Here is a 55,227-nt window from a genome sequence, read left to right on the forward strand (position 1 = left end):
CCCCGCGTGCACGTCGAGGTCGATACCGGTGGCGACAGGACGCCCCTTGACGCGGGCGACGGCCAGGTCGCGCGCCGAGAGCAGGGTCTCCCCTGGCGGCCAGAGCGGGGGCGGCGGCGCGGCGGGAGGATGCCCCGGCACCCAGACGCCGTCCGCGGCCAGCTGTGCACCACGGACTCCGAGGACTTCCGCCGGTGCACCGTCGGCGACCACACCGCCGCTCCCGATCACGATCACGCGCGTGATGAGCGGCAACCAGACCTCGAGGCGGTGCTCGACGACGATGAGCGTCGACGGCTGAGCCTGCAGCATCCGCTCCACGGCATCGCGCACCTCGATGACCCCGGCGGGATCGAGATTCGCCGTCGGTTCATCGAGCAGCACCAGACCCGGCCCCATCGCCAGCACCCCGGCGAGCGCCAGCCGCTGCTTCTGCCCACCGGACAGGGCCTTGGTCGGGTGCCCGAGCGGCACATCGAGGCCGACGGCCTCCAGGGCCGCCTCCACCCGCGGCCAGATCTGCGCTCGCGGCACTCCGAGGTTCTCGCAGCCGAACGCCACGTCATCGCCCACTCGCGCGAGGATCACCTGGGAGTCGGGGTCCTGCAGCACGAGCCCCGCACGTCCGCGGGTGGCCACGGCAGGAGCACCGTCGACGATCAGCGTGCCCTCGCTCTCGCCCTCTTCCTCACCCCCGAGCACGCCGGCGAGGCCGTGCAGCAGGGTCGACTTGCCCGCACCCGACGCACCGAGCACGAGCACACGCTCACCGGGCTCGATGCGGAAGGAGATGTCGCGCAGCGCCCAGGCGAGGCGACTCGCGTGACGCCACCCCCAGCCGCGGGCCTCGACGGCGGCGGGGGCCGTCTGATCGGCCGACATCAGACGCGGACGCGCGCCTCGCGCCCGGAGCCGAACCGGTCCAGAGCCCCGGTCGCGGCGATGCCGCGCGCCAGCACCCAGGACAGGGCACCCGCGATGACGGCACCCGAGATGACCGTGCTGATCAGGTAGATGGTGGTGAAGGCGGGACCGGAACCGGCGTACCAGAGCACGAGATTGTTGATGCCACCGGCAAGGGCGGCGCCGGCTCCTGCGAGGATCGCGACGGGCAGCGACCAGCGGCGGTAGAAGAAGAGCAGGAAGACCAGCTCGGCGCCGAGCCCCTGCACGAGTCCGGCCTCGAGGGTGAGGAACCCGCCCCACTGGTTGCCGATGAGCGCCGAGACGACCGCCGCGAGCAGCTCGACGTAGATCGCCGCCCCGGCCTTGCGGATGATGAGTCCGCCGAGCACGCCGGCGAAGAGCCACGGGCCGTCGAGGAGGCCCTGGATGCCGGGGAGCAGCGGCTCGAGCAGGGCCTTCGGCCCGAGGTACCCGACGTTCCAGGCCAGGAAGATCAGGCCGGCTGCGACTCCGAGGACGCTGGCGACGACGATGTCGACGATCCGCCAGCGCAGGTAGCTCCGGCCCGGGGTGTTCCCCTGCGTCTTCGCGGTCGCGGATGTGGACGTGGACGTGGACGTACTCATCTGAACTCCTCCCTGCGCTGGCATGACCCAGATCAGGTTCGACGGTCGAAGCGCGATTCGCTCCCTCTCAGCCCGGCTCGCCGGACTCCCGTGGTTGTGCTGACGATCCTACCGCCGGCGACACCCACAGGGCGACAAGGCCGCGCACCGCGGAACTCGCCCGGGATTGGGTACCGTAAACGAGTGACCGCTTCAGATCCCGCCGACGAGGCGACGGGCGTCGTCGGCGACGACGGCCCGGCGAACGCCTCCCCCTCCGGACCTGTCGATGCTGCGGCAGCCGGTTCGGTGCTGACGGCCGAGCAGACGTCGACACCCGCGCTCGCCGCGGAGCCGGTGGTCGCGCCGGATCCCGTCGTGCCGCCGGAACCGGTGGTCGCGCCGGATCCCGTCGTGCCGCCGGAGCCGGTGGTGTCGCCGGAACCGGCGACCCCCGCCCTGACCAAGCCGCCTTTCGTTCCTCGCGAGCCCATCGCCGCAGAGACCTCTGACGACGCCCTCGCCCTGCTGGACGGCGCGTCACCCCGGTGGGCGGATGACACCACCACCGCCACAGCTCTGACCTGGGTGGACACCGCGACGGTCGCCGCCGGCACCGACGCCGCGACTCTCGACGAGACGTCGAAAGCCGAACCGACGGACGGCCTGCTGCGGGGGGCGCGTCTTCGTCCGGCCATCGCCCGCCCCGGAATCCTGGTGCCGCTGTCCACGCTCGTCGGCATCGTCGCCGTGTACGCCGGCACCACGCTGCTGTGGCCGTTGCACGAGGTGCCGCCCACGGTGCAGTCTGTCGAGTTCGCGACGACGCCCGCCGCCGCTGCCGCGGTCACCTGGCCGACCGAGGGCGCCGGCGCCGTGGGGATCGCCGGCATGGGCACCGCGGCATCGGTCCCCGATGCGGTGAGCATCGCGAGCATCACCAAGGTGGTGAGCAGCCTGATGGTGCTCGACCGGATGCCGCTCGCGCTCGGCGAGCAGGGCCCCGAGTTCTCGTTCACCCGCGCCGACAGCGTGAAGTACTGGGACTACCGCCGCAGCGACCAGTCCGCCCTCGATGTGCCGATCGGCGGCGTTCTGACGGAGTATCAGCTGCTGCAGGGCACGCTCATGGGCTCGGCGAACAACTACATCGACCGCCTGGCAACCGAGATCTGGGGTTCCGATCGCGAGTTCGCCCGTGCCGCAGAGGTCTGGCTGCGAGAACGCGGGCTCACCGGCATCACCGTGGTGACGCCGTCGGGCTTCGACGAACGCAACGTCGCCACTCCCGAGGCCCTGATCGCCCTCGGTGAGCGCGCCATGCAGAACCCGGTGTTCGCAGAGATCGTGGGGACCAGGTCGGTCGATCTTCCGGGTGCCGGCACCGTCGTGAACACGAACGGAATGCTCGACGACCCCGGTGTCGTGGGCATCAAGACCGGCACGCTCGTGGGCTGGAACCTGCTCACCGCGAAGGATGTGATCATCGGCGACACGACCGTGCACCTCTACGCCGCGGCCCTGAACCAGGCCGGCAACGACCAGCGACTCGCCCTCACCCGCTCCCTGTTCACCGAGGCGGAAGCCGCGCTGGAAGCTCAGGCCCCGGCCGTCGCGAAGAACACGGTCGTCGGTCAGGTCACGACCCCCTGGGGTGAGAAGGTCGACGTCATCACCGAATCCGACGCCGACGTGGTGCTCTGGAACGCAGCGACCGCCACGGCCACGGCGGACTTCGCCCTCGGCGACGAGCGTGAGCAGGACGACGCGGTGGGGACGCTCACCACAGCCGGCCCCCTCAACACCACCACGACGCCTCTGGTGCTGGCCGAAGACGTCGAGGGCCCGAGCCCGTGGTGGCGTCTGACCCACCCGCTGGAACTGCTCGGCATCACGACCGACCGCTCCTGACCACCCTCTCCGCTCACGCATCTCCCGAGCGCGTCGTGCGCCTCCCGGTCGCGTGACCAGCACAGGACGACGCCCCACCCCGCGTGAGCGGAATGGGGCGTCGTCCTGTGCTGTGCCCGCAGATCAGGAGCGGCGGGCGGAGCCGTCCGCTCCGTCTTCCAGCAGAGCCTGCGCGGCCGCTGTCTCCGCGGCCGGCACCTGGGCACCCACCGAGGCTCCGGCCACGGCGGCAGCGGCCTCCGCAGCGGCGCCCTCGGCGTCGGTCGCCTCACCCGTGACGACGACCGGGGTCGCCCCGGTGAGTGCGTCGTCGGCGTCGATGTCGGTCGCCGCCTGCTCGAACTGCGACTGGTACAGACGCCAGTAGGCGCCCTGCGCGGCGATCAGCTCGTCGTGCGTGCCCTTCTCCACGATGTCGCCATGCTCCATCACCAGGATGAGGTCGGCGTCGCGGATCGTCGACAGACGATGCGCGATCACGAACGACGTACGTCCTTCACGGAGCGCGGCCATCGCGTGCTGCAGCAGCAGCTCGGTGCGGGTGTCGACCGCCGAGGTGGCCTCATCGAGGATGAGGATCGACGGCTGCGCGACGAAGGCTCGCGCGATGGTGATGAGCTGGCGCTCACCCGCCGACACGTTCGCTGCATCCTCGTCGAGCACCGTGTCGTAGCCCTCGGGGAGGGCGTGCACGAAGCGGTCGACGTAGGTCGCTCTGGCGGCGGCGAGAACCTCGTCATCGGTCGCGGTGGAGCGTCCGTAGCGGATGTTCTCGCGGATGCTGCCGGCGAACAGCCACGGATCCTGGAGCACCATTCCGGTGCGTGAGCGCAGCTCGTCGCGGGTGACCTCGGCGATATCCTGGCCGTCGAGCATGATCCGCCCGCCGCTGAGCTCGTAGAAGCGCATGATCAGGTTGACGAGCGTGGTCTTCCCCGCCCCGGTCGGCCCCACGATGGCGACCGTCTGCCCGGGCTCGACCCGGAACGACAGGTCACGGATGAGCGGACGCTCCGGCGTGTAGGAGAACGCGACGTTCTCGAACTCGATCACGCCCTTGCCCTCCACCAGATCGGGAGCGTCGGCGTCATCGGCCTCCTGCTCGTCGGCGTCCAGCAGCTCGAAGACACGCTCGGCCGATGCCGTTCCGGACTGCACGACCGCGGCCATGCCACCGAGCTCGGACAGCGGCTGCGTGAACTGCTGCGAGTACTGGATGAACGCCTGCACGTCACCGAGACGGAGCTGACCGTTCGCGACCATCAGACCGCCGAGCACCGCGATGCCCACGTAGCTGAGATTCCCGACGAACATCATGGCCGGCATGATGATGCCGGAGAGGAACTGCGCCTTGAAGCTCGCCTGGAACAGCTCTTCGTTCTCGACCTGGAACCGGTCAAGCGCATCCTTCTCGCGTCCGAAGACCTTCACCAGCGCGTGGCCCGAGAATGCCTCCTCGACACGGGCGTTCAGTCGACCGACCTTGCGCCACTGCATGCCGAAGGCCTTCTGCGACCGCGGTCCGATGATGCCGAAGATCACTCCCATGAGCGGCAGCGTGACCAGGGCCACGAGCGCGAGCTGCCACGAGATCGAGAACATCATGACGAGCACGCCGATCACGGTGAGCACCGAGGTGAGGGCACCGGAGAGCGACTGCTGCATCGTCTGCGTGATGTTGTCGATGTCGTTCGTGACGCGCGAGATCAGCTCGCCGCGCTGCACCTTGTCGAAGTAGGCCAGCGGCAGGCGGTTGATCTTCGCCTCGACGGACTCGCGCAGTCGCCACATGGTGCGGACCATGATCACGTTGATGACGTAGCCCTGGATCCAGGTGAGGAAGGCCGCGGCCACATAGATCCCGAGGACCGCCGCGATGACGAGCCGCAGCGCGTCGAAGTCGACGCCCTGGCCGACGGTGAAGTCGCCCAGCGCACCGACCTGGTTCGCGAAGTCGTCTTGGCCGCCGGCTCGCAGGGCCTCGACGACGACATCCTGCGACGTGCCGGCGGGGAAGCCGGGGAACCCGTCGGTCGGCTGTCCGAGCTGGATCGAGATGAAGCCCTTGTAGACGAGGTTGGTCGCCTCGGCGAGCACCTTGGGCGCCGCGACCGTCAGGACCACGCCGATCGCGCCGAGGATCGACACGAAGACGAACCAGATGGCCGACGGCTTCAGCAGCCCGATCATGCGCGCGAAGCTGGGGCCGAAGTTGTCGGCCTTGCCGGGTGCGACACTGTCCCAATCGCCGGAGTTCTGACGCGCCTGCTCGGCGAGCTCGGCCTCGTACTTCTCCTCGGCGCTCAGCTCGACCTCGGCCACGGCGGGCGCCGCCTTGCCGCGGCCGCGCTTGGCCTTGGCCTGGTCGTTGTCCTGCGCGCTCATGCGTCCACCCCCAGCTGCGACTCGACGATCTCTCGGTAGGTGTCGCTCGTCTCGAGCAGCTCCTCATGTGTGCCGACGCCGACCATGGTGCCGCCGTCGAGGACGACGATGCGATCGGCATCCGTGATCGTGGAGATGCGCTGCGCGACCACGATCTTCGTCACGTGCGGGAGCTCGCGCCACAGTGCCTGGCGGAGCCGGGCATCGGTCGTGAGGTCGAGGGCCGAGAACGAGTCGTCGAAGACGAGGATCTGCGGCTGGTGCACGATCGCACGGGCGATCGCGAGTCGCTGACGCTGACCGCCGGAGACGTTCGTGCCGCCCTGGGCGATGCGGGACTCGAGGCCGTCGGGCATCTCTTCGACGAAGTCGCGGCCCTGAGCGATGTCGAGTGCGTGCCAGAGCTCTTCGTCCGTCGCCTCTTCGCGGCCGTAGCGCAGGTTCGACGCGACGGTGCCGGTGAAAAGGAACGGACGCTGCGGCACCAGGCCGATGCTGTCCCAGAGGGACTCGACGTCGGCTTCGCGCACATCCGTGCCGCCGACATGCACGGCACCCCCCGAGACGTCGAACAGACGCGGGATGAGCGACACGAGGGTCGTCTTGCCCGATCCGGTGGATCCGACGATCGCGACCGTCTCGCCCGGCTGCGCGGCGAAGCTGATGCCGGTGAGCACCGGGGAGTCGGCTCCGGGGTAGGTGAACTCGACGTCGTCGAGTGCGACGGCACCGGGGACCGGGAACTCCGTGACGCCGTTCTCGGGGCGGACCAGAGTGGACTCGGAGTCGAGCACCTCGCCGATGCGCTCGGCCGAGACCGCGGCGCGCGGGATCATCATCGCCATGAAGCTGGCCATGATGACGCCGCCCATGATCTGGCCGATGTACTGCATGAAGGCGAACAGCGTGCCCACCTGCACCGTGCCGTTGTTGACCTCGATGCCGCCGAACCAGATGACCGAGACGACGGTGACGTTGAGGATGAGCATGAACAGCGGGAACAGCAGCACGAAGAGCGAGCCGACCTTGCGCCCGACCACCATGATGTCGGTGTTGGCGCCGCGGAAGCGCTCCTCCTCGATGCGCTCGCGCACGAAGGCGCGCACGACGCGGACACCCGTGAGCTGCTCGCGCATGATGCGGTTGACGTTGTCGAGCTTGCCCTGGTAGCTGCGGAACAGCGGCACCATGCGCCCGATGACGACGGCGGCCAGGATCAGCAGCAGCGGCACCGAGACGGCGATGAGCCAGCTCAGGCCGACGTTGGTCTGCACGGCGAAGATGATGCCGCCGATCGCGAGCAGCGGGGCCGTGACGAGCATGGTCGCACCCATCATCGCGAGCATCTGCACCTGCTGCACGTCGTTGGTGTTGCGGGTGATGAGCGAGCCGGCGCCGAACTGCGACACCTCGCGCTCGGAGAAGCCGCTGACCTTGCCGAACACGTCGGCACGGATGTCGCGGCCGGCGCCCATCGCGGCGCGTGCGGCGAAGTAGGTCGCGGTGACGGAGGCGATGATCTGGCCCAGCGAGACCGCGAGCATGAACAGACCGGTGCTCCAGATGTACGCCGTGTCACCGCGGGCGACGCCCTTGTCGATGATGTCGGCGTTCAGGCGCGGGAGGTAGAGGGTCGCCGCCACGCTGGCGAGCTGGAAGACCAGCACCGCGAGCAGCAGCCATCGGTATCGGGAGAGATAGCGGAGGAGGATTTTTCCCAGCACAGGCGGACTTTCTAGGAAGGATGAAGCGGCGGATTTCTCGGCAGACGGATGCCGACCGACAATCGGCCACAAGACAGAGTGCCACGATCCACGGACATTCGTATCCCCCTCACGGTGGACCTTCGCTCACAGCGAACCGCCTCCCGCTCCGATCAGCGGTTTCTCCGCGCGGACGGACGACGAGCGTGACGAGCATCCTCCCCTCATTTGTATTTACTCACTGATACAACTTGTGATAGACATATGACACAAAGAGGACGGACTCCCATGCTCACGACCACCGCATCCCCGATCGACGCCGGCCAGCGGATCGAACCCGGCCCGTGGCTGTTCGACCCCTGGCAGCTGTTCGGCGCTCTCCTCTCGATGCCGTGGGTGTCGCTGATCGTCGCGGCGATCATCGCGATCGCGGTCACCGTCTCGCCGCGCTGGCGCGCACGGAGCGAGAGCCGCGCGCGCCTCACCCCGGCCTCATCCGGCGGGGTCTTCGCGCGCTACGCGCCAGAGCACCGCGTCCTCGGTCTCGTCGCGATCTCGGTGATCGTGATCTTCGTCGCCGAGAACCTGATCACCCGCTACGCCCTGAACCTCTACAACGTGGTCTCCTGGTGGCGATACGCGACTCCGGTGTTCACGGCAGGGGTGGGCATCGCCGTCCTGCTGACCCTGATCGTCACGAGGGGCAGCAGGCCGGCCGAGCGGCCCGTCGTGTCCCCGCGTCGCACCTGGCTGAGCTTCAGTTCGCGCATCGGCTCGGCCGGCGCCGCCGTCGCGCTGCTCGCACTCACCGCCACCACCGTGCTCGCCGGGCTCGCCTCCTCGAACATCGACGGCGGTCCGTACGTGTTCCTCGAGATCGACGTGCCCAACGAGACGATCGATCCGATCCGCCCCTGGTTCTACGGCTGGGCCTACGGCGTCCCCGTCCTGATCTGCACGGCCGCCCTCGTCGCCGTGAGCGTCGCCGCGCTGCATGCCAACGCGGCTCGACCCTTCCTACGCCCGGAGACCGTCCTCACCGAGCAGCGCGAGCGCCGCGACATCGCGACGGGGATCACACGGCTCGCGATATCGAGCGCGCTCCTCGCCCTCGCGGGGGCATGGCGGTTCATCGCCGAGGCCGGCTCGATCGGCGGACTCACCATCGAGGGCGACGGTCGCAGCGACTCCTACGACGCCGTCTGGCGATACGGCGAGATCGCGGCCGTCGGCGGATGGCTGGCGCCAGCGCTCGAGATCGCGGCCTTCGTGCTGCTGCTCCTCGTGACCGCGCAGCTGTGCCCGCCGGGCTACGACTTCGAGCGGACCGACGACGCCGAGACCTCCGCCGATCGGGAGGCCGTGCGATGAGCGCGACCCCCCGACTCTCCCCGGCAGACGATGCGAATCCGGCACTCGACATCTACCGGCAGCTGCGCGGCCTCATCGTGTCGGGTCAGCTGGGCACCGGGGAGCGGTTGCCGACTGTCCGACAGACGGCGAGCGACCTGGGCGTCGCCCCCGGAACCGCGGCGCGCGCGTACAAGATGCTCGAGGGCGAGGGGCTGGTCGTCTCGCGCACGGCTGCGGGTACGAGGGTCGCCGAGACGGCGGGGGTTCTTCCTGCCTCGGTGATCCGTCGCATCCGCGATCTGGTCGACGAGGCCGATGCCAGCGGGTCCGACCCGGATGACGTCGTCGACGTGCTCCGTGCGATCTGGCAGTCGCGGTCGATCCCCGATCCTGCCCCCGCGGCCTCCGAGTAGGCCTGGAGCTCACCGGAGTTCATCCGTCGGGAGTTCCGGCGTCTCGCGTGCCGAAACCGCCGGTTCAACCCGACAACCGTGCATCCTCCCGACAGGTGAACACGCCCTCGCTCAGAACAGGGCGGGCTCAGAACAACCCGGGCTCAGAACAGGGCGGGCTGCGGAACGTACGCGCGCGCAGGGGCACCGGCGTCCGGGTCGAGCTCGGCCAGGGTCGCCGGGTCCCACTTCGGGTTGCGATCCTTGTCGACGATCTGCGCGCGGATGCCCTCGACGAGGTCGGGGTGCTCGTTCACGAACCACATCACGCGACGGTACTCGCCCTCCAGTGCCGCGCGAAGCCCCGGCAGGTCGCGTGCCTCGCGCACGGCATCGAGCGTGACCGTGAGGCCGGTCGGCGCGAGACCCTCGAGGAGATCCGCGGTTGCGGCGGCATCCGTCGTGCCCTGCGCCTGCAGGCGTTCGATGATCTCGCTCACGGTGGGAGCGGAGAAGGCCTCGTCGATCCACTCCCTCGACGCGGGCAGCTGCGAGGGCTCGGGCGTCTCGTCGAACAGCAGCACGATCTCGCTGGGGCTCGTCGGGTCGGCGCGGAACGCGAGAGCCTCGCTCAGCGCCTCGAGGCGGTCCGACGGCACGTAGTGATCGGCGAACCCGAGATAGACGGCATCCGCTCCATTCATCACTGCCCCGGTGAGGCCGAAGTACTCGCCGAGCCGTCCGGGCGCGCGGCCGAGCAGCCAGGTGCCGCCGACATCCGGCGTGAATCCGATCCGCGTCTCGGGCATCGCGAGCTGGGAGCGCTCCGTGACGATGCGGATCGCCGCGTGACCGGCGAGCCCGATCCCGCCGCCCATCGTGATGCCGTCGGCGAGGGCCACCACCGGTTTGGGGTACTCGGCGATCATGGCGTTCAACGCGTACTCGGCGCGGAAGAACTCGGCGGTCTGCTCGGCCTGCCCTGCCACGATCTGCGCGTGCAGTGCGCGCACGTCGCCGCCGGCGCACATGCCACGCCCGCCTGCCCCGTCCAGCAGCACGATCTGCACGTCGGTGTCGTCGCGCCAGGCGTTCAACGCCGCGGTGAGGGCCTGGATCATCTCGACGTCGAGGGCGTTGATCGCCTCGGGGCGATTGAGCGTGAGCCGCCCGAGCGCCCCTTCGGTGCGGACGAGGACACGGGATGCAGCGTGAGAATCGGTCACGCTCGCCAGGCTACCCCTTTCGGCAAACGGCGGTATTCCGCGCGAAATGCGGGATCCGACAGGCTTTTCCGGCAGGATAGGGAGGAACTGTTCAAAATGCGACGAGAGGTCACGGATGCCTGAAGGACAGGTGCTCGAGTTCACGCACGTGACGAAGCGCTTCAATGAGGTGACCGCCGTCTCGGACTTCTCCGCGCGCGTCGAGCCCGGTGCCGTCACCGCCTTCCTCGGCCCGAACGGAGCCGGCAAGACCACGACGCTGCGCATCCTGCTCGGTCAGGTGCGCGCCACATCCGGCACGGCGACCATCGGCGGCGCCACCTACGCCGAACTCCGCCAGCCGTTGCGTACGATCGGCGCGGTGCTCGAGGAGACGGTCTACCGTCCTCGCCGCACCGCCGAACGCCAGCTGACCATCGCCGCCAAGGCGAACGGCATCCCCCTGTCGCGCGTCGGCGAGGTGCTCTCGCTGGTCGGCCTCGAGGGCGAGGGCGACTCCCGCATCGGCGGCTTCTCCCTCGGCATGCGTCAGCGGCTCAGCGTCGCCCACGCGCTCCTCGGCGACCCCGGCGCCCTCGTCTTCGACGAGCCGGCCAACGGACTCGACCCCGAGGGCATCCGCTGGATGCGCCTGCTGATGCGACGTCTCGCCGACGAGGGACGCACCGTGCTCGTGTCGTCGCACGTCCTCAGCGAGGTCGAGCAGGTCGCCGACAACGTGCTCGTGCTCTCGAAGGGCACGCTCGTACTTGCCAGCGGCATCGAGACTCTCGCCGACCCCAAGGGCGGCTCCGTCATCGTCGACGCCGCTGATCGCGCCGCGCTGACGGCTTCGCTCATGGCGGCCGGATTCGACATCGAGGTGCTGCGTTCGGGCTTGACGGTGCGCGGCGGAGATGCCGGCACGGTCGGCGCCGTCGCCGCCGAAGCGGGCATCGCCCTGAGCACCCTCGTGCAGCGCGGACCGACGCTCGAAGACGTCTTCATCGATCTGATGCGCGGGGGCCGTTTCGCACCGAACGCTGCGACGACCCCGCCGCAGCTCGCCGCGCCGGCACCCTCGGAGGCGATCTCCGAAGAGGCCGCTGCCGACGAGAGTGCTTCCGAAGAAGCGGCAGACGCTTCCGCACCGGCTCCCGCCGATTCGGTGGTCGCCATCCCTGTCGCCGCAGCTGCCGCGTGGGCGGCCGAGGCCGCCGCTGCCCCTGCGGGCGCAGCCGTGGCCGACGACCTCGCCGCATCCGTCGACACGGACCACGACCGCACGGAACAGGAAAACACCGAGCACGACGACACCGAGCAGGTCGACACCGAGCAGGTCGCGGATGAGTCTGATACTCCTGCCGCTGACGTGGACGTGGATGCCGACGTGGACGCGGCGACCGAAGAGGCGGGCGAGGCCGCTGAAGGCGACGCATCCGCGGACGCCGCGCTGGTCGACGGACCGGAGACTGACGACCAGCAGACCGTCGGCGAGCAGACCGACGGCGAGCAGACCGACGGCGAGCCGGGTCACGACGTTCAGGACGACGCGGTCTCCTTCGAGGAGTCCCCGGAACGGTCGTTCGATGAGATCCTGTTCGGTGCTGCAGCACCGACCGAGGGGAACGACGCCTCTGCCGAGGACGCCGACGGCGTTGCCGCCCTATCGGTCGACGCCCCCGGCTCCGAGGAGGTGCACGGCGACGAGGACCACAGCGGTGTCGAGATCTTCGCCGATCTCCACGACGCATCCGAGGATGACAAGGCCCCCGCGTCCGACGCCGGCTCCGACTCCTCCCCTGTCGACGTCGACGACGAAGACCCCCGCTCTGCGGCGGTGAGCTCGATGCTCGCTGCGGCGGCGCGTGCGTATTACGAGGACGAGCCCAAGGACTACCCGCTGAGCGCGGAGAGCGAGACGGCGGGCAGCGACGACACCCCCGCAGAGGGCGCGCACTGGACCGTCGCATCCACCGGCGTCATCGACACCGTGCCGCTGGCGGAGTCCTCGGGTCACTCCGAGACGGACGGTGCCGGTCACGACGCGTCAGAGCACCACGAGTCCGGCACCGAGGAATCAGGCGCTGCCGACGGCAATCAGAACCATGCCGATGAAGAGAACCACGACGGCGACGGCGACGAGCACCACCACAACTGAGCTTCAGCTGACATGGAACGCCCTCCGGACCCGCAGGTCTGGAGGGCGTTCTTCGTTCAGAGGAGGTCGCCGCACCCAGCGTGAGCTCCGGAGCTGCAGGTCAGGCGGGTCGGGGCCGGATGACGGGCCGACGGCGGCCCTTCGAGACGGGCACCGGTGCGGTCGCCACGATCTCTTCGACGTTCGCCGGTTCGTCGGTCACGTCGAGGCGTAGTGCCTGCGTGAGCGCGAGCCCGTGACTCGTGGTGAGGATCAGCCGTCGGTAGTGCTCATCGCCCTCGAGGTCGATCACGACACTCGGGCGACGCCGGCGGATCAGCACGAAGTCGAGGCTGCCCGCGGCCTTCCAGCTGCCCGCAGCGAGCACACCGGGGATGTGCGTCCCGGGGTTGGGGACTCCACGCAGCCAGGTCCAGGCATCTTCTGTCAGCTGCACCTTGGTGATGGTGTCGCGCGCGATCCGGAGGTTGTCGCGGTGGAAGGTGGCGGCACGTTCGATCGGCGAGAGAACGACCTCGAGTTGCGTCTGGTCCAGCAACAACGTCACCATGTCACCCAGTCTGCCAGCGCGGTCCTGCCAGTTGTCTGGAAGTTGTTCACAGGAACGCAACGATCCCTTGTCGATCAGCACCAGTCATCATGATTCCTTCCCCGTGTTTCGAACATATGTACCATACTCGATTCACTGCCGGGTGCGCGAATGCCACCGATCAGCGCGAGGCGCCGACCGATGTCCTTCTGACCGGAGTCGCGTTACGGGCGCGCAGCTGCCGCGGCAGCCGCAGCAGCGGGGAGGGCGGCCTCGATCTGCTGCAGCTCTTCCTCGCCGTGCGCTGCGGTGAGGAACCAGGCCTCGAACACGCTCGGCGGAAGAGCCACGCCCTGCTCACGCAGCGAGTGGAAGAACGGCGCATAGCGGTACGACTCCTGCGCCTGAGCCTCGGCATAGTCCCTCGGCGCCGATGCCCGGAAGGACGCGTTGAACAGGTTGCCGGCGGTGGCGACCGCGTGCGTCACGCCCGCTGATGTGAGAGCGGCATCGAGAGCAGCGGACACCCGTGCGGCCGCCGCGTCGACGGTCGCGTAGACCTCGGGCGTCGCGAGCCGCAGCGTCGCGAGCCCCGCAGCGACCGAGAGCGGGTTCCCGGACAGCGTCCCTGCCTGGTACACCGGTCCGAGCGGAGCCAGCATGTCCATGACGTCGGCTCGTCCACCCAGCGCCGCCAACGGCATCCCCCCGCCGACGACCTTGCCGAAGGTGAAGATGTCGGGCAGATAGTCCTCGCCCGCTGCGGCCTGCAGACCCCAGAACCCTGCCGGGTGCACGCGGAATCCGGTGAGCACCTCGTCGATGATCATCAGGGCACCGTGCGCGTGGGCGGTCTCGGCGATCAGCCGGTTGAACCCGGGCATCGGCGCGACGACGCCCATGTTCGCCGCCGATGCCTCGACGATGACGGCGGCGATGCGCGGACCATGCTCGGCGAACACCGCAGCCAACGCATCCGGGTCGTTGTAGCCGATCACGAGAGTCTGGGCCGCGATCGGCGCCGGAACCCCGGCAGAACCGGGAAGGGCGAGCGTGGCGACACCCGAACCCGCTTCGGCGAGAAGACCGTCGGAGTGACCGTGGTAGTGCCCGGCGAACTTCACGAGCAGGTCGCGACCGGTGGCGCCCCGCGCGAGGCGGATCGCCGTCATGGTCGCCTCGGTTCCGGTGGAGACCAGACGCACGCGCTCGACAGGACGGACCTCGCCGAACCGCACGCGGTCGGCGATCAGCGTGGCGAGCTCGACCTCGCCCTCGGTCGGCGCGCCGAAGGACAGGCCGCGGGACGCCGCCTCCTGCACCGCCGCGACGATCTCGGGGTGCGCGTGACCGAGCAGGGCAGGACCCCACGAAGCGACGAGGTCGACGTACTCACGACCAGCCGCGTCAGTGACCCGCGCCCCCTTCGCGGAGGCGAGGAACCGCGGCGTCCCGCCGACCGAACCGTAGGCGCGCACCGGCGAGTTGACCCCACCGGGGATCACCGCGCGGGCAGCGGAGAACAGGTCGTCATTGCGGTCGGTCATGAAGGAGAGCTCCTCGGAGAAGTCAGTCGCGCAGCCAGCCGGCCGCTTCGGTGGCCCAGTAGGTGAGCACCGCATCCGCACCGGCGCGGCGGATGGAGAGAAGGGATTCGAGGATGGCCGCACGACGGTCGATCCAGCCGTTCGCGCCGGCGGCTTCGATCATCGCGTACTCGCCGGACACCTGATATGCCCACACGGGAATACTCACCGTGTCGCGAACCTCGCGCAGCACGTCGAGGAAGGCCATGGCCGGTTTCACCATGACGATGTCGGCGCCCTCGGCCTCATCGACGACAGCCTCGCGTACGCCCTCGCGCCGGTTGCCCGGATCGAGTTGGTACGTGCGACGGTCGCCCTTCAGCTGAGAGTCGACAGCCTCGCGGAAGGGTCCGTAGAAGGCGCTCGCGTACTTCGCGGCGTAGGCGAGCAGAAGCGTGTCGGTGAAACCCTCGGCGTCGAGCGCCCTGCGGATCACCGTGACCTGGCCGTCCATCATCCCGGACAGCCCCAGCAGCTGAGAGCCGGCACGGGCCTGCGCCAGCGCCATCGAGGTGTACCGCTCGAGCGTCGCGTCGTTGTCGACGGACCCGTCGGCGGCGAGCACGCCGCAGTGGCCGTGATCGGTGAACTCGTCCAGGCACAGATCGGTCTGCACGACGAGCGCGTCGCCGACCTCGGAGGCCAGCGCTTCCGTCGCGACGTTCAGGATGCCTCGCGGATCATCGGCGCCGGAGCCGACGGCATCGCGCACCGCGGGCACGCCGAACAGCATCACGCCGCCGACCCCCGCCTCCGCGGCCTCGACCGCGGCTGCGCGCAGCGAGTCGAGCGAGTGCTGAGCGACACCGGGCATCGACCCGATCTGCACGGGTTCGGCGATGCCCTCGCGCACGAAGAGGGGCAGCACGAGCTGCCGCGGCTGCAGCGAGGTCTCGCGCACGAGGTCGCGCACCGCACGAGACTGACGCACTCGCCTCAGCCGGACATCGGGAAAGCTCACGGCGCGAACTCGTCGGCCGCGTGCGGAAGCGTGAAGTGCGAGACCGCATCGATCAGGGCGTCGATGGTCTGACGGTCGGCGACGACCGACACCGGCAGACCGGCACGCTGGGCGTCATTCGCCGTGCGTGGTCCGATCGCCGCGAGCAGCGTGTCATCGGGGATCTCCGGGAACTGCTCGCGCACCTGCTCGGCGACAGAGCCGCTGGTGATGAGGATCGCGTTGATCCGGCCGTTCTCGACGTCGCGGCGGATCCGTTCCGTGACCGGCACACCGACCGTGCGATAGGCGACGACGCCATGTACGTCATGACCCGCCTCGGAGAGCAGTCTGCTGAGCACGGGCTTCGCGATCTCGCTGCGAAGGGCGAGGATGCGACGCGGCTCCTTCTCGAGGGCTATGAGCTGCTGCGCCATGCCCTCTGCCGAGTTGTCCTGCTCGGGGACCAGTGTGACCTCGTAGCCGACCGCCTGCAGCGCCGCCGCGGTCGTCTCGCCCACGGCGGCGATCTTGGTCTCCCGCGGCACCGCCGCCCGGTGGGCGAAGAGCACGTCGACGGTGGTGGCGCTCGTGACCGTCAGCCAGTCGAACTCGCCCGCGGCCAACTGCGCCAGCGCGGTGTCGAGCGTCGCCTGATCCGTCGTCGGGGCGAAGTTGATCAGTGGTGCGACGACCGGCACGGCGCCCAGAGCCCGCAGGCTCGCGGCGACGCTGTCGCCCCACGGCCCGCCACGGGGCACGAGGATGCGCCAGCCGTCCAACGGTCGGTCCTGCTTGATTTCGGAAGTGGTCATGAGGATTGCTCTCGGGATACGAGGCCGGCCGCCCCTTGATCGAGCAGCCGACGGGCAACAGTGAACCCGAGCTCGCGCGCTGCGTGCATCGGGTCTGCACCATCGGCAGCATCCGCTCCATTGCCACTGCCGTTCCGACGAATATACTCCCCGTTCAGGTCTTCCGTGACGTCGAGGCCGATCCGGCGCCCGCCGTCGGCGGCATAGACGACCGTCCTGACCCGGATCGAGGAGCCTTCGACCACCGCATGCGCGGCCATCGGCGCCTGGCATCCTGCGTCCAATCCCTGCAGGATCGCGCGTTCCACCGTGATGGCCAGACGAGTATCGGTGTCGTCGAGACCGGCAAGGGCCGCGAGCAGCTCCTCCGGCGCATCCGCGCGGGTCTCGACGGCGAGCGACCCCTGCCCTGGCGCGGTCGGCCATTCGGCAAGACCCAGCTCCTCGCGCCGTAGCGGCGTCTCCGCGCCGAGCCTGGAGAGACCTGCCGCCGCGAGGATGACCGCGTCCAGCTCACCCGATGTGACCCGGGCGAGACGGGAGTCGACGTTCCCGCGGATGTCGACGACCTCGGCCTTCGGCGCGCGTCGATGCACCTGCGCGATGCGACGCGGCGACCCTGTGCCCACCGTGCTTCCGGAGCGCAGCTCGTGCAGCGGGGTGCCGTCGCGGGTGAGGACCACATCGCGCGGATCCTCGCGCTTCGGCGTCGCCGCGATCACGAGGCCCTCGGGGACGGCCGTCGGCAGATCCTTCAGGGAGTGCACGAGGAAGTCGCACTCGCCCGCGAACAGAGCCTCGCGAAGACGCGTGGCGAAGATGCCCTGACCGCCGATCTCGGAGAGCGAGGCACGATTCGTGTCGCCCTCGCTGGTGATCGGGACGAGCTCGACCCGGCGCCCCGAGAGCTTCTCGAGGGCTGCGGCGACGTGACCCGACTGCGCCTGCGCGAGCGCGCTGCGGCGGGTGCCCAGACGAATGGGGGTGCTCATGGGCTTACTGGAGCACGTCCGCGATCTCGTCGAACCGGAGCCTGCGCCCGGTGTAGAAGGGCACCTCCTCCTTCACGTACATGCGAGCGTCGGTGTAGCGGAGATCGCGCATCATGTCGACGAGGTCGGTGAGCTCATCGGCTTCGAGCGGCAGCAGCCATTCGTAGTCGCCGAGAGCGAAGGAGGCGACGGTGTTGGCGAGAACGCCCGTGAACGCGGCGCCCTTGCGTCCGTGGTCGGCGAGCATCTTGCGACGCTCCTCCTCCGGGGCGAGGTACCACTCCGGTGTGCGCACGAACGGGTACAGGCACAGCCAGTCCTTGGGGTCCATACCCCGCAGGAAGCCCGGGACGTGGGAGCGGTTGAACTCCGCATCGCGGTGCACGCCCATGACGTTCCACACCGGGAGGAGCGAACGCAGCAGCTCGGTGCGACGAAGGCGACGCAGCGCCTTCTGCAGCTCCTCGGCGGTGTCGCCGTGCAGCCACACCATGAGGTCGGCGTCGGCCTTGAGTCCGGAGACGTCGTAGAAGCCGCGGACGGTGACACCCGAGTCCTCGATGTAGGAGACGATCGTCTCGAGCTCGGTCGAGTCGTTCTCCGTCACGGGGAGGTCGGGGTTTCTTCGCCAGACAGCCCAGAGGGTGAAGCCGGACGGGTTCTCATCGCGCTCTTCGGACATCATGCTCCCCAGTCTGCCTCGTTTGCGCAGGAGCCGCTAATCACCCCGGAGGGCTGCTCGCGGCTCCCCGGAATGCTGCGCCTCAGCGCGAGATGAAGCGCGCGATCGCCCAGACCGCGCCTCCGACTGCGGCAGCGATTCCGACGGCGGCGGCGATCGCGCCGATCGGGTTCCGATCGGCGAACACGCGGGCCTTCGCCACCGCACGTGTCGACGCCTTCTCGACCCGGCGCGGGATGTTCCCCTTGACCTCGATCGCCGCGAGGGCGGCCTTCAGCTCGGCACGGGCCGAAGCGACGGGGTCGACGATCCCGCCGGGAACGGCGGTGCGCGGCAGCGACTCAGAACTCGTCATCGCCGGCCTCCTTCACGAGTCGGATGTCTTCGGCGACGGCCTGCGCCGGGTTCTGGCGCGCGAGCACCTTGCGGAACTTGAGGATCCCGAGCAACGCGAACAGCAGCACCGCGAGGATCAGGATGCCGAACACCGCGATCGCCGAGAGCCACACCGGCCACCAGGACGACAGCCCGGCGATCGCGAAGACGAGGATGACGGGCACGGCCCAGAACAGGAAGAACAGCGCGACGAGGAACCACACGGAACCGATGCCGGCATCCTTCGAGGTGCGCGAGACCCACGCCTTGGCGGCGTCGATCTCGGCCTTGACCAGATTCGTGACGAGTTCCGGCAGATCTCCGAGGAGAGTCAGCAGGCTGTCGTCGGCGCGATCGCGGTATCCGCGGGGCATCTCAGGCGCCGGACTTCTTGGGGGCGGGCTTCGCAGCCGGCTTCTTGGCCGCCGGCTTCTTGGCGGCGGGCTTCTTCGCAGCGGGCTTGGTCGACGTCGCGGTGGACTTCGCAGCCTCGACCGCTTCCTCGGTCGCCTCGGCGAGATCTTCTGCCGCCTCACGGCCGGTGGCGATGGCGGAGTCGAGTCGCTGACCGGGCGTGCCCGAGCCGGTGACGGACTTCGCGACCTTCACCACACCGGTCCAGAGCGCACCGGGAACGGCCGCGGCCTTGTCGCCGACGAAACCCTTGACCTTGGTGACCTGCTCCTGCACGGGGTCGAGGTGCCACACCTTGAGCCACTGCGTCTTGATCTGCTCGTAGCGCTCACGTCCGGCACGGGTGCCGAGCACGTAGCCCACGCCGAGCCCGACGACGAGTCCGATCTTCCCCTTCATGGGGTCTCCTCACCTTGTTCCGGTAGTCCGGCCAGATTCGCCCGGTTGGGACCGACCGCAGGCATTCGCCCCCCGCGACCAGGTACCCAGCGTAACCCCGTATGCCGAATTCGGCATCTATGGGTCAGAGGGTTGACACAGACCGCTCCCGCACTTCAGGACTCTCCGTCCCACAACAGGGCGCGGCGCAGACGATCGGCCTCGTCCCGTGCGTCCGGGATCACCTGGGCGAGTCCGGTCCCCGCGAGCCAGGCGCCGACCGCGGCCACACCGGGCACCGCCTCGACCGCTGCGCGTGCTGCGGTGCGCCGCCCCCCTGAGCCGATGATCGAGGCGGGCTGCGACTGGATGAAACGGCCGCGATGCGAGGCGATGACAGCCTCGGGGGCGATGGTGACTCCCAGCAGGGCGGCGGCTTCGCGCCGTGCGAGGTCTGCCGCCGCGGCGTCGTCCAGGCCCGCGGTCGCTGCGGGTTCCCCCTGGGCGCCGAACGACACCCGCACGATCTGTCGGGCACCCGCGGCGTCGCGCACCCAGCCCCACTTGGCGGTCGAGTGGGTGAGCGCCTTGGCGGTGTGGCTGCCCGGAACGGTCAGCACGCCGGTTCCCCTCGGGGCGGCGGCGAGTTCCGGCGCGTCGAGGACGAGGGTGACGATCTCGATCTCGGGCGATGACGCGGCCTCCGTCGTGGCGAGGGCCGGCACCGCGGAGGCGAGGAGCTTCCGTGCGGCCGACTCGGGCGTCGCGATGATGACGGCGTCAGCGTCGAGCTCCTCGACCACCGGCTCCAGAGGATCCGTTGCGGCGCTCTCGCCGCTTTCCTCCGCCCTCACCTCGACCTCGGCCGCGACCTCAGCCTCGGCCTCGGCCTCGACCGACCAGCGCGCCCCGGTCTTGTGCACGGCGCGCACCCGCACTCCCGTGCGCACCTCGGCACCGAGGCGGATGAGGTCGGCGGCGAGGGCATCGACCAGCGTGCTCATGCCTCCCGAGAGCCCCTCGACGGCCGCTCCCGGCGTCTTCGCGGCCGCCTGCGCTTCCGAGGCCTTCTCCGCGGCGTCATCACGCAGCGTCTGCACCGCGCCGGAGAGGGAGCCCACCCGGGTCAGTGCGGCGTTGAGTCCCGGGGCTGCGACGTCGATGTCGACATCGTCGGGAGACGCCGAGTAGACGCCGGTCGTCACGGGGGCGACGAGTCGATCCCGCACCTTCGCCCCCATGCGCGACGCGACGAGCTTTCCGAGACTGAGCTGGTGCCCGATCGTGAGGGGCGGACGCACGCGGTCGAGGTAGGCGCGCCAGACGCCCGCCCATCCGATGATGCGGCGGACGTCGGGCTGGAACGGATTGGCGGGGATGCCGAGGATGCCGCCCACAGGGAGCGGCGCCGCACCCACACCGGGGATTCCGGCCAGCCATGCCCCGCCCGGCTTCGGGAGGACGATGCGGTCCGCCAGGTCGAGCTCCTCCACGAGGGCGCGCACGAGTCCGCCCCTGGTGGCGTAGCTCTCGGCTCCGGCGTCGATGGTGACACCGTCGAGGTCGACCCGGCGGATCGCGCCGCCCAGCGTCTCCTCCGCCTCGAGCACGGTGACGCGCATTCCGACCTTCGCGCACTCCCGCGCAGCGACGAGACCTCCGATGCCACCGCCCACGACGACGACATGCGTGTGCGCCGCGCGGGCGGCGAGGTCGGACGGCTCGGCGGAGGAGGGCTCGGGGCTCATGCCCTCAATTCTCGCACCGGGGCGGTTCAGGCCTCGACGGGCTCGGAGGCTCCGCGTCCGCGCTTGCGGACCTCGCGCAGCACGATCTGCTCGGGGCACACCGTCGAGAGGAAGTCGCCGACCGAGAGCGCGAGCCGCTCACCCACGAGGGAGTAGAGGATGCGGTTGGCATCGCGCCGCTCGCTGATGAGTCCCGCCTGGCGGAGCACGCTCAGGTGACGGGAGATGGTCGGGCCGCTCGCGGAGAAGCGCGACGCGATCTCGCCGGCCGCGAGTTCACCGTCCTTCAGGTCCTGCAGGATCTGACGTCGTGTGGGGTGGGCCAGCGCCGCGAAGATGTCCGTCGCGCTGTCAGTCATGGTTGCAATATAGCACCTTGGCTAGATAGCTCTCGGCGCGTGGCCTGACGGTCAGATCGTGTGCGCCAGTTCGACGATGCGGGTGAGCTGGTCGGGGTCGGTCTCCGGGGGCACGCCGTGGCCGAGGTTGAGGATGTGGGCGCGCGCCGCACGGCCGCGCTCGACGACGTCGCGCACGTGCGCCTCCAGCACCGACCAGGGGGCCGAGAGCAGCGCGGGGTCGATGTTGCCCTGCACCGTCACGTCCGGTCCGAGGATCGCGGCCGCCTCGTCGAGCGGCTGCCGCCAGTCGACGCCGACGCCATCGGCCACACCGTCGAGGCGCATATCAGCGAGGAACGGTCCGGTCCCGACGCCGAAGTGGATGGTCGGCAGGCCGATGCCCGAGAGCGCCGCGTGGGAATGCGGGGCGACGAAGGCGCGGTAGTCGGCGGTGCTGAGGGATCCGGCCCAGCTGTCGAAGAGCTGGACGACGGACGCCCCGGCATCGCGCTGGGTCTCCAGGAAACGGCGCGAGATCTGGGCGAGCCAGCCGGCGAGCCGGTTCCAGGACGCCGGATCCGAGTGCATCATCGCCCGCGCACGCAGGTGCTCCTTCGAGGGGCCGCCCTCGACGAGGTAGGCGGCGAGGGTGAAGGGCGCTCCGGCGAATCCGATCAGCGGGGTGTCGCCGAGCTCGGCCGTGACGAGCCGCACAGCCTCGGCGATCGCCGTGCCGTCCAGGCCGTCCGGGTCGATGGCGGTGATGCGGTCGACGTCGGCCGACGTGCGCACCGGGTTCGCGAACACCGGGCCGCGACCGGGCTCGATCTCGACCTCGACACCGGCGAGGCGCAGCGGGATGACGATGTCGCTGAAGAACACGGCCGCATCGACCCCGTGACGCCGCACCGGCTGCAGGGTGATCTCGGCGGCGAGATCGGGGGTGAGGCAGGCGTCGAGCATCCGGGTCCCGACGCGCAGGTCGCGATACTCGGGAAGCGACCGGCCGGCCTGCCGCATGAACCACACCGGGGCGTGAGGGGGACGGTCGCCGGCGAGGGCGCGCAGGAGCGGGGCGTCGGAGAGGGCCATGCGTCCATCCTCCCATCCGACCCTTATGGAGCCGCCGAGTCGACCGGTCGAACCCTCCCCCGCAGACCCTCCGGTACAATCGATGTGTGCTGCTGTGTGTGACGGCGAGTCACAAGACCGCCTCCTTCGAATTGCTCGAACGCCTGAGCCGCACCCCCGACGACGTCGCTCCCACCATCGTGGGCATGACGCCGTGCGTGCAGGGTGCGGTCGTGCTGGCGACGTGCAACCGGTTCGAGGCGTACGTGGAAATGGACGAACCGGTCACCGCCGCCGGCGCCATCGGTGTCGAAGCCGTGATCGAAGCGGTCGAATCCGCGACCGGCATCTCGGCCGCCGACCTCGACGGCGCCTACACCGTGCACTCGGGGCGCCGCGTCGCCGAGCACCTCTTCTCCGTCGCCTCCGGTCTCGAATCCGTCGTCTCCGGCGAGGGCGAGATCGCAGGCCAGGTGCGCCGCGCTCTCAAGTCCGCCCGCAAGGACGGCACCACTTCGCCCGAGCTCGAGCGCCTCTTCCAGCGCGCCAGCCAGGCCCAGCGCAAGGTCAAGAACGTCACGGCCCTCGGTCGCGCCGGCCGCTCGCTCGTGCGTCTCGCGCTCGAGCTGGCAGACAGCCGCATCGCCGACTGGTCCGCCGAACGCGTGCTGCTGGTCGGTACCGGCGCCTACGCCGCGGTCACCCTCGCCACGCTCCGCGAACGCGGTGCCGTGAACATTTCGGTGTACTCACCTTCCGGCCGCGCCGAGGTGTTCGCCGCGAAGCACGGCATCCGTCCGATCGCCGCCGACGAGTACGCCCGCACCGCCGCGCGGTCGAGCCTGCTCATCACCTGCACCACGGCGACGGAGCCCGTGCTCGGCCCCGAGCACCTGCAGCTGCCGACCGGCCCCGCCGCGGCGGGCTGCCCCGTCGGCGCACACCGTCAGCTCGTCGTCGACCTGGGCATGCCGCGAAACGTCGACCCCGCCATCGCCGGCCTCGAGGGTGTGGCCCTGCTCGACCTCGAGACCATCCGTCTGCACGCGCCGCTCGAAGAGCTGCAGGCGACGGATGCCGCGCGCAGCGTGGTCCGGGAAGCCGCCGAGACCTTCCACGTCGTGGGCGCCCGCCAGAGCGTCACGCCGTCGGTGGTGGCGCTGCGGTCGCACATCTTCGAGCTCCTGGAACGCGAGATCGACCGTGCCCGCGCGCGCGGCGACGAGGACGGCAAGGTCGAGCAGGCTCTGCGTCACCTCTCCGGCGTGCTCCTGCACACCCCGACCGTGCGCGCCCACGAGCTCGCCGCAGCCGGCCGTGCCGACGAGTTCACCGCGGCGCTCGCCGCCCTGTACGGCATCGCCCCCGAAGCCGACGCTGCAGACGACGCCGCGACCGCCTGACACGCTCCGTTCACCGGTGGCACACTGGAGGCATGGCCCTTCACATCACCGGAGACACCGCCGCCGACGAGCTGCTGACCGACAATCCGCTGGCCCTGCTGGTGGGGATGCTGCTGGATCAGCAGGTTCCGATGGAGACCGCGTTCGCCGGTCCGCTCAAGATCGAGCAGCGCACCGGCGCGACCGACGCCGCGACGATCGCCCACATGGCACCGGACGAGTTCCTCGAGGCCTTCAAGCAGACCCCCGCGGTGCACCGGTTCCCCGGGTCCATGGCGACGCGCGTGCAGACGCTGTGCCAGACCCTCGTCGACGACTGGGACGGCGATGCCGCAGCCCTGTGGACCGCGGGCGACCCGTCGGGGCCCGAGGTGCTGAAGCGGCTGAAGGCCCTCCCCGGCTTCGGGGAGCAGAAGGCCAAGATCTTCCTCGCCCTCCTCGGCAAGCAGTACGGTTTCACCGGCGAAGGCTGGCGCGAGGCATCCGCTCCCTACGGCGAGGACGGCTCGTACCGCAGCGTCGCCGACATCGTCTCGCCCGACTCGCTCGCGAAGGTGCGCGAGCACAAGAAGGCGATGAAGGCCGCGGCGAAGGCCCCGAAGTGAAGCCCACGGGGGACGACGTCGCCGGGCTCATCGCCCGCTCCTCCCCCGCCGTGCGCCGCAGGGACGCCGAGACGCTGACCGCGCTCATGCAGGAGGTCACCGGACGCGAACCGCAGACGTGGGGCACGATCATCGGGTTCGGCTCCTGCCACTACCGCTACCCGACGGGGACCGAAGGCGACAGCGGACTGCTCGGCTTCGCTCCGCGCAAGGCCGCGACCACGATCTATCTGTTCGACGGGGTCGGCGCGCACACCGAAGCCCTGGCCAAGCTCGGGCCGCACACCACGGGCGTCGGGTGCCTCTACATCAAGGACCTGGAGCAGATCGACCTCGACGTGCTGCGCGGCATCCTGGAACGCTCACTCGCCTGGGTCGAGGCGGGCGGCACCTCCGAGGTGCAGCTCACCGTCACGGGCTGACGCGCGAGATCCCTCTCCGCGTACCCGCTCAGCGCAGGACCTCGACGAGCGCGACCCACGACACCACCACGGCCGAGACGATCGCGAGCAGACAGCCCGCCGCCGCGAGGTACAGCCCGGCCGGATGCCCGATCCACACCAGCACGCCCGCGGCGAGATAGGCGAAGATCGGCAGGAAGCCGACCAGGTACTTGAGCGGACGGGCGCGATCCTCGGGGCTCGGATCGGTCGCGATGAGGCGCGTCGCGTGCACCTGGAACACGGCAGCCAGCAGCGACGCGACGACGGCGGCCGCGCCGAACCAGGGGCCGTCGATGTCGGGGATCAACCCCAGCGCCGACACCGCGAGCGCCAGGAGCAGGGCGGCGATCCCGGCGAGGAGCCGTGCTGTCAGAGTGCGGGACTTGACGATCTCGGCGATGTTCACACTCGCGGCGACGATCACGAGTCCGGCGAGCGCGGCCGTCGCCCCCGCCATCGCGACGTTGAACTCGCTCCACGGCTCGAACATGCCGACATGCTAGACCCACCCGTGCGACGGACGCACGGGTGGGTCTGGGCAGCAGAGTGGGGTTCGACAGTCAGCGGACGTCGGCGAAGAACGCCCGGATGTCGTCGGCGAGCAGGTCGGGACGCTCCAGAGCGGCAAAGTGCCCGCCCTCATCGAAGCGGCTCCAGTGCACGATGTTCGCGTTGTCGCGCTCGGCGAAGACCCGGATCGTCTGGAAGTCGTCCGCGAACACGGCGACCCCCGTGCGTGCGGCGTTGATCCGCGGCCCGGCATCCTCGGCGGCGTCGGCCGCGGCGTCGGCCCTGGCGTTCTCCAGATAGCTGCGGTTCATGCCGGATGCCGCGTTCGCGAACCAGTTCACACTCACCTCGAGCAGGATCTTCTCCAGCGGAACCAGAGAGGTGCCGTTGCCGAACGAGTTGAACAACTCGCTGTAGGCGAGCAGCCCGACCGGGGAATCGCTGATCCCGACCGACACGGTCTGCGGGCGCGAAGAGTTCATCGTGTTGTACCCGCCGACCGACTGGAACCACTGCATGTGCTCGAGGCCGGCGTAGTCCGCGGGCTCGAGCTTCTCGAACTCGGCCGGGTCGCCCGAGGGGAACGAGAACAGCTGCAGCACGTGCAGTCCGAGGAAGCCCGCAGGCTCGAGCAGGCCCAGCTCACGCGCGACCATGGCGCCGTTGTCCGAGCCGTGGATGCCGTAGCTGTCGTAGCCGAGCCCGCGCATCAGACGGTCATAGGCCGCCGCGACCCGGGCCGTTGTCCACCCGGCAGAGGCGAGCGGCTGCGAGAAGCCGTAGCCCGGAGCATCCGGGATCACGACGTCGAACGCGTCTTCGGCACGGCCGCCGTGCGCGACGGGGTCGACGAGGCGATCGATCACGTCGAGGTAGTCGACCGACGAACCGGGGTAGGTGTGCGCGAGCAGCAGCGGCGTCGCACCCTCGTGAGCCGAGCGCACGTGGAGGAAGTGGATCGTCTGGCCGTCGATCTCGGTGGTGAAGTGCGGGACGGCGTTGATCCGCTCCTGGGCTGCGGCCCAGTCGAACTCGCGCCAGGCGGCGACGGCCTCGCGGAGGTAGGAGTTGGGAGTGCCGGCATCCCAGTCATCCGTCGGCGACGGCTGCGGAAGGCGGGTGCGGGCGAGGCGATCCTGGAGATCGGCCACCTCGGCGGCGGAGACCGAGACGGTGAAGGGGCGGAAGGCGAGCGTCGTGTTATCCATATCTCGAAGGTACGAGGGCATTAGGTTAGATTCGTTCCTAATGGATGCCTGACTTTTCGAGGAGTTCCGATGGCCGATCCGACCGCACGACTGCTCGCACTGCTGGCTCTGCTGCAGACCGGCCCCGAGCGCTCGGGAAGCGACCTCGCCGCCCGGCTCGGCGTCTCCTCCCGCACGGTGCGGCACGACGTCGAGCGGCTGCGCGACCTCGGCTACCCCGTCGACGCCACGCGAGGATCCGTCGGCGGCTACCGCCTCGGCGCCGGGGGCAAGCTCCCTCCGCTGCTGCTCGACGATGAGGAAGCCGTGGCCGTCACCGTGGGCCTGCGGGCCGCAGCCGGGATCGCCGGCGTCGAGGAGGCCGGAGCACGGGCGCTCGCCAAGCTCGAACAGGTATTGCCATCGCACCTGCGCCCCACGGTCGATGCGCTCCGCTCGAGCGTCGACCGCGCCCCGGAGAACAACGACACCGACGCCCCGGACCCCGAGGTCGACGCCGCGTCACTGCAGGCCATCGCACGTGCGATCCGCGACGAGGAGTGGCTGCGCTTCGACTACGAGGGCGCACCCGTGCTGGTCGAGCCGTACCGACTGCTCACCTGGGTGCGGCGCTGGTACCTGGTCGCACGCGATCCGCAGACCGACGAATGGGGCACGTACCGGGTCGACTGGATGCAGCTGCGGATGCCGACGCGACGCTCCTTCACGCCGCAGCCGCTGCCCGGGGGTGACTACACGGCCTTCGCCATGCGGACCATCGCCGTGAGCGGGTGGATCGTGCATGCCCGGCTGCGCATCGACGCGCCGGCTGCGGCCGTGCTCGACCGGATCCACGCTGCGGTCGGGATCGTCGAGCCGGTCGACGACGAGCACTGCATCCTCGTCACGGGTGCGGACAGCCTCGACACCGTCGCCGCCTACATCGGCATGCTGATGATGGACTTCACGGTCGAGAGCCCACCCGAGCTGCTCCCCCGCCTGCAGCTGCTCTCCGAGCGCTACGCGCGCGCCGTGGCGAGATCATGAGGCACGTCGAAACCCACACTCCCCGTCGAGACCCACTCCCACACCCGCTGACCACGATGGGTCTCGGCGATGAGGATGGGTCTCGACGATGACTGAGGGTGCTCAGGCGCCGCGCAGGCGCTCCGCGAGGTACGCGTGCAACTCGTCGATCGAGACGCGCTCCTGTGCCATGGTGTCGCGGTCGCGCACCGTGACGGCACGGTCGTCGAGCGAGTCGAAGTCGACCGTGACGCAGAACGGGGTGCCGATCTCGTCCTGGCGACGGTAGCGGCGGCCGATCGCCCCCGCGTCGTCGAAGTCGACGGCCCAGGAGCTGCGGAGCGTGTCGGCGACCTCGCGAGCGAGAGGCGAGAGGTTCTCGTTGCGCGACAGCGGCAGCACGGCGGCCTTGACCGGAGCGAGGCGCGGGTCGAGCTTGAGCACGGTGCGCACATCGGTGCCGCCCTTGGCGTTGGGCACCTGCTCCTCGCGGTACGCGTCGACGAGGAACGCCATCATCGCGCGCGTGAGACCGAACGACGGCTCGATCACGTACGGGGTGTAGCGCTCGCCGGTGGCCTGGTCGAAGTACGTCAGGCTCTGGCCGGACGCTTCGCTGTGGCTGGAGAGGTCGTAGTCGGTGCGGTTGGCGACGCCCATGAGCTCGCCCCACTCCTTGCCCGCGAAGCCGAACTTGTACTCGACGTCGATCGTGCCGGCCGAGTAGTGCGCGCGGTCGTCTTCCGGAACGTCGAACTGGCGCATGTTCTCGGGGTCGATGCCCAGGTCGATGAACCAGTTCCAGCACGCCTCGACCCAGTGCTCGAACCACTCCTGCGCCTCGGCGGGCGGCGTGAAGAACTCGATCTCCATCTGCTCGAACTCGCGGGTGCGGAAGATGAAGTTACCCGGCGTGATCTCGTTGCGGAACGCCTTGCCGACCTGGCCGATGCCGAACGGCGGCTTCTTGCGGCTGGCGGTGAGCACGTTCGAGAAGTTCACGAAGATGCCCTGTGCGGTCTCGGGGCGCAGGAAGTAGAGGCCCGACTCGTCATCGACGACGCCGAGGTAGGTCTTCACCAGACCGGAGAAGGCCTTGGGCTCGGTGTACTGCCCCTTGGTGCCGCAGTTCGGGCAGGGGATGTCGGCGAGCCCGTTCTCGGCCTTGCGGCCCTTGCGCGCCTCGAAGTCCTCGATCAGGTTGTCGGCGCGGAAGCGCTTGTGGCACTGCAGGCACTCGACCAGCGGGTCGGTGAAGGTCGCGACGTGACCCGACGCCTCCCAGACGCGCTTGGGCAGGATGATGCTGGAGTCCAGCCCCACCATGTCGCCGCGGCCGCGCACGAACGTCTGCCACCACTGGCGGCGGATGTTCTCCTTGAGCTCGGTGCCGAGGGGGCCGTAGTCCCAGGCCGACCGGGAACCGCCGTAGATCTCACCCGCTTGGAACACGAACCCGCGGTGGCGGGCGAGGGCGATGACCTTGTCGAGGCGGGACTGTTCGGCCATGGTGGCTCCAATGGTCGGATGCGGGAGGAAAAACCCGTGAACACGGGCACCTCATTCTATCCGTGGTTCCCGCGCGCTCCCTGGCCTCGGCGGCTGCGTCAGAGTACCGTCCTTGGGATGAGCACTGCAGCGCGAACACCGCGGACCCGCGACGACGACACCCGTTTCTTCGGGCAACCGTGGGCCCTGGTGCACATCTTCGGCGTGGAGATGTGGGAGCGCTTCAGCTTCTACGGCATGCAGGGCATCCTGCTCATCTACCTGTACTACTCGGTCACACAGGGCGGCCTCGGCATCCCCGAGGCGGTCGCGGGCGGCATCGTCGGTGCCTACGGGGGCTCGGTCTACCTGTCGACGATCCTCGGCGCCTGGCTCGCCGACCGACTGTTCGGCTCCGAGCGGGTGCTGTTCGTCAGCGCGATGGTGATCGTGGCCGGTCACCTGGCTCTCGCGTTCCTGCCCGGCGCCGTCGGGGTGGGCGTCGGTCTGGTGCTGGTCGCATTGGGCTCCGGCGGACTCAAGGCGAACGCGACCTCGGTCGTCGGCAGCCTCTACAGCGCGGAAGATCCCCGGCGGGATGCCGGCTTCTCGCTCTTCTACCTGGGCATCAACCTCGGCGCGTTCCTCGGACCGATCCTCACCGGCATCCTGCAGTCGTCTCTCGGATTCCACTACGGCTTCGGGCTCGCCGCCATCGGCATGACCCTGGGACTCATCCAGTACTCGTTCGGCCGCAAGGCCCTTCCCGCCTCGGCACGGGAGGTGCCCAACCCGCTTCCGAGGTCCCGCTACGGCCTGGTCGGGCTCATCGCCGGCGCCGCGATCGTGGCCATCGCCGTCCTGGTGCTCACCGGTGTGATCCGCGCAGACAATCTGGCCACCCTGGTGATCGTCGTCACGATCGTCGCCGCGGTCGCGTACTTCTCGGTGATCCTCGGCAGCCGTCGCATCGATGCCACCGAACGATCGCGGGTGTGGGCCTTCCTGCCGCTGTTCATCACCAGCGTCGCGTTCTGGTCGCTGTACCAGCAGCAGTTCACGGTGCTGACGATCTACTCGGACCAGCGCCTGGATCGGAATCTGTTCGGATGGGAGATGCCGGTGTCCTGGGTGCAGTCGATCAACCCGGTGTTCATCATCATCCTGTCCGGCGTCTTCGCGGCGATCTGGACCCGCTTGGGAAAGCGTCAGCCCTCGACGCCCGTGAAGTTCGCTCTGGCGGCGATCATCATGGGATCGGCGTTCCTGCTCTTCCTGCCGTTCGCCGGCGGAGGGGCGAACTCCACGCCGCTGCTGGCCATCGTCGGGATCCTCTTCGTGTTCACGGTCGCCGAGCTGCTCATCTCGCCGGTCGGCCTGTCGGCTGCCACCAAGCTCGCACCGACGGTGTTCCGCACGCAGATGGTCGCGCTCTTCTTCCTGTCGATCGCGCTCGGCACCGCCATCTCGGGCGAGCTCGTCCGGTTCTACGATCCGACCGACGAGGTGCCGTTCTTCTCGATCCTCGGGGGCATCGCCATCGTGGTCGGCATCGGACTGCTGCTGAGCGTCAAGCCCGTGTTGAAGCTCATGCGCGGAGTGCGCTGAGCACACGGGCCACGAGAATCACGCTGTGAAGAGCGTGCTCACGCGGTGAAGAGGTAGCCCCGCGCGGTGTCGTAGCCGGCGATGCGCAACCCGCTGCCGAGCAGGCCCTCCATCTGCGCCCGCAGACGCAGACGCCACTCGTGGGCGGCTGCCGGGTCGGACTCGCGCAGCGCCTCGATGTCGGCGGGGATGGCCAGAGTCTCCACGACCGCGTCGTCAGCCGGGGGCTTGGCGATGTCGGCGAGCGCCCACTCGACATCGAGTCGGTCGCTCTCATCGCCCGCGTCGCCGCCGCCGAAGATGCCGTAGCGGTTCACCGAGTAGCCGGTCGCGCGGGCGCCCAGCACGGTGAAGAAGAAGTGGGCGTTGCGTGCCACGAGCGGATCGAAGACCCACGTGATGCGGCCGACGTCTCGGGAGAAGGCCCACTGCCGCTGGTGCTCCTTGAGCTCGCGACCCCAGCCGCGACCGCGGTACTCGGGCAGCAGCGCGGTGATGTGGGAGTGCATCGCACGGCGGGCGGGCTCGCCGAAGAACGCGATCGACGCGCCGACCATGCGCTCCTCGTCACCCTCGCCGTCGAAGAAGCCGACGACGTAGTTGCCCGACTGCTGCAGGGCGCGCAGGGTTCCGGCATCCACCACGCGCTGCGGACCCCGAATGGAGTCGAGCAGGCCCTGGGCGTCGAGGATGAGTTCAACGGTGTCGAGGTCACGGATGGTTCGCACGCACCCAGTCTGCCCCTCCTCGGCCCGTTCGAGGAATCGGAACCTCGATGTCACCGCATCGGGAACGCCTCTCCCCCACCCGCGGCGAGCGCCTCGGCGACGATGCGGATGTGCTCCTCGGCCATCTCCTGCGGGATCGGCGGCAGGATCCCGTCCCAGAACGACAGCACCGCACCTCGCCCTTGCATCATGCCGGCGGGGCGTCCCATCGCCCACAGGTGCAGATGCGCCGAGCCGTCGTTCCACCGCCCGAAGTGACACCGCGCGACACCGGGGACGCTCTTGACCGCCTGCGAGACCCGCTGCATCAGGGGTCCGAGCGCCGCGAGCACCTCGACCGGCGCGTTCTCGAGCAGCCAATGCTCACGCGGGGCGATCGCGCCGATGAACGGCAACCCTCCGATCTCCCACCCCGCGCGCACCTGCCAGTGCTCGTCGTGCCAGATCGTGAACTCGCTCGGGGCGCAGGGTCCGCATTCGGCCGGGTCCAGCTCGCCGCCGCGGGGCTTCTCCGGCACCAGCATCGGTTCAAGCGGTCGCATCGTGATCGTCTCGAAGGCCCACGGCAGTCCCTCGGCGACGGCGGAGGCGTCGAGTGCCTCGCCGATCGGGAGCCTGCGGTGGAACGCGGAATCGGCGGGATGCTGGTCGATCGTGGCGTCGTCGCTCATCTCCCCATGCAATCACGGACTGCGTGCCACCCGGTCGATCGAGCCCGGGTGTTCGACCCCGCGCCACTCGATCGCCGATAGCCTGAGTCGGTGGGTGCGAGCGAGGACAGAGCCAGGAAACGTCTCTCCCGGACCCCACCCAAGTGGGCGATCGTCGCCGTGCTCGCCTTCGCGGGCCTGTGCTCCTCTTTCATGTTCACGCTCGTCGTCCCGCTGCAGGCCGAGCTCCCGCAGCTGCTGAACGCCTCCCGCGAGGACACCACCTGGGTCGTCACCATCACGCTGCTCGTCGCCGCCGTCGCCACCCCCATCTCGGGCCGGCTGGGCGATATGTACGGCAAGCGCCGGGTCGTGATCGCGCTGCTCGCGATCCTGATCCTCGGCTCCGTGATCGCCGCGGTCTCCGGTTCGATCGTCGGAGTCATCATCGGTCGCGCACTCCAGGGTGCGGTGACGGGGGTCGTCCCGCTCGGCATCGCCATCATGCGCGACGTGCTGCCTCCGGAACGGCTCGGCACCGCCGTGGCCCTCATGAGCGCGACCATGGGTGTCGGCGGAGCGATCGGCATGCCGGTCGCCGCCCTCCTCGCCCAGAACGCCGACTGGCACATGCTCTTCTGGCTCGCGGCAGCCCTCGGCGTCGTCGGCCTCGTCCTCGTGCTGGCGGTGATCCCCGAAGACGTGCTGCGCTCCCCCGGCCGCCTCGACGTGATCGGCGCCATCGGCCTCGCGATCGGTCTCACCGGCGTCCTGCTCTTCGTCTCCCGAGGTGCGCAGTGGGGCTGGACCTCGCCGCTGACCCTCGCCTGCATCCTCGGCGGACTCGCGGTGCTGCTGGTGTGGGGCTGGTATCAGCTGCGCACGAAGGATCCTCTGCTCGACCTCCGGGTCGCCGCGCGACCCGCCGTGCTCTTCACGAACATCGCTGCGATCGGCATGGGATTCGCGCTCTTCGCCTCGAACGTCACGTTCCCGCAGCTGCTCGAAGCTCCGTCGATCGGCGGGGGCTTCGGCCTCGACATGGTCGCCGCGTCGCTCGTGATCATGCCTGCGGGCCTCGTGATGATGGTGATCTCGCCGCTCTCCGGCTGGCTGGAGCGCACCGTGGGTCCGCGCCCCCTGTTCACGGTCGGCGCCACCGCGATCGTGCTCGCCTACGTCTTCGTGCTGCTGTGGTCTTCCGAGGTGTGGCACGTCCTCGTCGCGAACCTGCTGATCGGCGTGGGCATCGGGTTCACGTTCGCCGCGATGCCCATGATCATCATGCGCTCGGTTCCGGCCAACGAGACCGGCGCATCGAACGGCCTGAACGCGCTGTTCCGCTCGATCGGAACGTCGGGAGCCTCGGCCGTTATGGGCGGCGTGCTCGCCGCGATGAGCATCGACATCGACGGCGTGGCCGTGCCCACCAGGGCCGCTTTCGAGGTGTGCTTCTGGCTCGCGATCGCCGCCGGGGTGATCGCGATGGTGCTGTCGCTGTTCATCCCGAAGCAGCGCGCGTCCGAGCAGCATCCATCGCTGCCGGGGTGAGGACGCCTCGCGCGTTCAGCGGGAGATCGTGCGCGGGTCGGGGTCGTCGTCGCGCGGTGTGCGCAGCCGGTCAGGGATAGGCCACGCCAGGATGAACTGCGCCGTCGCAGGCCGCGTCATGTCGCCGAAGTCGTCGATCTTGACGACGATCCGCCCTGGCACGCCGTCTTCGTCGGGCGTCACCTCGAGGATGCGCACCCGCAAGGGGCGCTCGTCCTCGCCCTCCAGCATCCACGGATCGGCGAGCCAGGCGATCCCGTGCTCCTCCAGCGCCGCTTCGGCTTCGAGCCACTCCGTCGCTGCGGTGACGGGCCGCCCGAGCACATCGACGCCGACCCAGTCGTCGCCGGCGGGGTGGATCCATCCGAGCAGTTCGCCGTCGTCGCGGCGGTGCGGGGTCCAGTCAGGTCGTGGCATCCCTCGATGCTAGCGACGTGACGACGGCGTCAGTGCGTGTATTCCATGAGCTCGACGCCGAGCACCCGGAAGGCGTCGTGCGCACGCAGGCGGTGCGTGATCGAGAGATCGTCGAAGCACACGATGAGCGAGTAGGCGACGCCGGCGCGGGGCCCGGCCAGCACACCGGCCTCGGCCCGAACCCCGCGATCGCGGCCGGTCTTGTTCACGAACAGCAGGCCGTGGGCATCGTGATCGTGCGCGAACGGATCGAGACCCGTGGATGCCGCGACCAGGCTCAGGTCCTGATTCAGGCTCAGCCACTCCGACACCTGTGCGCTGACGGCGGCATCGACCACCTGCGAGTTCACGAGGGCGGAGAACAGTCCGGCGAGCTCGCGTGCGGATCCCACGGCCACCTGCGGGGCGTCGTCTGGACCGCGGCGGTCGCGGAAGCGGTCGAGAAGGGCCGTGCGGCGCAGACCCAGCGACTCGATGCGCTCGCGCACCCGGTCGTGGCCGACCTTGTGCAGCAGAGCGTTCACCGCGATGGGATCCCCCGCGGTCGCCGCCATCACGGCGAGGTCTTCCAATGGCAGGGCCGGTGCGTGCAGATGCCGCCACAGGCCCGAGGTCTCCACCGGCTCGAGGCTTTCGCGTTCGACGATCTCGAACGGATCGAGAGCACCGCTCTGGAAGCCGGCAGCCACCTCGATCAGCAGAGGCACCACTCCGAGACCCGCGATCGGCATCGTGACATGGTCGTCGCCGGCGAGCACGTGCACATGGTTGTCGAGGTCGACGACGTGCACCGAGACCTGCGCCCCGGAGTCGACCAGGCCCTCCAGCGAACGCAGCGTGGCGGTGAACGACCGGCGTCCGGCAGCGGCGCGTCGGGGAAGCCGGCGCCTGGTGCGCTGCGAGCGGCGACCCGCACCGGAGGCCTCCTGGGCAGCGCCGAGAGACTCGGGGGCCGAGGAGTTTCGGAGACCTTCACCAGGCTCGAGAGCGCCCACGCTGATCCTTAGGGGGGTGGATGTGCGGGATACCGAGGGGAGACGCTCCCCAGCGGCAGGGCTATCGTAACCCCACCGCCGGGGGACGGTTCACAGAGTGTGACGATTGGTCACCAGATGGTCACTCGCGACGCCGCAGGCAGCCAGAGGGCGTCGTTCTCGCTCACGCCGAACGCCTCGTAGAACGCGTCGATGTTGCGCACGATCTGGTTGCAGCGGAACTCGTTCGGCGAGTGCGGGTCGATCGTCAGCAGGCGCAGCGTCTCGGCGTCACGGCTCTTCTGCTGCCACACCTGCGCCCACGAGAGCAGCAGGCGCTGCACACCCGTGTATCCATCGATCACCGGGGCCTCCGCGCCGCCGAGCGAGAGCTCATAGGCCTTGAGGGCGATCCCGAGGCCGCCGAGGTCGCCGATGTTCTCACCGATCGTGAGCGCGCCGTTCACGTGGTGCTCGGCGTCGAGGCCCTCGGGCACCAGCGCGTCGTACTGGGCGATCAGCGCCTTGGTGCGCTCCTCGAACGCCGACCGGTCGGCATCCGTCCACCAGTCCTGCAGGCGTCCGTCGCCGTCGTAGCGGCTGCCCTGGTCGTCGAAGCCGTGGCCGATCTCGTGGCCGATGACCGCACCGATGCCGCCGTAGTTCGCCGCCGCGTCGCGACCGGCGTCGAAGAACGGGTACTGCAGGATCGCCGCGGGGAACACGATCTCGTTCATGGACGGGTTGTAGTAGGCGTTGACCATCTGCGGCGGCATGTGCCACTCGGTGCGGTCGATGGGCGTGCCTACCTTGTCGATGTTGCGGTCGTGCTCGAAGATCGAGGCGCGGCGCACGTTGCCGAACAGGTCGGCCCTGTCGATCTCGAGGCTCGAATAGTCGCGCCAGACCTCGGGGTGCCCGATCTTCGGGGTGAAGGAGTCGAGCTTGGCGAGTGCGCGCTCGCGGGTCTCGGCCGTCATCCACTCCAGCTCGGTGATGCTCTGCCGGTACGCCTCGATGAGGTGGGCGACCAGCTCGTCCATCGCGGCCTTCGCCGTCGGCGGGTAGTGGCGCTCGACGTACACCTTGCCGATCGCCTCTCCGAGCGCACCCTCGGTGAGCGAGACGCCGCGCTTCCAGCGCTCGCGGATGGTGGGGACGCCGGTGAGCTCGGTGCCGTAGAACGAGAAGTTCTCCTGCACGAGATCGTCGGTCAGGTACGGGGCCGCGGCGTGCACGGCCTTGGCGCGCAGCCATGCCTTCCAGTCGTCCAGGCGCTCGGGGGTCAGCAGCGAGCCGAGGCCTTCGAAGAAGCTCGGCTGCGAGACGACGACCTCGTCGAAGGCCGCGGGGTTCGACGGCGAGACCGCCTCTCGCCACGGAGTCAGGTCGATGCCGGCGAGCGCCTGCAGCTCTTCCCACGTCTTGAGGTTGTACGTCGCCACCGCATCGCGGCTGCGCACGTTGTCCCAGTGATGACCGGCGAGCTCGGTCTCGAGCGCGATCGCACGGTCGGCGTTCACGGCGGCATCGGCCACGCCCGCGAGGCCGAGCAGACGCTCGAGGTGCGCACGGTACGCGGCCCGGGTGTCGGCGAAGGTGTCGAGACGGAAGTAGCTCTCGTCGGGCAGCGACAGACCGGCCTGCACGAGCACCGGAACATAGCGCTCGGGGTCGCCGGGATCGCCGTCGACGTACAGGCCGATGATCGACGCACGGCCGTCGCGGTCGTAGGCGCCCACCGTGCGCAGGAACGTCGGAACGTCGGCGATCGCATCGATCTCGGCGAGCGTGTCGGCAAGCGGCGCGACGCCGGCGGCATCGATGCGCGCGGTGTCCATGAAGCTCGCGAACAGGTCGCCGATCTTGCGGGCGAGAGTGCCCTCCGGGGCATCCTGCGACTCCTCGATGATCGCGCGCACGTCTTTCTCTGCCTGCTCGGCGAGAAGATGGAACGAGCCCCAGCGCGCCTTGTCGCCCGGGATCTCGGTGCGGGCGAGCCAGGCGCCGTTCACGTGACGATAGAGGTCGTCCTGCGGGCGGATGTCGGAGCTGAACTCATCAAGGGCGAGGCCCACGGGAAGAACGTCAGTCATGCTCCCCAGCCTATGACCCGCCTCCCCCGGACGGCAGGAGCACGTTCATGCGGAACCCCTCATCGGTGCGCTCGGCGAACACCTCTCCGCCGTGAGCACGTGCGAGACCGCGCGCGATCGACAGCCCGAGGCCCGCGCCGGAGGCCACCGCGTCGCGATCGGTCGGAGCCGTGCGCGCCGCATCCTCGCGCCAGCCGACGTCGAACATGCGGTCCAGATCCTCCACCGCGACCCCGGCGCCGTGATCGAGGATGCCGAGCACGAGACGGTTCCGGTCGATCTCGGTGGCCGAGATGACGATCTCCGTGCCGCGTGGAGCGTGCCGGATCGCATTGGTCAGCAGGTTCACGATGATCCGTCCGAGCTGATGCGGATCCGCCCAGAGCACGTGCGCGCCCACCCCGCGCTCGACGATGCGCACGCCGTGGCGGGCGGCGGCGGCCGCGACATCCGCGACGGCATCCGAGACCACATCGAGCAGGTCGACCTGCTGCGTCTGCAGCTGCACCGCTCCGGAGGTCAACGTGGACAGCTCGAACAGGTCGTCGACCATGCGGCTCATGGTGTCGACCTGCACCCGAACCTGCCCCGCGAAGCGCTCAGGGGCATCGGCAGCCCCCTCCTCGATCGACTCGGCGAGCGCGCGTACCGCCGTCAACGGAGTGCGCAGATCGTGTGATATCCAGGCGAAGAACCGCCGCCGCGCCGAGTCCAGCCGCTCCAGTTCGGCACTCGCGGCGTCCACCTTCCCCGACACCTCGGCCAGCTGCGCCGACAGGTCATCCAGCTCGCGGGACCCGCCCTGCTCGGCGACGATCACGCCGCCGCGGCCGACCTCGTCGAGCGATGCGGACAGGCGATCGAACGACGACCGCATCGCCCTGGCCACGACCCAGGCCGTCGCGAGGCCCAGGATGAGGGACACCGCGATCACGGCGAGGAGCACGGTCAGGTCATGCGTGGAGATGTACATCTCCAGCGAGATCGCGACGACGGATGCCGCCATCGCGACGACACCCGCGCTCGCGACCAGCATCAGCTGCGCACGGAACGACCGGCGGCGCAGAACCCGCAGCAGGACGAGGGTGAGCGCCGCGACGCACGCGGCGACGAGCAGGCACGTCAGCACGATCAGCAGCACGTCGGCTGCGGAGAGCATGATCACGAGCGGTCCCCCTCCGCCGAGAATCGATAGCCGACGCCCCATTGCGTGCGCAGGTGGATGGGGTCTCGAGGATCTAACTCGATCTTCTCCCGCAGCCGGCGCACGTGCACGGTGACCGTCGAGGCCTCACCGAAGCTCCACCCCCAGGCCTCACGGAGGATCTCGTCACGCCCGAGCGGGCGCCCCTGGTTGCGCACCAGGAAGTGCAGCAGGTCGTACTCGCGCGCGGTGAGGGGGACCTCCTCCTGGCGCACCCAGACCCGACGCCGGAGGGGATCGATCACGAAGACACCGGCCCGCACCTCGCCGACCGAGGCCTGCACCACCTGCGAGCGGCGCACGAGCGCTCCGACCCGCAGGAGAAGCTCCCGCAGCGAGAACGGCTTCGCGAGGTAGTCGTCGACGCCGAACTCGAAGCCCTCGATGCGGTCATCCACCTGCCCGAGCGCGGTGAGCATCATGATGGGCACGTCGGAGAACGAGCGCAGATCGCGGCACAGCTCGTCGCCGCTGATGCCGGGCAGCATTCGGTCGACGATCACCACATCGGGGACGGTGTCACGCAGCGCCGTGCGCGCCGAGACCCCGTCACCGAAGCTGGAGACCGCGTAGCCGTTGGCCCGCAGGTACGCCCCCACCGCCTCCCTGACGGTGGGGTCGTCTTCGACCACGACGACCTCGGTTGCCTCCTGCATGGGGTCGACACTAGTCGCGCGATCCGCGCCATCGGGCGGTTCCTTACGGTCCCGAAAGGTCTTCCCCGCGGCGCTCGTCTCGTTCGTAGCGTTCTTCGAAGTGCGATCCGCCGCGGCATCCGTCGTCGCGGCCACACCGTCGCACACACAGTGAACAGGAGAACCTCATGCGCAAGATCGCTCTCGCCGCCACAGCGGCCCTCACCCTCGCCCTCGCCCTGTCGGCGTGCAGCTCGCCCGCAGCGACCGAGGACACCACGCCCTCCTCGTCGGCGTCGCAGAGCGCGGACTCGGGTGCCGCGATGACGATGACAGAGAAGACCGGGGCGTTCATGGGCCTGAACGAGAAGACGGTGTCCGGCACCGTCACCGTGACCGACGACGAGATCACCCTGTCTGGCTTCTCGTCCGACGAGGGTCCCGATCTGCACGTCTATCTCACCGACGGCACCGATGAGGCCGCCGTCTCCGCCGGCATGCTCGTCGACGCCGTCTCGTTCGACACCGCCACGCAGACCTTCACGCTCGACGGTGTCGACACCTCGAAGTACTCGTATGTCGTGATCCACTGCGACAAGGCGAAGGCCGTGTTCGGAGCAGCCGAGCTCTCATGACCGGATCGCGACCCGCAGGCGCCCTGGCCCTGTCGCTGCTCGGCGGCGGGGCCAGGGTGGCGGTCGGGGTGCTCTGGATGATCGAGGGCTTCCTGAAGTACCGCGCCGGATTCGGGGCGGCCGACATCGAGTTGGTGGCGCAGAGCACGGAGGGGAACCCTCGGGTGCCGTGGTTCTTCGAGCCGCTCGGGTCGGTCATGGGGACGGCGCCCGCCCTGTTCGGTGTGGTGATGCCCGCTCTCGAGGTCGTTCTCGGAGTGCTGCTGGTCGCGGGATCGCTGACCAGGATCGCGGCCTTCGTGTCGATCGGGACGCTGATGCTCTATTGGAGCGCCGATCAGCTGATCGCGCAGTATCCGGCGATGGTCGTGCTCTCCGCGGTCGTCCTCCTCTTGCCCGGTTCGGGACGGTTCGGGATGGACGGATGGTTTCGTGCACGTCGGTCGCGAGCGACCGGGCGGAGACCCGGGTGAATCCGTCAGCTGCGGCGCCGCACGCGGAAGCGTCGGCGTCGTGGCTGCTCGGCGGGGGCGGCCTTCGGCCGCGCCGCCCGACGCTCCGCCCAGGCGGCCACCTCGGCGTCGACGTCGCGGGGTGACGTGACGACGGGCGGTCCGCCCTGAAGCTGGCGGCGCGCTTCCCGCACACGCCGGTTGAAGTCTTCGACGACGGTGCGCACATCCGACTCGCGACCGAGCAGATCGAGCTGATCGTTCAGTTCCCGGTCCTCCGTGCGCAGCAGGATCGCCGGGGGCCCGAGACCGGTCAGGTTCTCGGTCTCGATCTTCCGGCGGATCCACCAGTCGGGGTCGTGGTGGGTGCCGAGTCCTTCGAGGGGCTTGCCCGCGCCGGGCAGGTCGTCGAACTCTCCGCGGCGGATCGCCACCTGGATGGCCGTCTCGATGAACGCGGCACGATCGACCGCCGCCGCGATCCCGGGCGGCGTACCCGACTCCTCGTCGCCGTCGGCGCTCTCGCCGTTCTGCCTGCTCGCGAGATACCGCGCCGCCGCGTCTCGGGGATCCGTCATGAGGCACCTCCGTGCATCCGAGCTCCCTCCCACCCTATGACGGCGGTCGCAGACGGAGGCAGCACGGAAGGCGGGGTCGGTCCCAGGTCATAGGCTCGGAGGATGACCGCGCGTGCCTCCCTCAATCGAGACATCCTGCGGTTGGCCGTCCCGGCCCTCGGCGCTCTGATCGCGGAGCCGGCGTTCCTGATCGTGGATGCCGCGCTCGTCGGACACCTCGGAACCACCCCACTCGCCGGTCTCGGCATCGCGGGCGCCGTGCTCCAGACGATCGTCGGGCTGATGGTCTTCCTGGCCTACTCGACCACCCCCGCTGTCGCCCGACGCTTCGGGGCGGGGCAGCCCGGCGAGGCCGTCTCCGTCGGCGTCAACGGCATGTGGCTCGCGCTCGGGCTCGGCGCCGTGCTCGCGGTGATCGGCGCCGTCTCCTCTCCGTGGCTGGTCTCGCTGTTCGGTGCGGGTGAAGCCGTCGCCGCTCAGGCGAACGAGTACCTGGTGATCTCGATGTGGGGCCTGCCGGCGATGCTCATCGTGTTCGCCGCGACCGGACTGCTGCGCGGCATGCAGGACACCATGACGCCGCTGTGGATCGCGGGACTCGGTTTCGGTGCGAACGCCCTGCTCAATTGGCTGTTCATCTACGGACTCGGCTGGGGCATCGCCGGATCCGCCGCCGGAACCGTGACCGCGCAGTGGGGGATGGTCGCCGCCTACGTGCTGGTCGTCCGCCGCCTCGCCACGCGTCACAGCGCCTCGTTGCGCGCGCAGAGCGCGGGCCTGCGCAACACCGCGACGTCGGGTGGATGGCTGTTCCTGCGCACCGTGAGCCTGCGCGTGGCCCTGCTCGCGACCGTGGGTGTGGCGACCGGCATCGGCACCGACGAGCTCGCCGGATGGCAGATCGTGTTCACGATCTTCTCGGCGGCGGCCTTCGCCCTCGACGCGCTCGCGATCGCGGCCCAGGCGCTCATCGGCAAGGAGCTCGGAGCCGGAGACGAGCAGCAGGTGCACCGTGTGCTCGCCCGCACCGTCGCCTGGGGAGCCTGGTTCGGCGTGATCGTCGGCGGACTGATCGCCGCAGCTTCCGGGGTGCTCGGCATCGTCTTCACGGGCGACGCCGAGATCGCGGCGCTCGTGCAGCCCGTGCTGCTCGTGCTCGCGGTCGCCCAGCCGATCGCCGGTGTCGTCTTCGTGCTCGACGGGGTGCTCATGGGGGCGAACGACGCCCGATACCTCGCGATCGCTGGTGGCCTCAACCTGGTGCCGTTCCTGCCCGCGCTCTGGATCGTGGCCGCGACCGGGGTCGACGGCACCGCCGGTCTCGTCTGGCTCGCGCTCGCCTTCTTCGGCGTCTACCTTCTCGCACGGCTCGGCACCCTGGGGTGGCGCGTGCGATCGGGGCGCTGGCTTGCCGCCGCGGCCTGACGGCGAGTGGTCTCATGCTGCACTGATCTGCACCTTCACCACTTCTCCACAACCGCCGGAATCCGCGGAATACTACGTCGCCGACCCCTGGCGCCTTCGACGATGATCGGGTGACACTGAAGGGATGCTGGGGATGACGGAACCACAGGTCTGGACACTGATCGGCGTCTTCGCCGCGGGGATGTTCGGCACCATCACGCTGATCTCGACGATGTTCCTTCGCACGATGCAGAACGGGTTCGACGGCGTGCAGACAGAGATGCGGAACGAGTTCGCGAGCGTACGCACCGAGATGCGGAGCGAGTTCGCGAATGTGCGGACAGAGATCGGAGCGGTGCACGGGCGAATCGATCACCTGGATCGCGACGTCAACGCGATCTACCGTCACCTGTTCGGCATCGACCGCGGGTGATGCCGGGCGCTCTCGGGCTGGAGAGCGTCAGCCCGCGTATCTCCGGCACCACTCGTACATGATCACGGCGGCTGCCGCGCTGGCGTTGATCGAACGGGTCGAGCCGTACTGGGTGATCTCGATGTGCGCGGAGGCAGCGGCGAGCGCTTCGTGCGAGAGCCCCGGTCCCTCCTGACCGAACAGCAGCACGCAGCGCTGCGGCAGGTCGGCTCTGTCGACCGGCACCGCACCCTCGACGTTGTCGACTGCGATGATCGGGAGCGCTTCGGAGGCGGCCCAGGCGGCGAACGTCTCGACGTCTTCGTGGTGCACGACGTGCTGGTAGCGGTCGGTGACCATGGCCCCCCGCTTATTCCATCGACGGCGACCGATGATGTGCACGGTGTCGGCGAGGAAGGCGTTGGCGCTGCGCACGATCGACCCGATGTTCATGTCGTGCTGCCAGTTCTCGATCGCGACATGGAACGGATGCCGCTGCGTGTCGAGGTCGGCGACGATCGCCTCCATCCGCCAATAGCGATAGCGGTCGATCACGTTGCGGGTGTCACCTGCAGCGAGGAGCTCGGGGTCGAACTGCTCACCGGCCGGCCACGCATCCTCGCCCCCAGGCCAGGGGCCGACGCCGTAGCCGGGCTGGGCGATCGAACCCGTGCTCACCGCGTCCGCGGGAACGTCGGGGGTCGTGCTGTCCGGCGCGGCGTCTTCCATCCCGCCAGGCTATCGCCGCCGCGCACTCCTGCCTGCCCTCGCCCCTGCGAATGCGACCCGAGAACGGAGCGTCTGAGATATTTAGGTGTACCGAAAAATGCGCTACGGTTTCGGTGTGCCTAAAAATTCCTCACTCCCGATGACGGCTCCCGCCGCGCCCGCGGCCCGGGCTCCGCGGAGCCTGTGGCTGCTCGGACCCGCCCTCGTCGCCGGCGTCGCCTACCTCGACCCCGGCAACGTCGCCAGCAACATGACCGCAGGCGCACAGTACGGTTACCTGCTGGTGTGGGTGGTGCTCGCCGGCAACGTGATGGCGTGGCTGATCCAGTACCTCTCCGCCAAGCTGGGGGTCGTCACCGGGCAGAGCCTTCCCGAAGTGCTGGGCGCACGGCTGAAGCGGCCCTGGGCGCGCCGCGCCTACTGGCTGCAGGCCGAGCTCGTCGCGATGGCCACCGACCTGGCCGAGGTCATCGGCGGCGCGGTCGCCCTCAATCTGCTGTTCGATGTGCCGCTGCTGCTCGGCGGCCTGATCACCGGTGCGGTCTCGATGATCCTGCTCACGGTGCAGAGCCGGCGCGGCGCCCGTCCGTTCGAGTTCGTGATCATCGGGCTCATGGCCATCATCACGATCGGCTTCGTCGCCGGAGTCTTCGTCGCACCACCGGACCCGGCAGGAGTCATCGGCGGGATGGTCCCCCGCTTCCAGGACACCGGTTCGGTCCTGCTGGCCGCGTCCATCCTCGGGGCGACCATCATGCCGCACGCGATCTATGCGCACTCCTCGCTCGCCCGCGACCGTTTCGGTGCGACAACCTCCCATGCCGGCGACGAGGCCGTGCGCACCGAGACCTCGCGCATCCGCCGCCTGCTCACGGCCACCCGCTGGGATGTCTCGATCGCCATGGTGATCGCCGGTTCCGTCAACCTCTGCATCCTCCTGCTCGCCGCAGCGAACCTCGCCGGCGTCGAGGGCACCGACTCGCTGGAGGGAGCCCATGCCGCCCTCGCGGCAGGACTCGGACCGGTCGTGGCGACCTTCTTCGCCGTGGGTCTGCTCGCCTCGGGCCTGGCCTCGACCTCGGTCGGCGCCTACGCCGGGGCGGAGATCATGCACGGCCTGCTGCATGTGCGCATCCCGCTGCTCGTGCGTCGACTGGTGACGCTGATCCCCGCGCTCGTGATCCTCGGCATCGGCTTCGACCCGACGCTCGCCCTGGTCCTCAGCCAGGTGGTGCTGTCGTTCGGCATCCCGTTCGCGCTGATCCCCCTGGTCGCGCTCACCGCGCAGCGACGCACCCTCGGCGCCTGGGTCAACCGACGGTGGACGACGGCGGCGGGAGTCCTCGCCTCTGTGCTGCTGATCGCGCTCAACGGCGCCCTGCTCTGGCTGGTGCTGACGGGAGCCTGAGCCCGGATAGGCTCGATGCATGTCTGCCGAGAGCGCCCGCCGCAACGTCCGCATCCTCACCTGGATCGGCTTCGCGACCGGCGTGATCGGCGGCCTGCTGATCGCCTTCCCCACGGTCATCGGCCTCGCCAGCCCCTGGGTGCAGGTCGCGCTCGGCGTCGCCACGCTCGTGATGGCATTCCGTGCGCGCAAGATCGGCATGGCCGAGGTCGAGGGGTTCGACGGCCGACTGTCACTGGCCGCCGCCCTCCTCGGATTCCTCGTCCTGTTCTTCGCCGGTCAGGCCGCCTTCATCATCCTGACGACACTGGGCTGATCCGCGCGAGGATCGGGTCGGCGCGGACTACGCCGTGACGAAGCCCGTGACCAGGTAGAGCACGAACGACAGCCCTGCGGCGATGCCCGCGTACGGCAGGATCGCGAGCATGAGGTTGATCGGCTTGATGCCGATCGACCTCGACGCGAGGATGATGCCGTCGCCGTAGAGGCAGGTGGTGCTGCCCAGCGCCGCTCCCGAGAACACCGCGGCGCCCGCGAGGATCGGGTCGGCGCCGAGCGCGAGCGCCAGCGGCAGGACGACCGGGGTGATCACCGCGGCGAGGTCCCAGAACGATCCGGTGGCGTACGCGTAGATGCCGCACACTGCGAACACGATCGCCGGCAGCAGCGCCGGGGTGAGCACCGGCTCGGTGACCTGGATCACGAACTCGGCGAGCTGCAGGGTGATGTTCATCTCCTGCACCATGAACGCGAGGACCGTGAGGATCATCACGAACAGCATGCTCTCGATACCCTCGAGCGCGGCATCCAGCACCCCGCGGATGCTGAGTCGGCGCTGCACGAGCACGATCACCAGAGTGACGGCGAGAGCCGCGGCGGTGCCGGCCACGACGTTCGCGTTGGTGACGATCGTCACACCGACCAGCACGGCCATCGCGATCAGGAAGCCCCAGGGCTGCGGCTTGCGCTCGGCGTCGGCAGAGGTCGCGAGCGCGGTGGCCACCCGCTGCGCGGTCGATCCGTCGGGGTCGTCGGCCTTGAGCTCGGCGAGGAGAGCGGCCCCCTCGGCCCGCCGCTCGTCGTCGGTGGTGCCGAGCGGGAAGACGTCGCCGTCTCGCTCCGCTCGGATCGCGTCGCGCTTGATCACGCCGAGCTTCGGCAGCCAACCGATGCTCATCAGCAGGGCGACGGCGAGTGCCGCCCACCCGAAGAAGATGAACGGGATCGCCTGCAGGTAGGCGCCGAACCCCGTGCCGCCGACCGTGACGCCCTGCGCCTCGAACAGACCGGAGAAGAACAGCGCCCACGTCGAGACGGGGACGAGCACGGCGATGGGTGCGGCCGTCATCTTCATGATCGCGCCGAGCTGGGTGCGGGGTACCCGGTAGCGATCGGTCACGGGCTTCATCGAGGTACCCGTGGTCAGCACGTTCAGGTAGTCGTCGACGAACAGCACGACCGAGAGCAGGAACGTCAGCACGGTCGACTTGCGCCGCGAGGTGACGAATCGCTCCGCCCAGCGTGCGAAGTCGGTGACGATGCCCGACTTCTCGAACAGCATCATCAGGATGCCGAACAGCGCGACGATCAGCAGCAGCCACTGCGCCGTGGCGTTGGAGAGGGCTTTGCCGGTGTACTCGACCCAGACGTCGAAGCCACCCCAGCCGCCGAGGATCAGCGCCCCGGCTACGGTGCCGCAGAACAGGGCGAACAGGGTGCGGCGGGTGGCGACCGCGACGATCAGGATCACCACGATGGGCAGGAGCGCGAGAGCGCCGAATTCAGGCATGGGAGTCACCTCAGTGTGAAGGGATGCGGGTGCGAAGAGCGTGCGAGTGGTGCGGTCGAGCCGGGGGTCAGGGCTCGACGCCGCCGACGACCGTCCCCTGTACGGGAAGGTCGGGGAGGTCGTCCGGGGCGACGTGCAGCGGGTTCTCCGCCCACACGGCGTAGTCGGCGCGGAACCCGGGAGCGATGCGGCCGAGGTCGGCATCTCCCTGGGCCAGGGCGGCGCCCACGGTGTAGCCGTGCAGCGCCTGGTAGGGGGTGAGCGCCTGGTCGGGCTCGAACACCGGGGCGTCGGGGTCGCCGGGACGCCGGCGCAGCATCGACCACGCGAGACCGATGCGGGCATCGTTCTCGGCGATGGGCCAGTCGGATCCGAGGGCGAGGGGCGCTCCGGCCTCCCAGTAGTCGCGCACTCGCCAGGCGCGGGCGGCGCGAACGGGACCCAACCGGTGCGACCAGTCGTCCGAACCGTCGGCCTTGCGCCACTGCATGTGCAGAGGCTGCATGGAGGCGGTGATCCCCGCAGCGGCGATGCGTGCAACGTCGCGGTCGGTCGTCGTCTCGAGGTGCTCGATGCGGTGCGGGGCTCCACCGGCGCTGCGCACACCGGCGGCGAGATAGGCGTCGACGACTTCCCCGACGGCACGATCGCCGATCGCGTGGGTCGCCACCTGGAACCCGGCTTCGGCGTATCGCCGCACGGTGCGGGCGTACGCGGCCGCATCCTTCCAGAACGGCTCCAGGCCGGCCCCTGCGGTATCCGGCTCGTGGAGCCAGGCGGTTCCGGTCTCGACCACGCCGTCGGCGTAGAGCTTGACCACGCCGCCGCGCCACCGGTCGCCGCGGCGGTCGCGCATGGCGAGGTTGGCGGCCGTGCGCTCCTCGTCGAAACCGGGTTCGTGGTCGATGGCCGACACGATGCGGATCGGCAGTCCTGGTCCCTGCTCCAGGGCGTCGAGCAGGTCGAGCGTGGCGAAGCCGCCGTCCATGATCGTGCCGCCGGTAAGGCCGGAGTCGCGCAGGCCACGCAGCAGTTCGTGTCCGACGGCGAGGGTCTGATCGCGGGTCAGCGCAGGGGCGCTCAGCCGCACGGGCTCGTAGGCGCCGAGCTCGCGCAGCTCCCCGGTGGGGCGGCCATCGGCATCGACGACCACGCACGACGAGTCCTCGAACGCGCGCGCGCCGGTGATGCCCGCACGCGCGAGTCCCGCACGACTGGCGAGGGCGGTGTGCCCGTCGAACACGATCAGCAGCGCCGGGAGTCCGCGCACCGCGTCTTCGATCGCCGCCGCCGTCATCGGCAGCTCGTGGAACACGTCGTAGTCGAGGTTCCAGCCGCGCACCCACGGGTCGGGGTCCTCGGCGAGCGCCCGATCGGCTTCGGCTCGAAGCGCCGCGAGGAGAGCGGAGCCGGTGGTCAGGCCGCCGAGGTCGATCCCCGCCGTCAGCTCGATGCCCTGAATGGGATGCAGGTGCGCGTCGATGAGTCCGGGGGTCACCGCTGCGCCGCCGAGATCGTGGACGACGGTGCGGGGTCCGCGCAGTTCACGCACCAGGTCGTCGTCGCCGACGGCGAGGAAGCGGCCGTCGCGCACGGCGAAGGCTGTGGCGTGCGGGCGGCGCGGGTCCATCGTCACCACGTGCGCGCCGGTGACAATGGTGTCGGCGTCGAAACCGGTCATGGGCTGTACCTTCGTCGTGGTGAATCGTTCGGTATTGAAAGAGTTTCAATAAAATACCAGACGCCTGAGCAGAATCGAGCACGATGACGAAATCTCCGCGCAGAGTCGGTCGCCCGTCGACCCAGGTGCTCACCGAGGAGCGCATCCTGAAGGCCGCGTTCGCGCTCAGCGCTCAGCGCACTCCGCGCCAGTTCACGATGACCGCACTCGCCGAATCGCTGGGTGTCCGCACCTCGGCGCTCTACCACCACTTCGCGAACCGGGACGCCGTGATCCGGGCGATGCGCGGGCAGGTGAGCCGCGCACTCGTCTCCCCCGTGCTCCACGAGATGCCGGTCGAAGACGCGCTTCTCACCTGGGCGCACAGCTACCGTGACGCCGCGATCGCCGCACCGGAGGCCATGGTCATGCTCGCGACCTCGCCGATCGATGCCGACGAGGGCTCGTTCGCCGACTACGAGCAGATCGCCCGACTGCTCGCCGCCGACGGCTGGCCGACCGACACCATCGTGGACGCCATCGTCGCCCTGGAGTCGTTCGTCATCGGCTCCGCACTGGATGCCCTCGCCCCGGCGGACAACATGGCTCCGGGCGCGCTCGCTGCGCAGTTCCCCACCTTCGCCGAGGCCGAGGCCGCCCGCGCGCGGCTCAGCACGGATCCCGCCCGGCGCACGTTCGAGATCGGCGTGCGCGCCCTCATCCACGGACTCACCGCATGGGCACGCGAGAGCACCACGTAGGCTGGTCCGGTGGCATCCCCTGCAGCTGACGACTATCTGAAGACCGTCTACGCGCACACCGAGTGGCAGGACGCACCGATCACTCCCTCGGTGCTCGCCGCGAAGCTCGGCATCGCTCCGTCGTCGGTCACCGAGATGGTGAAGAAGCTCGCCGCCGCCGGACTCGTGTCGCACGTGCCCTACGGTGCGGTGCGACTGACGGAGGCCGGCACCGCCCGCGCCCTCGCCATGGTGCGCCGGCACCGGCTGGTCGAGACCTGGCTGGTACAGGAGTTCGGCTACGGCTGGGACGAGGTGCACGACGAGGCCGAGGTGCTCGAGCACACCATCAGCGACCGACTGCTCGAGGGCATCGACGCCCGCCTGGGACGCCCCCGCTTCGACCCCCACGGCGATGCGATCCCCGACGCCGACGGCCGCATCGAGCGCGAGCCGTTCGTGCTGCTCGCGGATGCGCCGGTCGGGCACACGGGGCGCGTGCTGCGGGTCGACGACCGCGACCCCGAGCTGCTCCGAGCCCTCGAGCCCCTCGGGCTGACGGTCGCATCGACCGTGACGGTCACGGCATCCGGGGTCGAGATCGACGGCGCGCAGACGGCTCTTCCCGACGAGGCGGCACAGGTGGTCTGGCTCAGCGCCTAGCTCCCTCTGCAACACGGTCAGGTGCGCGTCACCCCTGCCCTCTAGGCTGTGCACATGGCACAACGTGATGACATCGAATGCTGGCTCACCGACATGGACGGCGTGCTCGTCCATGAGAACGACGCCATCCCCGGAGCGTCCGAACTGCTCGCCGGATGGGAGAGCGCGGGCATCCCGTACCTGGTGCTCACCAACAACTCGATCTTCACCGCTCGCGACCTGTCGGCACGCCTGCGCATCAGCGGACTGCACGTGCCGGAGGAGCGCATCTGGACCTCGGCGCTCGCGACCGCCGATTTCCTGAAGCAGCAGCTTCCCGGAGGCTCGGCCTTCGTGATCGGAGAGGCCGGCATCCTCACCGCGCTGCACGACGCCGGCTTCATCATGACCGAGACGAACCCCGACTTCGTGGTCGTCGGCGAGACGCGCAACTACTCGTTCGAGGCGATCACCAAGGCGATCCGCCTCATCATCGGCGGCGCGCGCTTCATCGTCACGAACCCGGACGCCACGGGCCCGAGCACCGACGGACCGCTCCCGGCCACCGGCGCGATCGCCGCCCTCATCACGAAGGCCACGGGCAAGGAGCCCTACGTCGTCGGCAAGCCGAACCCGATGATGTTCCGCTCTGCACTGAACAAGATCGGCGCGCACTCGAAGCGCACGGGCATGATCGGCGACCGCATGGACACCGACGTCGTGGCCGGCATCGAGGCGGGCCTGCACACCGTGCTGGTGCTGACCGGCATCAGCGACCAGGCCGAGATCGAGAAGTACCCCTTCCGCCCCGACGAGATCGTGCAGTCGGTGGCCGACCTGCTGCCGCGGATCACCGAGACGATCACGACGGTGAAGACCAAGAAGTAGCCCATGGGCGCACTGGACGACGGCGAGCGGATCAGGGCGGCGGATGCCGCGGCCTGGCGCGCTTGGCTCGCCGAGAACCACGAGCGCACGGGAGGCGTCTGGCTGCTGAGCGTGCGAGGTGCCTCCGACGGCGTCGGCTACGAGGATGCCGTGCGGCACGCCCTCTGCTTCGGTTGGATCGACGGGCCCGTGCGTGTGTTCGACGACGGGACGAACGACCGTGCCTCCGGGCAGTGGTTCTCCCCTCGGCGCCCCGGCAGCGGGTGGGCGGCGACGAACAAGGCGCGCATCGCCGAGCTCGAAGCCGCGGGGCTTCTCGCCCCGGCCGGCATCCGCGTGCTCGAGGCGGCGAAGGCGAACGGCTCCTGGACGCTGCTCGACGGAGCGGAAGCCGGGATCGAGCCCGACGAGTTCGCCGCCGCGCTCGATGCCGTGCCCGTCGCGCGTGCGAACTGGGATGCGTTCCCGAAGTCGATCAAGAAGTTCGGTCTCACGCAGATCGCGATGGCCAAGCGGCCGGAGACGAAGACCGCCCGCATCGCGAAGATCGTGGCGGATGCCGCGGAGGGGAAACGTCCATGAACCAGAACGACCTGCTGTTCCTCGTCGTCTTCCTGATCCTGCTCAGCTCGCTGACGGTGTTCGTCGTGCAGTTCGTGCGCTCGCGCCGCGGACGCGGCGGCTCGGACGACGGCCGCGCCGGCTGGTGGGAAGGCCCCTGGGACGACGACGACCGCAGGCGCTGAGCCTGCGGTCGCCGGAGAAATCCGTTCAGGACGCCAGCGAGGCTCCAGGGATCGCCGCGAGCAGCTCGCGCGTGTAGGGATGCTGCGGGGCGTCGAAGATGCGCTCCGGCGTGCCGCTCTCGACCACGACGCCGCGCTGCATGACGTGCACCTCGTCGGAGATCATCCGCACCACGGCGAGGTCGTGACTGATGAAGAGGTAGCTCAGCCCCAGGCGCTTCTGCAGGTCGGCGAGCAGGTCGAGGATCTGCGCCTGCACCAGCACGTCGAGCGCCGACACCGCCTCGTCGAGCACCACGAGCTCGGGTTCGAGCGCCAGGGCGCGGGCGATCGCGACGCGCTGGCGCTGCCCACCCGACAGCTCGTGCGGCAGGCGCTCCGCCATCGCCGCGGGCAGCGCGACCTGCTCCAGCAGCTCGAGCACCCGGGCATGCCGCGACGCCGTGGTGCCGATGCGGTGCACGCGCAGCGGCTCGGCGATCGACTGCTCGACCGTGTAGCGCGGATCGAGCGAGGCGTAGGGGTTCTGGAACACCGGCTGCACGCGACGGCGCAGGGCGAACAGCTCCTTGCGGCGGAGCGTGGTCAGGTCGAGCCCGTCGAACAGGATCGACCCCGACGTGGCGTCTTCGAGCCCGAGCACCATGTTCGCCGTGGTCGACTTGCCTGAGCCCGACTCGCCCACGATCGACACCGTGGTGCCGCGGCGGATCTCGAAGCTCACGCCGTCGACCGCCGTGAACGTCTGCGGCTCCCCGGCCTTGGGGGCGCGGAGGGCGAACTCCTTGCGGAGGTCGCGGATCTCGACGAACGGCGTCCCCGTTGCGGCCTCGCGCTGCGGCAGGACATCGCGGCGCGAGGCGAGACTGGGCGCCGCAGCGAGCAGCTGCTTGGTGTACTCGTGCTGCGGGGCGCCGAGCACCTGCGCCGAGGTGCCCTCCTCGACCACCCGACCGCGGAACATCACGACGATGCGATCTGCGCGCTCGGCGGCGAGGGCCAAGTCGTGCGTGATCAGGAAGACCGCGGTGCCGAGTTCATCGGTGAGCGTGTCGAGCTGGTCGAGGATGCGGCGCTGCACCGTCACGTCGAGGGCGGAGGTGGGCTCGTCGGCGATCAGCAGGCGCGGCTTGCAGGCGAGGCCCATCGCGATCAGCACGCGCTGGCGCATGCCGCCGGAGAACTCGTGCGGGTACTGGTGGGCGCGCTGCGCGGCATCCGCGATCCCCACCATCTCCAGCAGCTCGACGACTCGGGCCTTGGTGGCGTCGCCGTGCGTGTGGCCGTGCACCTCGAGCGCCTCGCCGATCTGCTCGCCCACGCGCATGAGCGGGTTGAGGTTCGACATCGGGTCCTGCGGCACGAGGCCGATCCCGGCACCGCGGAGCGAGATCATGGCGTTCTCGGGGAGGTCGGTCAGCTCGCGCCCGTCGAAGCGGATGCTGCCGGCCGTGATCACCCCGTTCTCGGGGAGCAGACGGTTGACCGCGGCCGCGGTGGTGGACTTGCCCGACCCCGACTCCCCCACGATCGCGACGGTCTCACCGGCGGCGATGTCGATGTCGACGTCGCTGATCGCGGTGACCAGCTCGGAACCGGTCCGGAAGGCGACGGCGAGGCCGCTGATGCTCAGCACGGGCTCGGTGGTGCTCATGGTGTTCTCGTTCCTTCGTTGTCGTCGGGATCGTTGTCATCGGGATCGTTGTCGTCGGGATCGTTGTCGTCTGGCACGAGCGCGGGGAGTGCCGTGCGCCAGAGCGCCTCGGTCGGTGCGGGCTCGACGGCGAAGAGGCGGGTGCTCAGCAGCACCACCGCCGTGCCGGTGCCCGGAAGGAGTCCGAGCGCGCATCCTGTGTAGCCGGGGTGCCAGAGCAGACGGGTCCGCTCACCGGCGACCGCGATCGCATCGCTGCGCCAACCCAGTGCCTGTCCGGGGTCCGGTCCGTCCCGGAACAGCTCGGCGACGGCATCCGGATCCCACAGCTCCGGGTGCCGCTCGGGCGCGGCCAGCGCGGCACCGAGGGTCAGCAGATCACCGGCGGCGCTGAAGAGTCCGGCGTGACCTGCGACGCCGCCGAGGGCGTGGAAGCAGTTGCCGTCGTTCACGACTCCGGCGATCTCGTCGTCGCGCCAGGCGAACTCCCGCGCGGTCGTGAGGATCGGATAGGGCTCACCCGTGGCCACCATGCGACGCTCGGCGGCATCGCCGACGGCGGAGGAGGCGACGGGCGGGGCGAACGGGCCGTATCCGGTGCGGTCGAGGCCGAGGGGTGCGGTCACGAGCTCGCGGACGGCGGCATCCAGCGGCGCGCCGGTGACGGCCGCGATGATGCGGCCGAGGAGCATGAAGCCGAGGTCGGAGTAGTGGCGGCCTTCGTCCAGGCCGTAGCGCAGCGGGATCGCATCGACCGCGGCGGCGGGGTCGCCGGCGTGCTCACCATCGAGGTAGAGCGGCTGCCATTCCCAGAGTCCTGCGCGGTGCTGCAGGAGGTGGCGCACGGTGGTTCCCGCCGCGCACGCGGTGCCGCGGACGAACCGCTCGACCGGGTCGTCGAAGCCCAGCTCGCCCCGGCTCACGAGTCGCAGGATCGCGGTGGTGGTCGCGGCGACCTTCGACACCGAGGCGATGTCGAACGCGGTCTCTGTGGTCATCGCCGTTCCGGCGAGGTCCGCCAGACCGCCGGCGGCGATGTCCCGCCCGGCATCGGTGACGACACCCGCGACCACGCCGCGAGGGGCGGATTCCATGGCGAGCACGGCGCCGACGGCTTCGGCGGCGGTCATGCGCGCACCTCCGCACCGACGGGGAGGTCGAGCAGGACCTCGGAGTGCGCATCCGCGGCGAGGGCGCTGATGCCGAGACCCGCGTCCGCCTCCAGCAGCAGAACGTCTCCGGACGGCACGACGCCGCCGATCACCGGCGACCGCTTCAGCCAGAACGCCGCATCCAGGTCGTGCACGACACCGGGGGCGACGACAGCTGCGAGGTGGGCGGCGGCGCTCACTCCGACATGCGACTCCATCATGCAGCCGATCACGACACCCAGGCCCGCCTCTCGTGCGGCTTCCGCGGCGGCGAGGGCCTCGGCCAGTCCACCCGTCTTGGCGAGCTTGATGTTCACGAGATCGGCGGCTCCGCGCTCGGCGACCCTGCGCACGTCCTGGGCCGTGCGCACCGACTCATCGGCCATGATCAGGGTGTCGACGGCCGCTGTCACGGCGGCGAGAGCGTCGAGATCGTGCGCGGCGACGGGCTGCTCGACGAGTTCGATCCCGAGGCCTGCGTCTTCGGCGGCACGGATCACGCGGATCGCGGTCTCGGCGTCCCAGGCCTGGTTCGCGTCGATCCGCAGCGTGACGTCGGGCCCGACCGCGGAACGAACGGCGCGGAGTCCGGCGACCGTGTCGTGCGCAGCGGAGGCCTTGAGCTTGAGACACCCGAACCCCGCGGTGACGTACTCCTCGGAAAGCACTGCCACCGCATCCGGCTCCCCCACGGACAGGGTCATGTCGGTGCGGATGCGCGACGTCCTCGAGGAGTCGTGCATGGCGTATGCGCGAGACAGGTCGGCCGCGAGCGAGACCCCCTGCTGCTGTGCGGCGAGATCCGCGACGGCGCACTCGACCGCGCTGCGGGCGGCGGCGTTGCCCCAGATCGACCGCGAGATGTCGACAGCAAGTCCGGGGTCGCCGGCGTCGCGACCGCGTACGGCCTCGGCGAGCGGACCTGCGACGGCGGCGGCGACACTCTGCGGGCTCTCCCCCGTGACGCGCCAGCTCGTGGCGGCCTCACCGTATCCGCGGCGCCCGTCGGCGTCGGTCGCCTCGACGAGCACGACGTCGAGGTGATCCGTGCGGCGCACGGCTGTGATGAACGGCCGCACCAGGGGCGACGGCACCCGGAGCACGCGCAGGCGCATCACCGCGCTCATGGCGATACCCCGCTCATGTCCACTCCCTGCGCATGCGCTGTTCGGGTTCTCCGAACTCCGGCTGCGTGCGGGTGGCTCCATCGGGGTGCCAGCCCTTCGCCTCGTAGAAGCCGATCGACGGCGCGTTGGCCGCGAACACCCACAGCGTCGCGGCCTCGGCCCCGGCCTCCTGCAGGTCAGCAGTCGCCCGCGCCA

At 69.7% G+C, this 55,227-nt stretch carries 56 protein-coding genes and 1 riboswitch (2 of these 57 only partly in view); of the genes, 21 read left to right on the forward strand and 35 right to left on the reverse strand.

Annotated elements, in window-relative coordinates; genetic code table 11:
• Together ASC55_RS09220 and ASC55_RS09225 are read right to left on the reverse strand one after the other, a co-directional pair.
• Window positions 1-882 carry the 5' portion of an ABC transporter ATP-binding protein gene (locus ASC55_RS09220; protein ID WP_200935162.1) on the reverse strand. 576 nt of this gene lie to the left of the window's left edge, so only the first 882 of its 1,458 coding nucleotides appear in the window; its start codon is at window positions 880-882; the stop codon falls past the left edge of the window.
• Window positions 882-1,532, reverse strand: coding sequence for an ECF transporter S component (locus ASC55_RS09225; RefSeq protein WP_055874660.1), 651 nt, complete (start codon window positions 1,530-1,532; stop codon window positions 882-884). The genes ASC55_RS09220 and ASC55_RS09225 overlap by 1 nt, the downstream gene beginning before the upstream one ends.
• Window positions 1,523-1,634, reverse strand: a riboswitch (TPP riboswitch). Its footprint overlaps the gene before it by 10 nt.
• 81 nt (window positions 1,635-1,715) lie before the next feature.
• Here ASC55_RS09225 and ASC55_RS09230 point away from each other — a divergent pair.
• On the forward strand, window positions 1,716-3,422 hold the full coding sequence (locus ASC55_RS09230) for a D-alanyl-D-alanine carboxypeptidase family protein (protein ID WP_055874663.1): 1,707 nt from the start codon (window positions 1,716-1,718) through the stop codon (window positions 3,420-3,422).
• 123 nt (window positions 3,423-3,545) lie between these two features.
• On the opposite strand, the gene ASC55_RS09235 is transcribed toward ASC55_RS09230, so the two are convergent.
• Together ASC55_RS09235 and ASC55_RS09240 are read right to left on the reverse strand one after the other, a co-directional pair.
• Entirely contained in the window at window positions 3,546-5,807 is a 2,262-nt protein-coding gene (locus ASC55_RS09235) for an ABC transporter ATP-binding protein (RefSeq protein WP_055866170.1), read from the reverse strand.
• Window positions 5,804-7,531 carry an ABC transporter ATP-binding protein gene (locus ASC55_RS09240; protein WP_055866173.1) on the reverse strand — a complete coding sequence of 576 codons (1,728 nt, stop codon included), beginning with the start codon at window positions 7,529-7,531 and terminating at the stop codon, window positions 5,804-5,806. Before ASC55_RS09240 ends, ASC55_RS09235 begins: the two co-directional genes overlap by 4 nt.
• A gap of 267 nt (window positions 7,532-7,798) precedes the next feature.
• Here ASC55_RS09240 and ASC55_RS09245 point away from each other — a divergent pair, with 267 nt between their 5' ends.
• Window positions 7,799-8,881, forward strand: a complete 1,083-nt coding sequence (locus ASC55_RS09245) for a hypothetical protein (protein ID WP_055874666.1) — start codon at window positions 7,799-7,801, stop codon at window positions 8,879-8,881.
• Entirely contained in the window at window positions 8,878-9,276 is a 399-nt protein-coding gene (locus ASC55_RS09250; protein ID WP_055866178.1) for a GntR family transcriptional regulator, read from the forward strand. The genes ASC55_RS09245 and ASC55_RS09250 overlap by 4 nt, the downstream gene beginning before the upstream one ends.
• 143 nt (window positions 9,277-9,419) lie before the next feature.
• Here the strand turns inward: ASC55_RS09250 and ASC55_RS09255 are convergent, their stop codons facing one another.
• Window positions 9,420-10,481 (reverse strand): enoyl-CoA hydratase/isomerase family protein, encoded by a 1,062-nt coding sequence (locus ASC55_RS09255; RefSeq protein WP_055874669.1) that lies wholly within the window; start codon window positions 10,479-10,481, stop codon window positions 9,420-9,422.
• 115 nt (window positions 10,482-10,596) lie between these two features.
• On the opposite strand from ASC55_RS09255, the gene ASC55_RS17615 reads away from it, so the two are divergent.
• On the forward strand, window positions 10,597-12,621 hold the full coding sequence (locus ASC55_RS17615; protein ID WP_082524283.1) for an ATP-binding cassette domain-containing protein: 2,025 nt from the start codon (window positions 10,597-10,599) through the stop codon (window positions 12,619-12,621).
• Window positions 12,622-12,721: 100 nt separating this feature from the next.
• Here the strand turns inward: ASC55_RS17615 and ASC55_RS09265 are convergent, their stop codons facing one another.
• From ASC55_RS09265 to hemE, 12 genes are all read right to left on the reverse strand, one after another.
• Window positions 12,722-13,171 carry a hypothetical protein gene (locus ASC55_RS09265; protein ID WP_055874673.1) on the reverse strand — a complete coding sequence of 150 codons (450 nt, stop codon included), beginning with the start codon at window positions 13,169-13,171 and terminating at the stop codon, window positions 12,722-12,724.
• A 203-nt stretch (window positions 13,172-13,374) separates the two neighbouring features.
• The gene (gene hemL, locus ASC55_RS09270) at window positions 13,375-14,697 is read right to left on the reverse strand and encodes a glutamate-1-semialdehyde 2,1-aminomutase (protein WP_055874676.1); all 1,323 of its coding nucleotides are present in this window, start codon (window positions 14,695-14,697) and stop codon (window positions 13,375-13,377) included.
• A 22-nt stretch (window positions 14,698-14,719) separates the two neighbouring features.
• Entirely contained in the window at window positions 14,720-15,697 is a 978-nt protein-coding gene (gene hemB / locus ASC55_RS09275) for a porphobilinogen synthase (RefSeq protein ID WP_055866187.1), read from the reverse strand.
• Entirely contained in the window at window positions 15,694-16,491 is a 798-nt protein-coding gene (locus tag ASC55_RS09280) for a uroporphyrinogen-III synthase (protein WP_017829542.1), read from the reverse strand. Before ASC55_RS09280 ends, hemB begins: the two co-directional genes overlap by 4 nt.
• Window positions 16,488-17,483, reverse strand: a complete 996-nt coding sequence (hemC, locus tag ASC55_RS09285; protein WP_055866189.1) for a hydroxymethylbilane synthase — start codon at window positions 17,481-17,483, stop codon at window positions 16,488-16,490. The genes ASC55_RS09280 and hemC overlap by 4 nt, the downstream gene beginning before the upstream one ends.
• A 4-nt stretch (window positions 17,484-17,487) precedes the next feature.
• Window positions 17,488-18,168: a hydrogen peroxide-dependent heme synthase gene (hemQ, locus tag ASC55_RS09290; RefSeq protein ID WP_017829544.1), complete on the reverse strand. Its 681-nt coding sequence runs from the start codon at window positions 18,166-18,168 to the stop codon at window positions 17,488-17,490.
• Between the two features lie 79 nt (window positions 18,169-18,247).
• Entirely contained in the window at window positions 18,248-18,520 is a 273-nt protein-coding gene (locus ASC55_RS09295) for a hypothetical protein (RefSeq protein WP_017829545.1), read from the reverse strand.
• Window positions 18,507-18,914, reverse strand: a complete 408-nt coding sequence (locus tag ASC55_RS09300; protein ID WP_017829546.1) for a phage holin family protein — start codon at window positions 18,912-18,914, stop codon at window positions 18,507-18,509. Before ASC55_RS09300 ends, ASC55_RS09295 begins: the two co-directional genes overlap by 14 nt.
• Before the next feature lies 1 nt (window position 18,915).
• Window positions 18,916-19,353, reverse strand: coding sequence for a hypothetical protein (locus ASC55_RS09305; RefSeq protein ID WP_055874683.1), 438 nt, complete (start codon window positions 19,351-19,353; stop codon window positions 18,916-18,918).
• A gap of 155 nt (window positions 19,354-19,508) precedes the next feature.
• Window positions 19,509-21,080, reverse strand: a complete 1,572-nt coding sequence (locus ASC55_RS09310; protein ID WP_055874685.1) for a protoporphyrinogen/coproporphyrinogen oxidase — start codon at window positions 21,078-21,080, stop codon at window positions 19,509-19,511.
• Window positions 21,081-21,106: 26 nt separating this feature from the next.
• Window positions 21,107-21,439 (reverse strand): metalloregulator ArsR/SmtB family transcription factor, encoded by a 333-nt coding sequence (locus ASC55_RS09315; RefSeq protein ID WP_017829549.1) that lies wholly within the window; start codon window positions 21,437-21,439, stop codon window positions 21,107-21,109.
• 51 nt (window positions 21,440-21,490) lie between these two features.
• Entirely contained in the window at window positions 21,491-22,513 is a 1,023-nt protein-coding gene (gene hemE, locus ASC55_RS09320) for a uroporphyrinogen decarboxylase (RefSeq protein ID WP_055874688.1), read from the reverse strand.
• Window positions 22,514-22,599: 86 nt separating this feature from the next.
• Between hemE and ASC55_RS09325 the strand changes: the two genes are divergently transcribed.
• The 3 genes from ASC55_RS09325 to ASC55_RS09335 are packed head-to-tail and all read left to right on the forward strand — an operon-like array spanning window position 22,600 to window position 24,922.
• Window positions 22,600-23,895, forward strand: coding sequence for a glutamyl-tRNA reductase (locus ASC55_RS09325; protein WP_055874691.1), 1,296 nt, complete (start codon window positions 22,600-22,602; stop codon window positions 23,893-23,895).
• Between the two features lie 32 nt (window positions 23,896-23,927).
• Window positions 23,928-24,500: an HhH-GPD-type base excision DNA repair protein gene (locus ASC55_RS09330; protein ID WP_055866200.1), complete on the forward strand. Its 573-nt coding sequence runs from the start codon at window positions 23,928-23,930 to the stop codon at window positions 24,498-24,500.
• Entirely contained in the window at window positions 24,497-24,922 is a 426-nt protein-coding gene (locus ASC55_RS09335; RefSeq protein WP_055874693.1) for a DUF1801 domain-containing protein, read from the forward strand. The genes ASC55_RS09330 and ASC55_RS09335 overlap by 4 nt, the downstream gene beginning before the upstream one ends.
• Before the next feature lie 28 nt (window positions 24,923-24,950).
• On the opposite strand, the gene ASC55_RS09340 is transcribed toward ASC55_RS09335, so the two are convergent.
• The gene (locus tag ASC55_RS09340) at window positions 24,951-25,433 is read right to left on the reverse strand and encodes a hypothetical protein (protein WP_017829554.1); all 483 of its coding nucleotides are present in this window, start codon (window positions 25,431-25,433) and stop codon (window positions 24,951-24,953) included.
• 70 nt (window positions 25,434-25,503) lie between these two features.
• On the reverse strand, window positions 25,504-26,661 hold the full coding sequence (locus tag ASC55_RS09345) for an epoxide hydrolase family protein (RefSeq protein WP_055866205.1): 1,158 nt from the start codon (window positions 26,659-26,661) through the stop codon (window positions 25,504-25,506).
• Window positions 26,662-26,730: 69 nt separating this feature from the next.
• Here ASC55_RS09345 and ASC55_RS09350 point away from each other — a divergent pair, with 69 nt between their 5' ends.
• The gene (locus tag ASC55_RS09350; RefSeq protein ID WP_055874696.1) at window positions 26,731-27,687 is read left to right on the forward strand and encodes a helix-turn-helix transcriptional regulator; all 957 of its coding nucleotides are present in this window, start codon (window positions 26,731-26,733) and stop codon (window positions 27,685-27,687) included.
• Window positions 27,688-27,789: 102 nt separating this feature from the next.
• On the opposite strand, the gene ASC55_RS09355 is transcribed toward ASC55_RS09350, so the two are convergent.
• Window positions 27,790-29,175, reverse strand: coding sequence for a glycine--tRNA ligase (locus tag ASC55_RS09355; RefSeq protein ID WP_017829557.1), 1,386 nt, complete (start codon window positions 29,173-29,175; stop codon window positions 27,790-27,792).
• A gap of 117 nt (window positions 29,176-29,292) precedes the next feature.
• Here ASC55_RS09355 and ASC55_RS09360 point away from each other — a divergent pair, with 117 nt between their 5' ends.
• Window positions 29,293-30,762 (forward strand): peptide MFS transporter, encoded by a 1,470-nt coding sequence (locus ASC55_RS09360; RefSeq protein WP_055874699.1) that lies wholly within the window; start codon window positions 29,293-29,295, stop codon window positions 30,760-30,762.
• A 38-nt stretch (window positions 30,763-30,800) separates the two neighbouring features.
• Here ASC55_RS09360 and ASC55_RS09365 read toward each other — a convergent pair whose 3' ends face one another.
• Both ASC55_RS09365 and ASC55_RS09370 read right to left on the reverse strand, forming a co-directional pair.
• On the reverse strand, window positions 30,801-31,490 hold the full coding sequence (locus ASC55_RS09365; RefSeq protein WP_055866209.1) for a GNAT family N-acetyltransferase: 690 nt from the start codon (window positions 31,488-31,490) through the stop codon (window positions 30,801-30,803).
• A 50-nt stretch (window positions 31,491-31,540) separates the two neighbouring features.
• Entirely contained in the window at window positions 31,541-32,161 is a 621-nt protein-coding gene (locus ASC55_RS09370) for a hypothetical protein (RefSeq protein ID WP_031205733.1), read from the reverse strand.
• Window positions 32,162-32,251: 90 nt separating this feature from the next.
• Between ASC55_RS09370 and ASC55_RS09375 the strand changes: the two genes are divergently transcribed.
• A complete protein-coding gene (locus ASC55_RS09375; protein WP_082524284.1) occupies window positions 32,252-33,691 on the forward strand; it encodes an MFS transporter in 1,440 nt (479 codons plus the stop codon).
• Window positions 33,692-33,706: 15 nt separating this feature from the next.
• On the opposite strand, the gene ASC55_RS09380 is transcribed toward ASC55_RS09375, so the two are convergent.
• From ASC55_RS09380 to ASC55_RS09400, 5 genes are all read right to left on the reverse strand, one after another.
• Window positions 33,707-34,108: a hypothetical protein gene (locus ASC55_RS09380; protein WP_055866210.1), complete on the reverse strand. Its 402-nt coding sequence runs from the start codon at window positions 34,106-34,108 to the stop codon at window positions 33,707-33,709.
• A 29-nt stretch (window positions 34,109-34,137) separates the two neighbouring features.
• Window positions 34,138-35,103 (reverse strand): serine hydrolase, encoded by a 966-nt coding sequence (locus ASC55_RS09385; protein WP_055874703.1) that lies wholly within the window; start codon window positions 35,101-35,103, stop codon window positions 34,138-34,140.
• A gap of 110 nt (window positions 35,104-35,213) precedes the next feature.
• Entirely contained in the window at window positions 35,214-37,178 is a 1,965-nt protein-coding gene (locus tag ASC55_RS09390; RefSeq protein WP_055874706.1) for a M13 family metallopeptidase, read from the reverse strand.
• A 10-nt stretch (window positions 37,179-37,188) separates the two neighbouring features.
• On the reverse strand, window positions 37,189-38,337 hold the full coding sequence (locus ASC55_RS09395) for a sensor histidine kinase (RefSeq protein WP_082524342.1): 1,149 nt from the start codon (window positions 38,335-38,337) through the stop codon (window positions 37,189-37,191).
• A gap of 2 nt (window positions 38,338-38,339) precedes the next feature.
• Window positions 38,340-39,038 carry a response regulator transcription factor gene (locus ASC55_RS09400; RefSeq protein ID WP_055866214.1) on the reverse strand — a complete coding sequence of 233 codons (699 nt, stop codon included), beginning with the start codon at window positions 39,036-39,038 and terminating at the stop codon, window positions 38,340-38,342.
• Between the two features lie 167 nt (window positions 39,039-39,205).
• Between ASC55_RS09400 and ASC55_RS09405 the strand changes: the two genes are divergently transcribed.
• Together ASC55_RS09405 and ASC55_RS09410 are read left to right on the forward strand one after the other, a co-directional pair.
• Window positions 39,206-39,652, forward strand: a complete 447-nt coding sequence (locus ASC55_RS09405) for a DM13 domain-containing protein (protein ID WP_055866216.1) — start codon at window positions 39,206-39,208, stop codon at window positions 39,650-39,652.
• The gene (locus tag ASC55_RS09410) at window positions 39,649-40,125 is read left to right on the forward strand and encodes a DoxX family membrane protein (RefSeq protein WP_055874711.1); all 477 of its coding nucleotides are present in this window, start codon (window positions 39,649-39,651) and stop codon (window positions 40,123-40,125) included. Before ASC55_RS09405 ends, ASC55_RS09410 begins: the two co-directional genes overlap by 4 nt.
• Window positions 40,126-40,130: 5 nt before the next feature.
• Here ASC55_RS09410 and ASC55_RS09415 read toward each other — a convergent pair whose 3' ends face one another.
• Window positions 40,131-40,682, reverse strand: coding sequence for a J-domain-containing protein (locus tag ASC55_RS09415; protein ID WP_055874714.1), 552 nt, complete (start codon window positions 40,680-40,682; stop codon window positions 40,131-40,133).
• A 102-nt stretch (window positions 40,683-40,784) separates the two neighbouring features.
• Here ASC55_RS09415 and ASC55_RS09420 point away from each other — a divergent pair, with 102 nt between their 5' ends.
• Both ASC55_RS09420 and ASC55_RS09425 read left to right on the forward strand, forming a co-directional pair.
• Entirely contained in the window at window positions 40,785-42,107 is a 1,323-nt protein-coding gene (locus tag ASC55_RS09420) for an MATE family efflux transporter (RefSeq protein WP_055874716.1), read from the forward strand.
• Between the two features lie 133 nt (window positions 42,108-42,240).
• The gene (locus ASC55_RS09425; protein WP_055874719.1) at window positions 42,241-42,519 is read left to right on the forward strand and encodes a hypothetical protein; all 279 of its coding nucleotides are present in this window, start codon (window positions 42,241-42,243) and stop codon (window positions 42,517-42,519) included.
• A gap of 27 nt (window positions 42,520-42,546) precedes the next feature.
• Here the strand turns inward: ASC55_RS09425 and ASC55_RS09430 are convergent, their stop codons facing one another.
• Complete coding sequence (locus ASC55_RS09430; RefSeq protein ID WP_235563200.1) at window positions 42,547-43,227, reverse strand: TrmH family RNA methyltransferase; 681 nt, start codon at window positions 43,225-43,227, stop codon at window positions 42,547-42,549.
• Window positions 43,228-43,366: 139 nt separating this feature from the next.
• On the opposite strand from ASC55_RS09430, the gene ASC55_RS09435 reads away from it, so the two are divergent.
• Both ASC55_RS09435 and ASC55_RS09440 read left to right on the forward strand, forming a co-directional pair.
• Window positions 43,367-44,635, forward strand: coding sequence for an Nramp family divalent metal transporter (locus tag ASC55_RS09435; RefSeq protein WP_055874722.1), 1,269 nt, complete (start codon window positions 43,367-43,369; stop codon window positions 44,633-44,635).
• Between the two features lie 19 nt (window positions 44,636-44,654).
• Window positions 44,655-44,951, forward strand: a complete 297-nt coding sequence (locus tag ASC55_RS09440; protein WP_017829573.1) for a hypothetical protein — start codon at window positions 44,655-44,657, stop codon at window positions 44,949-44,951.
• Window positions 44,952-44,978: 27 nt separating this feature from the next.
• On the opposite strand, the gene ASC55_RS09445 is transcribed toward ASC55_RS09440, so the two are convergent.
• Window positions 44,979-46,424, reverse strand: a complete 1,446-nt coding sequence (locus tag ASC55_RS09445; protein WP_055874725.1) for a Na+/H+ antiporter NhaC family protein — start codon at window positions 46,422-46,424, stop codon at window positions 44,979-44,981.
• A gap of 67 nt (window positions 46,425-46,491) precedes the next feature.
• Window positions 46,492-48,105 (reverse strand): amidohydrolase, encoded by a 1,614-nt coding sequence (locus ASC55_RS09450; RefSeq protein WP_055874727.1) that lies wholly within the window; start codon window positions 48,103-48,105, stop codon window positions 46,492-46,494.
• Window positions 48,106-48,188: 83 nt separating this feature from the next.
• Here ASC55_RS09450 and ASC55_RS09455 point away from each other — a divergent pair, with 83 nt between their 5' ends.
• The 5 genes from ASC55_RS09455 to ASC55_RS17620 are packed head-to-tail and all read left to right on the forward strand — an operon-like array spanning window position 48,189 to window position 51,100.
• On the forward strand, window positions 48,189-48,845 hold the full coding sequence (locus ASC55_RS09455; RefSeq protein WP_055874733.1) for a TetR/AcrR family transcriptional regulator: 657 nt from the start codon (window positions 48,189-48,191) through the stop codon (window positions 48,843-48,845).
• Between the two features lie 9 nt (window positions 48,846-48,854).
• The gene (locus tag ASC55_RS09460; protein WP_055866231.1) at window positions 48,855-49,487 is read left to right on the forward strand and encodes a metal-dependent transcriptional regulator; all 633 of its coding nucleotides are present in this window, start codon (window positions 48,855-48,857) and stop codon (window positions 49,485-49,487) included.
• A 54-nt stretch (window positions 49,488-49,541) separates the two neighbouring features.
• Window positions 49,542-50,354, forward strand: coding sequence for an HAD-IIA family hydrolase (locus tag ASC55_RS09465; protein ID WP_021198233.1), 813 nt, complete (start codon window positions 49,542-49,544; stop codon window positions 50,352-50,354).
• Window positions 50,355-50,357: 3 nt separating this feature from the next.
• Entirely contained in the window at window positions 50,358-50,936 is a 579-nt protein-coding gene (locus ASC55_RS09470; protein ID WP_055874737.1) for a YdeI/OmpD-associated family protein, read from the forward strand.
• On the forward strand, window positions 50,933-51,100 hold the full coding sequence (locus ASC55_RS17620; RefSeq protein ID WP_167497469.1) for a hypothetical protein: 168 nt from the start codon (window positions 50,933-50,935) through the stop codon (window positions 51,098-51,100). Before ASC55_RS09470 ends, ASC55_RS17620 begins: the two co-directional genes overlap by 4 nt.
• A gap of 25 nt (window positions 51,101-51,125) precedes the next feature.
• Here ASC55_RS17620 and ASC55_RS09475 read toward each other — a convergent pair whose 3' ends face one another.
• The 4 genes in view from ASC55_RS09475 to ASC55_RS17490 are tightly spaced (at most 13 nt apart) and all read right to left on the reverse strand, a layout consistent with a single transcriptional unit that may run on beyond the window.
• Complete coding sequence (locus ASC55_RS09475; RefSeq protein ID WP_055874740.1) at window positions 51,126-52,754, reverse strand: ABC transporter ATP-binding protein; 1,629 nt, start codon at window positions 52,752-52,754, stop codon at window positions 51,126-51,128.
• Complete coding sequence (locus ASC55_RS09480) at window positions 52,751-53,884, reverse strand: serine hydrolase domain-containing protein (RefSeq protein ID WP_055874743.1); 1,134 nt, start codon at window positions 53,882-53,884, stop codon at window positions 52,751-52,753. The genes ASC55_RS09475 and ASC55_RS09480 overlap by 4 nt, the downstream gene beginning before the upstream one ends.
• Window positions 53,881-55,032, reverse strand: a complete 1,152-nt coding sequence (locus ASC55_RS09485) for an enolase C-terminal domain-like protein (protein ID WP_055874746.1) — start codon at window positions 55,030-55,032, stop codon at window positions 53,881-53,883. The genes ASC55_RS09480 and ASC55_RS09485 overlap by 4 nt, the downstream gene beginning before the upstream one ends.
• Before the next feature lie 13 nt (window positions 55,033-55,045).
• A protein-coding gene (locus tag ASC55_RS17490; RefSeq protein WP_017829584.1) for a GNAT family N-acetyltransferase crosses the window boundary here: on the reverse strand, window positions 55,046-55,227 show its 3' portion. It continues 322 nt past the right edge of the window; only the last 182 of its 504 coding nucleotides appear in the window; the start codon falls outside the window, past its right edge; its stop codon occupies window positions 55,046-55,048.

It is taken from the genome of Microbacterium sp. Root322 (assembly GCF_001425645.1).
Lineage (GTDB): Bacteria > Actinomycetota > Actinomycetes > Actinomycetales > Microbacteriaceae > Microbacterium > Microbacterium maritypicum.

Coding starts and splice junctions, on each gene's coding strand:
- ASC55_RS09370 (WP_031205733.1), bottom strand. CDS start 32,161: ATGAGCGACGACGCCACGATCGACCAGCATCCCGCCGATTCCGCGTTC.
- ASC55_RS17620 (WP_167497469.1), top strand. CDS start 50,933: ATGAACCAGAACGACCTGCTGTTCCTCGTCGTCTTCCTGATCCTGCTC.
- ASC55_RS09400 (WP_055866214.1), bottom strand. CDS start 39,038: ATGCAGGAGGCAACCGAGGTCGTCGTGGTCGAAGACGACCCCACCGTC.
- ASC55_RS09405 (WP_055866216.1), top strand. CDS start 39,206: ATGCGCAAGATCGCTCTCGCCGCCACAGCGGCCCTCACCCTCGCCCTC.
- ASC55_RS09225 (WP_055874660.1), bottom strand. CDS start 1,532: ATGAGTACGTCCACGTCCACGTCCACATCCGCGACCGCGAAGACGCAG.
- ASC55_RS09430 (WP_235563200.1), bottom strand. CDS start 43,227: ATGGAAGACGCCGCGCCGGACAGCACGACCCCCGACGTTCCCGCGGAC.
- ASC55_RS09470 (WP_055874737.1), top strand. CDS start 50,358: ATGGGCGCACTGGACGACGGCGAGCGGATCAGGGCGGCGGATGCCGCG.
- hemQ (WP_017829544.1), bottom strand. CDS start 18,168: ATGATGTCCGAAGAGCGCGATGAGAACCCGTCCGGCTTCACCCTCTGG.
- ASC55_RS09305 (WP_055874683.1), bottom strand. CDS start 19,353: ATGAAGGGGAAGATCGGACTCGTCGTCGGGCTCGGCGTGGGCTACGTG.
- ASC55_RS09265 (WP_055874673.1), bottom strand. CDS start 13,171: ATGGTGACGTTGTTGCTGGACCAGACGCAACTCGAGGTCGTTCTCTCG.
- ASC55_RS09250 (WP_055866178.1), top strand. CDS start 8,878: ATGAGCGCGACCCCCCGACTCTCCCCGGCAGACGATGCGAATCCGGCA.
- ASC55_RS09345 (WP_055866205.1), bottom strand. CDS start 26,661: ATGGATAACACGACGCTCGCCTTCCGCCCCTTCACCGTCTCGGTCTCC.
- ASC55_RS09485 (WP_055874746.1), bottom strand. CDS start 55,032: ATGAGCGCGGTGATGCGCCTGCGCGTGCTCCGGGTGCCGTCGCCCCTG.
- ASC55_RS09300 (WP_017829546.1), bottom strand. CDS start 18,914: ATGCCCCGCGGATACCGCGATCGCGCCGACGACAGCCTGCTGACTCTC.
- ASC55_RS09440 (WP_017829573.1), top strand. CDS start 44,655: ATGTCTGCCGAGAGCGCCCGCCGCAACGTCCGCATCCTCACCTGGATC.
- ASC55_RS09445 (WP_055874725.1), bottom strand. CDS start 46,424: ATGCCTGAATTCGGCGCTCTCGCGCTCCTGCCCATCGTGGTGATCCTG.
- hemC (WP_055866189.1), bottom strand. CDS start 17,483: ATGAGCACCCCCATTCGTCTGGGCACCCGCCGCAGCGCGCTCGCGCAG.
- ASC55_RS09450 (WP_055874727.1), bottom strand. CDS start 48,105: ATGACCGGTTTCGACGCCGACACCATTGTCACCGGCGCGCACGTGGTG.
- ASC55_RS09245 (WP_055874666.1), top strand. CDS start 7,799: ATGCTCACGACCACCGCATCCCCGATCGACGCCGGCCAGCGGATCGAA.
- ASC55_RS09310 (WP_055874685.1), bottom strand. CDS start 21,080: ATGAGCCCCGAGCCCTCCTCCGCCGAGCCGTCCGACCTCGCCGCCCGC.
- ASC55_RS09380 (WP_055866210.1), bottom strand. CDS start 34,108: ATGCCACGACCTGACTGGACCCCGCACCGCCGCGACGACGGCGAACTG.
- ASC55_RS09295 (WP_017829545.1), bottom strand. CDS start 18,520: ATGACGAGTTCTGAGTCGCTGCCGCGCACCGCCGTTCCCGGCGGGATC.
- ASC55_RS09340 (WP_017829554.1), bottom strand. CDS start 25,433: ATGTTCGAGCCGTGGAGCGAGTTCAACGTCGCGATGGCGGGGGCGACG.
- hemE (WP_055874688.1), bottom strand. CDS start 22,513: ATGGCCCTCTCCGACGCCCCGCTCCTGCGCGCCCTCGCCGGCGACCGT.
- hemL (WP_055874676.1), bottom strand. CDS start 14,697: ATGACCGACCGCAATGACGACCTGTTCTCCGCTGCCCGCGCGGTGATC.
- ASC55_RS09235 (WP_055866170.1), bottom strand. CDS start 5,807: ATGAGCGCGCAGGACAACGACCAGGCCAAGGCCAAGCGCGGCCGCGGC.
- ASC55_RS09280 (WP_017829542.1), bottom strand. CDS start 16,491: ATGACCACTTCCGAAATCAAGCAGGACCGACCGTTGGACGGCTGGCGC.
- ASC55_RS09350 (WP_055874696.1), top strand. CDS start 26,731: ATGGCCGATCCGACCGCACGACTGCTCGCACTGCTGGCTCTGCTGCAG.
- ASC55_RS09435 (WP_055874722.1), top strand. CDS start 43,367: ATGACGGCTCCCGCCGCGCCCGCGGCCCGGGCTCCGCGGAGCCTGTGG.
- ASC55_RS09420 (WP_055874716.1), top strand. CDS start 40,785: ATGACCGCGCGTGCCTCCCTCAATCGAGACATCCTGCGGTTGGCCGTC.
- ASC55_RS09415 (WP_055874714.1), bottom strand. CDS start 40,682: ATGACGGATCCCCGAGACGCGGCGGCGCGGTATCTCGCGAGCAGGCAG.
- ASC55_RS09330 (WP_055866200.1), top strand. CDS start 23,928: ATGGCCCTTCACATCACCGGAGACACCGCCGCCGACGAGCTGCTGACC.
- ASC55_RS09425 (WP_055874719.1), top strand. CDS start 42,241: ATGACGGAACCACAGGTCTGGACACTGATCGGCGTCTTCGCCGCGGGG.
- ASC55_RS09360 (WP_055874699.1), top strand. CDS start 29,293: ATGAGCACTGCAGCGCGAACACCGCGGACCCGCGACGACGACACCCGT.
- ASC55_RS09455 (WP_055874733.1), top strand. CDS start 48,189: ATGACGAAATCTCCGCGCAGAGTCGGTCGCCCGTCGACCCAGGTGCTC.
- ASC55_RS17615 (WP_082524283.1), top strand. CDS start 10,597: ATGCCTGAAGGACAGGTGCTCGAGTTCACGCACGTGACGAAGCGCTTC.
- ASC55_RS09395 (WP_082524342.1), bottom strand. CDS start 38,337: ATGCTCTCCGCAGCCGACGTGCTGCTGATCGTGCTGACGTGCCTGCTC.
- ASC55_RS09410 (WP_055874711.1), top strand. CDS start 39,649: ATGACCGGATCGCGACCCGCAGGCGCCCTGGCCCTGTCGCTGCTCGGC.
- ASC55_RS09475 (WP_055874740.1), bottom strand. CDS start 52,754: ATGAGCACCACCGAGCCCGTGCTGAGCATCAGCGGCCTCGCCGTCGCC.
- ASC55_RS09465 (WP_021198233.1), top strand. CDS start 49,542: ATGGCACAACGTGATGACATCGAATGCTGGCTCACCGACATGGACGGC.
- ASC55_RS09480 (WP_055874743.1), bottom strand. CDS start 53,884: ATGACCGCCGCCGAAGCCGTCGGCGCCGTGCTCGCCATGGAATCCGCC.
- ASC55_RS09315 (WP_017829549.1), bottom strand. CDS start 21,439: ATGACTGACAGCGCGACGGACATCTTCGCGGCGCTGGCCCACCCCACA.
- ASC55_RS09390 (WP_055874706.1), bottom strand. CDS start 37,178: ATGACTGACGTTCTTCCCGTGGGCCTCGCCCTTGATGAGTTCAGCTCC.
- ASC55_RS09355 (WP_017829557.1), bottom strand. CDS start 29,175: ATGGCCGAACAGTCCCGCCTCGACAAGGTCATCGCCCTCGCCCGCCAC.